This is a genomic window from Martinezella sp. CNPSo 3732, from assembly GCF_057784515.1.
Genome location: NZ_JBXSOO010000019.1, coordinates 55,999 through 111,283 on the forward strand (window position 1 = coordinate 55,999; position 55,285 = coordinate 111,283).

59 protein-coding genes and 3 pseudogenes (2 of these 62 running past the window's edge) are annotated in these 55,285 nt (G+C 59.8%); 35 read left to right on the forward strand and 27 right to left on the reverse strand.

The features are described from left to right. The 8 genes from AC13RM_RS24905 to AC13RM_RS24940 form a co-directional block, all read left to right on the forward strand. Positions 1–568 carry the final stretch of an FGGY-family carbohydrate kinase gene (locus AC13RM_RS24905; RefSeq protein WP_488555781.1) on the forward strand. 812 nt of this gene lie to the left of the window's left edge, so 568 of the gene's 1,380 nt are visible here — the last part of the coding sequence; its start codon lies off the left edge, out of view; it ends in the stop codon at positions 566–568. A gap of 40 nt (positions 569–608) precedes the next feature. Continuing rightward, positions 609–1,265, forward strand: coding sequence for a class II aldolase/adducin family protein (locus tag AC13RM_RS24910; protein WP_092708661.1), 657 nt, complete (start codon positions 609–611; stop codon positions 1,263–1,265). Positions 1,266–1,352: 87 nt separating this feature from the next. Further along, a complete protein-coding gene (locus AC13RM_RS24915; protein ID WP_095437326.1) occupies positions 1,353–1,628 on the forward strand; it encodes a ribbon-helix-helix domain-containing protein in 276 nt (91 codons plus the stop codon). After that, positions 1,615–1,959: a type II toxin-antitoxin system RelE/ParE family toxin gene (locus AC13RM_RS24920; RefSeq protein ID WP_488555782.1), complete on the forward strand. Its 345-nt coding sequence runs from the start codon at positions 1,615–1,617 to the stop codon at positions 1,957–1,959. Before AC13RM_RS24915 ends, AC13RM_RS24920 begins: the two co-directional genes overlap by 14 nt. 175 nt (positions 1,960–2,134) lie before the next feature. Continuing rightward, the gene (locus AC13RM_RS24925; protein WP_488555783.1) at positions 2,135–2,809 is read left to right on the forward strand and encodes a response regulator transcription factor; all 675 of its coding nucleotides are present in this window, start codon (positions 2,135–2,137) and stop codon (positions 2,807–2,809) included. After that, positions 2,806–4,257 (forward strand): sensor histidine kinase, encoded by a 1,452-nt coding sequence (locus AC13RM_RS24930; RefSeq protein WP_488555784.1) that lies wholly within the window; start codon positions 2,806–2,808, stop codon positions 4,255–4,257. The genes AC13RM_RS24925 and AC13RM_RS24930 overlap by 4 nt, the downstream gene beginning before the upstream one ends. A 206-nt stretch (positions 4,258–4,463) precedes the next feature. Further along, the gene (locus AC13RM_RS24935; protein WP_488555785.1) at positions 4,464–5,036 is read left to right on the forward strand and encodes an ankyrin repeat domain-containing protein; all 573 of its coding nucleotides are present in this window, start codon (positions 4,464–4,466) and stop codon (positions 5,034–5,036) included. A gap of 89 nt (positions 5,037–5,125) precedes the next feature. Next, positions 5,126–5,962: a bifunctional allantoicase/(S)-ureidoglycine aminohydrolase gene (locus tag AC13RM_RS24940; protein WP_440479195.1), complete on the forward strand. Its 837-nt coding sequence runs from the start codon at positions 5,126–5,128 to the stop codon at positions 5,960–5,962. A 162-nt stretch (positions 5,963–6,124) separates the two neighbouring features. Here AC13RM_RS24940 and AC13RM_RS24945 read toward each other — a convergent pair whose 3' ends face one another. Next, complete coding sequence (locus AC13RM_RS24945; protein WP_488555819.1) at positions 6,125–7,426, reverse strand: tetratricopeptide repeat protein; 1,302 nt, start codon at positions 7,424–7,426, stop codon at positions 6,125–6,127. 210 nt (positions 7,427–7,636) lie between these two features. Beyond that, positions 7,637–7,858 (reverse strand): annotated as a pseudogene (locus tag AC13RM_RS24950) (winged helix-turn-helix domain-containing protein); the annotation flags it as partial. Between the two features lie 448 nt (positions 7,859–8,306). Here AC13RM_RS24950 and AC13RM_RS24955 point away from each other — a divergent pair. Beyond that, on the forward strand, positions 8,307–9,293 hold the full coding sequence (locus AC13RM_RS24955) for a hypothetical protein (RefSeq protein ID WP_440479196.1): 987 nt from the start codon (positions 8,307–8,309) through the stop codon (positions 9,291–9,293). A 54-nt stretch (positions 9,294–9,347) separates the two neighbouring features. On the opposite strand, the gene AC13RM_RS24960 is transcribed toward AC13RM_RS24955, so the two are convergent. Further along, positions 9,348–10,298 carry a LysR family transcriptional regulator gene (locus AC13RM_RS24960; RefSeq protein ID WP_374818488.1) on the reverse strand — a complete coding sequence of 317 codons (951 nt, stop codon included), beginning with the start codon at positions 10,296–10,298 and terminating at the stop codon, positions 9,348–9,350. A gap of 98 nt (positions 10,299–10,396) precedes the next feature. Between AC13RM_RS24960 and AC13RM_RS24965 the strand changes: the two genes are divergently transcribed. The 11 genes from AC13RM_RS24965 (at position 10,397) to AC13RM_RS25015 (ending at position 21,441) form a co-directional block, all read left to right on the forward strand. Next, the gene (locus AC13RM_RS24965) at positions 10,397–11,272 is read left to right on the forward strand and encodes a dioxygenase family protein (RefSeq protein WP_374818485.1); all 876 of its coding nucleotides are present in this window, start codon (positions 10,397–10,399) and stop codon (positions 11,270–11,272) included. Then, positions 11,269–12,330 (forward strand): maleylacetate reductase, encoded by a 1,062-nt coding sequence (locus AC13RM_RS24970; protein WP_374818482.1) that lies wholly within the window; start codon positions 11,269–11,271, stop codon positions 12,328–12,330. The genes AC13RM_RS24965 and AC13RM_RS24970 overlap by 4 nt, the downstream gene beginning before the upstream one ends. A 56-nt stretch (positions 12,331–12,386) precedes the next feature. Further along, positions 12,387–13,667 carry an ABC transporter substrate-binding protein gene (locus AC13RM_RS24975; RefSeq protein WP_374818480.1) on the forward strand — a complete coding sequence of 427 codons (1,281 nt, stop codon included), beginning with the start codon at positions 12,387–12,389 and terminating at the stop codon, positions 13,665–13,667. A gap of 50 nt (positions 13,668–13,717) precedes the next feature. Next, positions 13,718–14,437 (forward strand): ABC transporter ATP-binding protein, encoded by a 720-nt coding sequence (locus tag AC13RM_RS24980; protein WP_374818478.1) that lies wholly within the window; start codon positions 13,718–13,720, stop codon positions 14,435–14,437. Next, positions 14,437–15,159: an ABC transporter ATP-binding protein gene (locus tag AC13RM_RS24985; RefSeq protein WP_374818475.1), complete on the forward strand. Its 723-nt coding sequence runs from the start codon at positions 14,437–14,439 to the stop codon at positions 15,157–15,159. Before AC13RM_RS24980 ends, AC13RM_RS24985 begins: the two co-directional genes overlap by 1 nt. Further along, entirely contained in the window at positions 15,146–16,009 is an 864-nt protein-coding gene (locus AC13RM_RS24990) for a branched-chain amino acid ABC transporter permease (protein ID WP_374818473.1), read from the forward strand. The genes AC13RM_RS24985 and AC13RM_RS24990 overlap by 14 nt, the downstream gene beginning before the upstream one ends. A gap of 7 nt (positions 16,010–16,016) precedes the next feature. After that, positions 16,017–17,132, forward strand: a complete 1,116-nt coding sequence (locus AC13RM_RS24995) for a branched-chain amino acid ABC transporter permease (protein WP_374818470.1) — start codon at positions 16,017–16,019, stop codon at positions 17,130–17,132. Then, positions 17,125–18,879, forward strand: coding sequence for an FAD-dependent oxidoreductase (locus AC13RM_RS25000; protein WP_488555786.1), 1,755 nt, complete (start codon positions 17,125–17,127; stop codon positions 18,877–18,879). Before AC13RM_RS24995 ends, AC13RM_RS25000 begins: the two co-directional genes overlap by 8 nt. A 7-nt stretch (positions 18,880–18,886) precedes the next feature. Beyond that, on the forward strand, positions 18,887–19,771 hold the full coding sequence (locus AC13RM_RS25005; RefSeq protein WP_440477935.1) for an intradiol ring-cleavage dioxygenase: 885 nt from the start codon (positions 18,887–18,889) through the stop codon (positions 19,769–19,771). 495 nt (positions 19,772–20,266) lie between these two features. Then, a complete protein-coding gene (locus AC13RM_RS25010; RefSeq protein ID WP_488555787.1) occupies positions 20,267–20,758 on the forward strand; it encodes a MarR family winged helix-turn-helix transcriptional regulator in 492 nt (163 codons plus the stop codon). Next, entirely contained in the window at positions 20,758–21,441 is a 684-nt protein-coding gene (locus AC13RM_RS25015) for a GNAT family N-acetyltransferase (RefSeq protein WP_488555820.1), read from the forward strand. The genes AC13RM_RS25010 and AC13RM_RS25015 overlap by 1 nt, the downstream gene beginning before the upstream one ends. A gap of 25 nt (positions 21,442–21,466) precedes the next feature. Here the strand turns inward: AC13RM_RS25015 and AC13RM_RS25020 are convergent, their stop codons facing one another. Next, positions 21,467–22,093: a LysE family translocator gene (locus AC13RM_RS25020; RefSeq protein ID WP_174718638.1), complete on the reverse strand. Its 627-nt coding sequence runs from the start codon at positions 22,091–22,093 to the stop codon at positions 21,467–21,469. 260 nt (positions 22,094–22,353) lie between these two features. Between AC13RM_RS25020 and greA the strand changes: the two genes are divergently transcribed. Next, entirely contained in the window at positions 22,354–22,836 is a 483-nt protein-coding gene (gene greA / locus AC13RM_RS25025) for a transcription elongation factor GreA (protein ID WP_488555788.1), read from the forward strand. Positions 22,837–22,882: 46 nt separating this feature from the next. Here greA and AC13RM_RS25030 read toward each other — a convergent pair whose 3' ends face one another. Beyond that, positions 22,883–23,902 carry a LacI family DNA-binding transcriptional regulator gene (locus AC13RM_RS25030; RefSeq protein WP_488555789.1) on the reverse strand — a complete coding sequence of 340 codons (1,020 nt, stop codon included), beginning with the start codon at positions 23,900–23,902 and terminating at the stop codon, positions 22,883–22,885. A 108-nt stretch (positions 23,903–24,010) separates the two neighbouring features. Between AC13RM_RS25030 and AC13RM_RS25035 the strand changes: the two genes are divergently transcribed. Both AC13RM_RS25035 and AC13RM_RS25040 read left to right on the forward strand, forming a co-directional pair. Then, positions 24,011–25,204 carry a phytanoyl-CoA dioxygenase family protein gene (locus tag AC13RM_RS25035; protein ID WP_488555790.1) on the forward strand — a complete coding sequence of 398 codons (1,194 nt, stop codon included), beginning with the start codon at positions 24,011–24,013 and terminating at the stop codon, positions 25,202–25,204. 6 nt (positions 25,205–25,210) lie between these two features. After that, a complete protein-coding gene (locus AC13RM_RS25040; protein WP_488555791.1) occupies positions 25,211–26,020 on the forward strand; it encodes an SDR family oxidoreductase in 810 nt (269 codons plus the stop codon). 87 nt (positions 26,021–26,107) lie between these two features. On the opposite strand, the gene AC13RM_RS25045 is transcribed toward AC13RM_RS25040, so the two are convergent. From AC13RM_RS25045 to AC13RM_RS25095, 11 genes are all read right to left on the reverse strand, one after another. Further along, entirely contained in the window at positions 26,108–27,262 is a 1,155-nt protein-coding gene (locus AC13RM_RS25045; protein ID WP_488555792.1) for an alpha-D-ribose 1-methylphosphonate 5-triphosphate diphosphatase, read from the reverse strand. Continuing rightward, complete coding sequence (locus AC13RM_RS25050) at positions 27,249–27,995, reverse strand: phosphonate C-P lyase system protein PhnL (RefSeq protein ID WP_488555793.1); 747 nt, start codon at positions 27,993–27,995, stop codon at positions 27,249–27,251. Before AC13RM_RS25050 ends, AC13RM_RS25045 begins: the two co-directional genes overlap by 14 nt. A gap of 14 nt (positions 27,996–28,009) precedes the next feature. Continuing rightward, complete coding sequence (locus AC13RM_RS25055; RefSeq protein ID WP_488555794.1) at positions 28,010–28,837, reverse strand: ATP-binding cassette domain-containing protein; 828 nt, start codon at positions 28,835–28,837, stop codon at positions 28,010–28,012. Further along, the gene (locus AC13RM_RS25060) at positions 28,837–29,748 is read right to left on the reverse strand and encodes an alpha-D-ribose 1-methylphosphonate 5-phosphate C-P-lyase PhnJ (RefSeq protein ID WP_488555795.1); all 912 of its coding nucleotides are present in this window, start codon (positions 29,746–29,748) and stop codon (positions 28,837–28,839) included. The genes AC13RM_RS25055 and AC13RM_RS25060 overlap by 1 nt, the downstream gene beginning before the upstream one ends. Continuing rightward, the gene (locus AC13RM_RS25065) at positions 29,745–30,839 is read right to left on the reverse strand and encodes a carbon-phosphorus lyase complex subunit PhnI (protein WP_488555796.1); all 1,095 of its coding nucleotides are present in this window, start codon (positions 30,837–30,839) and stop codon (positions 29,745–29,747) included. Before AC13RM_RS25065 ends, AC13RM_RS25060 begins: the two co-directional genes overlap by 4 nt. Beyond that, positions 30,839–31,384, reverse strand: coding sequence for a phosphonate C-P lyase system protein PhnH (gene phnH, locus AC13RM_RS25070; protein WP_488555797.1), 546 nt, complete (start codon positions 31,382–31,384; stop codon positions 30,839–30,841). Before phnH ends, AC13RM_RS25065 begins: the two co-directional genes overlap by 1 nt. A 2-nt stretch (positions 31,385–31,386) precedes the next feature. Beyond that, positions 31,387–31,845, reverse strand: coding sequence for a phosphonate C-P lyase system protein PhnG (locus AC13RM_RS25075; RefSeq protein WP_488555798.1), 459 nt, complete (start codon positions 31,843–31,845; stop codon positions 31,387–31,389). 137 nt (positions 31,846–31,982) lie between these two features. Next, positions 31,983–32,702 carry a PfkB family carbohydrate kinase gene (locus AC13RM_RS25080; protein ID WP_488555799.1) on the reverse strand — a complete coding sequence of 240 codons (720 nt, stop codon included), beginning with the start codon at positions 32,700–32,702 and terminating at the stop codon, positions 31,983–31,985. 89 nt (positions 32,703–32,791) lie between these two features. Beyond that, entirely contained in the window at positions 32,792–33,631 is an 840-nt protein-coding gene (locus AC13RM_RS25085) for a carbohydrate ABC transporter permease (protein WP_488555800.1), read from the reverse strand. Further along, positions 33,628–34,512, reverse strand: coding sequence for a carbohydrate ABC transporter permease (locus AC13RM_RS25090; protein ID WP_488555801.1), 885 nt, complete (start codon positions 34,510–34,512; stop codon positions 33,628–33,630). Before AC13RM_RS25090 ends, AC13RM_RS25085 begins: the two co-directional genes overlap by 4 nt. 10 nt (positions 34,513–34,522) lie before the next feature. Then, on the reverse strand, positions 34,523–35,770 hold the full coding sequence (locus AC13RM_RS25095; protein ID WP_488555802.1) for an extracellular solute-binding protein: 1,248 nt from the start codon (positions 35,768–35,770) through the stop codon (positions 34,523–34,525). Positions 35,771–35,991: 221 nt separating this feature from the next. Here AC13RM_RS25095 and phnF point away from each other — a divergent pair, with 221 nt between their 5' ends. From phnF to AC13RM_RS25110, 3 genes are all read left to right on the forward strand, one after another. After that, positions 35,992–36,750 (forward strand): phosphonate metabolism transcriptional regulator PhnF, encoded by a 759-nt coding sequence (gene phnF / locus AC13RM_RS25100; RefSeq protein WP_374818432.1) that lies wholly within the window; start codon positions 35,992–35,994, stop codon positions 36,748–36,750. 101 nt (positions 36,751–36,851) lie between these two features. After that, on the forward strand, positions 36,852–37,688 hold the full coding sequence (locus AC13RM_RS25105; RefSeq protein ID WP_374818430.1) for a class I SAM-dependent methyltransferase: 837 nt from the start codon (positions 36,852–36,854) through the stop codon (positions 37,686–37,688). Positions 37,689–37,869: 181 nt separating this feature from the next. Beyond that, a complete protein-coding gene (locus AC13RM_RS25110) occupies positions 37,870–38,970 on the forward strand; it encodes an acyltransferase family protein (RefSeq protein ID WP_374818428.1) in 1,101 nt (366 codons plus the stop codon). A gap of 124 nt (positions 38,971–39,094) precedes the next feature. Here AC13RM_RS25110 and AC13RM_RS25115 read toward each other — a convergent pair whose 3' ends face one another. The 3 genes from AC13RM_RS25115 to AC13RM_RS25125 form a co-directional block, all read right to left on the reverse strand. Next, on the reverse strand, positions 39,095–40,021 hold the full coding sequence (locus AC13RM_RS25115) for a cation diffusion facilitator family transporter (RefSeq protein ID WP_374818426.1): 927 nt from the start codon (positions 40,019–40,021) through the stop codon (positions 39,095–39,097). Between the two features lie 150 nt (positions 40,022–40,171). Beyond that, complete coding sequence (locus AC13RM_RS25120) at positions 40,172–41,110, reverse strand: phosphatase PAP2 family protein (RefSeq protein ID WP_374818424.1); 939 nt, start codon at positions 41,108–41,110, stop codon at positions 40,172–40,174. 115 nt (positions 41,111–41,225) lie between these two features. Next, the gene (locus AC13RM_RS25125) at positions 41,226–42,098 is read right to left on the reverse strand and encodes a helix-turn-helix domain-containing protein (protein WP_374818422.1); all 873 of its coding nucleotides are present in this window, start codon (positions 42,096–42,098) and stop codon (positions 41,226–41,228) included. Between the two features lie 123 nt (positions 42,099–42,221). Between AC13RM_RS25125 and AC13RM_RS25130 the strand changes: the two genes are divergently transcribed. After that, positions 42,222–43,454 (forward strand): cytochrome P450, encoded by a 1,233-nt coding sequence (locus tag AC13RM_RS25130; protein ID WP_374818420.1) that lies wholly within the window; start codon positions 42,222–42,224, stop codon positions 43,452–43,454. After that, a complete protein-coding gene (locus AC13RM_RS25135; protein WP_374818418.1) occupies positions 43,451–43,804 on the forward strand; it encodes a 2Fe-2S iron-sulfur cluster-binding protein in 354 nt (117 codons plus the stop codon). Before AC13RM_RS25130 ends, AC13RM_RS25135 begins: the two co-directional genes overlap by 4 nt. Before the next feature lie 62 nt (positions 43,805–43,866). Here the strand turns inward: AC13RM_RS25135 and AC13RM_RS25140 are convergent, their stop codons facing one another. The 3 genes from AC13RM_RS25140 to AC13RM_RS25150 all read right to left on the reverse strand — a co-directional run bounded on the left by AC13RM_RS25140 (position 43,867) and on the right by AC13RM_RS25150 (position 46,264). Next, positions 43,867–44,913 (reverse strand): isopenicillin N synthase family dioxygenase, encoded by a 1,047-nt coding sequence (locus AC13RM_RS25140; RefSeq protein WP_374818416.1) that lies wholly within the window; start codon positions 44,911–44,913, stop codon positions 43,867–43,869. A gap of 228 nt (positions 44,914–45,141) precedes the next feature. Then, positions 45,142–45,657: a P-loop NTPase family protein gene (locus tag AC13RM_RS25145; protein WP_374818414.1), complete on the reverse strand. Its 516-nt coding sequence runs from the start codon at positions 45,655–45,657 to the stop codon at positions 45,142–45,144. 106 nt (positions 45,658–45,763) lie between these two features. Beyond that, positions 45,764–46,264, reverse strand: a complete 501-nt coding sequence (locus AC13RM_RS25150) for an NUDIX hydrolase (protein WP_488555803.1) — start codon at positions 46,262–46,264, stop codon at positions 45,764–45,766. A gap of 125 nt (positions 46,265–46,389) precedes the next feature. On the opposite strand from AC13RM_RS25150, the gene AC13RM_RS25155 reads away from it, so the two are divergent. Continuing rightward, positions 46,390–46,776 (forward strand): VOC family protein, encoded by a 387-nt coding sequence (locus tag AC13RM_RS25155; protein WP_285173707.1) that lies wholly within the window; start codon positions 46,390–46,392, stop codon positions 46,774–46,776. 251 nt (positions 46,777–47,027) lie between these two features. On the opposite strand, the gene AC13RM_RS25160 is transcribed toward AC13RM_RS25155, so the two are convergent. Together AC13RM_RS25160 and AC13RM_RS25165 are read right to left on the reverse strand one after the other, a co-directional pair. Continuing rightward, positions 47,028–47,585: a cytochrome b gene (locus AC13RM_RS25160; RefSeq protein WP_285173708.1), complete on the reverse strand. Its 558-nt coding sequence runs from the start codon at positions 47,583–47,585 to the stop codon at positions 47,028–47,030. A gap of 321 nt (positions 47,586–47,906) precedes the next feature. Continuing rightward, positions 47,907–48,191 (reverse strand): annotated as a pseudogene (locus tag AC13RM_RS25165) (helix-turn-helix transcriptional regulator); the annotation flags it as partial. Positions 48,192–48,269: 78 nt separating this feature from the next. On the opposite strand from AC13RM_RS25165, the gene AC13RM_RS25170 reads away from it, so the two are divergent. The 6 genes from AC13RM_RS25170 to mnhG are packed head-to-tail and all read left to right on the forward strand — an operon-like array spanning position 48,270 to position 54,270. Continuing rightward, positions 48,270–51,191, forward strand: coding sequence for a monovalent cation/H+ antiporter subunit A (locus AC13RM_RS25170; protein ID WP_350223775.1), 2,922 nt, complete (start codon positions 48,270–48,272; stop codon positions 51,189–51,191). After that, positions 51,191–51,529 carry a Na+/H+ antiporter subunit C gene (locus AC13RM_RS25175; RefSeq protein WP_015342763.1) on the forward strand — a complete coding sequence of 113 codons (339 nt, stop codon included), beginning with the start codon at positions 51,191–51,193 and terminating at the stop codon, positions 51,527–51,529. The genes AC13RM_RS25170 and AC13RM_RS25175 overlap by 1 nt, the downstream gene beginning before the upstream one ends. Beyond that, a complete protein-coding gene (locus AC13RM_RS25180; protein ID WP_488555804.1) occupies positions 51,526–53,136 on the forward strand; it encodes a monovalent cation/H+ antiporter subunit D in 1,611 nt (536 codons plus the stop codon). Before AC13RM_RS25175 ends, AC13RM_RS25180 begins: the two co-directional genes overlap by 4 nt. Next, positions 53,136–53,612: a Na+/H+ antiporter subunit E gene (locus AC13RM_RS25185; protein WP_285173710.1), complete on the forward strand. Its 477-nt coding sequence runs from the start codon at positions 53,136–53,138 to the stop codon at positions 53,610–53,612. Before AC13RM_RS25180 ends, AC13RM_RS25185 begins: the two co-directional genes overlap by 1 nt. Further along, complete coding sequence (locus AC13RM_RS25190) at positions 53,609–53,890, forward strand: K+/H+ antiporter subunit F (RefSeq protein ID WP_015342766.1); 282 nt, start codon at positions 53,609–53,611, stop codon at positions 53,888–53,890. Before AC13RM_RS25185 ends, AC13RM_RS25190 begins: the two co-directional genes overlap by 4 nt. Further along, positions 53,887–54,270 (forward strand): monovalent cation/H(+) antiporter subunit G, encoded by a 384-nt coding sequence (gene mnhG / locus AC13RM_RS25195; protein ID WP_488555805.1) that lies wholly within the window; start codon positions 53,887–53,889, stop codon positions 54,268–54,270. Before AC13RM_RS25190 ends, mnhG begins: the two co-directional genes overlap by 4 nt. Before the next feature lie 23 nt (positions 54,271–54,293). Here the strand turns inward: mnhG and AC13RM_RS25200 are convergent. The 3 genes and pseudogenes from AC13RM_RS25200 to AC13RM_RS25210 all read right to left on the reverse strand — a co-directional run. Then, positions 54,294–54,389, reverse strand: a pseudogene (locus AC13RM_RS25200) (LuxR C-terminal-related transcriptional regulator); the annotation flags it as partial. A 61-nt stretch (positions 54,390–54,450) separates the two neighbouring features. Further along, positions 54,451–54,996, reverse strand: coding sequence for a GNAT family N-acetyltransferase (locus tag AC13RM_RS25205; RefSeq protein WP_488555806.1), 546 nt, complete (start codon positions 54,994–54,996; stop codon positions 54,451–54,453). Positions 54,997–55,222: 226 nt separating this feature from the next. Continuing rightward, on the reverse strand, positions 55,223–55,285 hold the final stretch of the coding sequence (locus tag AC13RM_RS25210; protein WP_374820010.1) for a FadR/GntR family transcriptional regulator. It continues 639 nt past the right edge of the window; only the last 63 of its 702 coding nucleotides appear in the window; its start codon lies off the right edge, out of view; it ends in the stop codon at positions 55,223–55,225.

The window sequence follows — 55,285 nt, forward strand, 5'->3', positions numbered from 1 at the left end:
ACCCGGCCATTCCTGCAATGCCGATGTCTTCGGCAACCCGACACCGGGGATGCTGACCATGGGCGGCCGGGAATTTTCGACCGTCGTCGCAAAGGCTTCGGGTCCCGCCTCGTTGCAGGCACTTCGGATGATCGTGGCGTCAGCTACCTTTGCACTGCCGACATTCGGCTCGGATGACGGGCTCTTTCCCGGCACGGCCCATCGCGGCCGTCTCGAGGGCCCGCTTGCGGAGGAGGAAGACGTCCGGTTCACGCTCGCAGTGCTCTATTCGGCGCTGCTGACCGCGGCCTGCATTCAGGACCTTCCGCCCACAGAGACGGTGGTGCTCGACGGCAATTTCGTCGTCGATCCCCTTTATGGCGCCATCGTTGCGGCCTTCCTGCGTGATCGACGCGTGCTCGTCAGCCGCAGCACGACCGGAACGGCGACGGGCGCCGCCATGCTGGCGTCGCATGAAAGGCGTGCTTCGCCTGCGACGCTGGCGGCCGAAGCACCTGATATCTCCGGCCTTCCCGAACTTTCATCGTACCGGCAACGCTGGCAAACCCTGATCAAGACAATGGAGTGAGATCGTGACGACTTATGACGACAATGCCCTGCGCGAAGACATGGTGGCGATCTGCCGCCGGATGAACGCATCCGGCATCAACCAGGGAACGGCCGGCAACGTGTCGGTGCGGAATCCCAAGGGATTTCTGGTTACGCCAACCTCTCTGCCTTACGACATGATGCAGCCAAAGGACCTGGTGCAGATGTATTTCGATGGCAGCTACGAGGGCGAGCGCCGACCATCGTCCGAGTGGCGGTTCCATCGCGATATTCTGGCATCCCGTGGGGATATCGACTGCGTGCTCCATTGCCACTCGGTCTATGCGACCACGCTTGCCGTGCATCACAAGACGATTCCGAGCTTTCACTACATGACGGGTGTCGCCGGCGGTACGACGATCCGCTGTGCGCGTTACGCCACCTTCGGCACGCAGGCTCTTTCCGATGCGGCGATCGAAGCGCTGCAGGACAGGCTTGCCTGCCTGCTCGGTCAGCACGGGCAGATCTCGCTCGGCAAGACTCCGGCTGCTGCGCTTGCGCTTGCCATCGAGGTCGAAACCCTCTCGCGCCTTTATGTGCAGGCGCTCACACTCGGCGAGCCGCCCATTCTCGATGACGAAGAGATGGCACGCGTCATCCAGCAGATGAAAAACATGAGCTATGGACAGGCACCGGATCTGGATGGGGTCAACGATGTGGCAAAGCGACGGCAATAATCCCTAGCCGCCTTCAATCGTCTCGCCGCGAAGTCTTGACATGTATGCGACTGAGTAGCACCTTGGACGTCTGAAGGAGATTGTCCCGTGAGCGTGAAGTCGTCGATATCGTTGACCGATCAACAGGACGCATTTGCCCGCTCGCTTGTCGAGACGGGCCGCTATTCCAGCCTGAGTTCGGTTCTCCAGCAGGGCCTGGAACTGCTGCGGCAAAAAACGGAAGCGGAAGCGGCCGAGACGGAAGGGCTGCGCAGGCTCATTCAGCGCCGCGTCGACGGACCGAAGATCCCGGCTCAGGACATGGAAGAGCGGATCGAGAGCATGATAGAGCGCAAACGGCGAGCTCTTCGTGTGGAGCCTTGAATATTCAAGGGATGCCGATCTCGATTTCGAACTGACCTTCGATCATCTGTTTGCGGCCTATCTCGATCTTGGAGACGCATCTGAGGAAGCTCTGGAGCGCGCGGCCAGCCGTATTCGCGAACTCCGTCTGGAAATCGATCGGTTGGTCAAGACCCCATATATTGGAACATTGCGGCCGGATATCTATCCTGGCATCCGCCTCCTGCGGCGCGACAAGGCGGCCGTCTGGTTTCTGCCGATCGAGGAACACAAAACGATCGTCGTTGCGGCGATTTTCTTTGGCGGTCAGGATCATATCAGGCGAATGCTGGTGCGCATGCTGCAGCGATAATGCTCCAATTGTCTGTTCGAATTAAGTTTTCGGCTTCGACCCAAGCCATCTCTTATTGGTTGCGACCCATTGGCACCGCCCTGATGCCACTTGCGCAATCTGTGTGTAATGTAGCCGCAATCTTTGGCTGTCAGTGGGGCGAGGGATGGCAATCGCCGTCCTTGGGGAAAAGTCATTGCGAATTTTGCTACTTGAGGATGAGCCCGAAATGGCCCGCGCACTGCTTGAAGCGTTGCGGCGCCGCGATGTGCTCGCCGACCATGTTCGCACGATTGCAGATGCCGATGCCATGGCCCGCGTTGGAATCTACGACGTCCTCGTGCTGGATCGCCGCCTGCCTGACGGTGAAGGATTGGATCTGGTGGCAGCACTGCGTCAGCGCAAGCATCCCGTCCCGATCCTCGTGCTGACAGCGCTCGGCAGCGTCGATCATCGCGTCGACGGACTCGATAGCGGCGCCGACGACTATCTTGCCAAGCCTTTCGCGATCGAGGAATTGCTGGCGCGCTTGAGAGCTCTCCAGAGACGAGGGCCGGCAGTTTCCGACAGATATCTGACTTTCGGCAATCTCAGCGTCGATCCGAGAACCAATGAGATCTTCGTCGGCAGCGCGCTTATCGACTTTCCGCGGCGCGAATATCTGGTGCTGGAGACGCTGATGCGCCGCCCGAACCGCATTGTCACGCGGCCGAGCCTGGTCGAGGCCGTTTACGCCCTTGAAGACGAGATCGGCTCGAATGCCTTGGATGCGCATATTTCACGCATTCGAAAGAAGCTGCTTCTGGCCGAGGCCACGATCGAGATAAGAGCGGTACGCAACATCGGCTATCTGATCCGGGCGAAGGCATGAACGCGGAACGCAGCCGATCGCTACGCTGGGGACTGATAAAACGCCTGATCGTCCTGCAGGCCTTTCTTCTTGTTCTTTTCTTCGTCCTTCTCGTCGCCTGGCTCTGGATCATCAATCCGGAGCTGGAAGATGCCAATGAAGAGGCTGTCCGAGTAGTCGCCCAGCAGATAACAAGGGATGATGACGGCCAACTGCAGGTGGCGGAGACGCAGGAGGTAGCAGAGCTGAAGCGGCGCTATCCCGAACTCTGGTTCATGATCCGGGACAGCAAGGGAATACTCTTTCAATATGGAGAGATACCGGCGGCCGCGCTCGATGAGAACTTCCCGTGGACGATAGATCGGGCAAGGGTGGAGGCTGGCAATGGAGCACATGCTACCGTGGAGAACCGGGAGACCTCGGTCGGCAAGCTGCAGATTGTCGCGGCCACCGAGCGCGGCTTTGACAATGACGGCTTGAACGTGTGGATCAATATGCGGGTCGACGTTGCCAAAGGTCCCCATGGCGAAATCCATTGGCTCAACGTCTTGCCGGCTCTGGCATTCCTGATCTTCATCGGCGTCTTTCCCATACTGGCGGTGACCGGCATGGCGACGCTTCTCGTCACGCCGCGTGCCGTCGGCCGGTCGCTGAGCGGGCTTGTGGAGACGGCAACGCAGGCGCAGGCGATCGACTTCGACAGCCGTTCGGCCCGCCTCGAGCGCTCGAAGGTGCCGACCGAGATCATCCCTCTGGTCGATGCGTTCAACCATGCCCTCTCAAAGCTGGATGAAGGGTATAACAGGCACAATCGCTTTCTTGCCGATGCCGCCCATGAGCTGCGGACGCCGATCGCGATTGCACGGACGCGAGCGGACCTTCTCCCCGAGGCCGAAGTCAGCCAGCAGGTGCGCGATGATATCGACCGGCTGTCCCGCGTCGCCCATCAACTCCTGGAGATGCAGGCGATCGGCGCGGTCGAATTGCGCGCGGAGAAGAAGGATCTGAATATGCTGGTCGAAAACATCGCCGCAGATCTCGCCCCGATTGCGATGGATGCGGGCTATGATTTCGACTTCGAGCCGAGCTCCGAAGAGGCACTCTTCGTGATCCAGACCTCGACGATCGAAATGGCTGTCGTCAACCTGATCCGGAATGCGATCGATCACGCCGGCGGAAAGGGCTCGATCATCGTCCGCGTCAGCGCCGATGGCGCGATCGATGTCTGCGACGAAGGTCCCGGCATACCGCTGGCGGAGCGCGATCGCGTCTTCGAGCCGTTCCGCCGCATCAACGCCAGCTCGTCCGGTGCCGGTCTGGGATTGAACCTGGTAAAAAAGGCGGCCGAGCTCCACGGCGGGCGAGTTTCGTTCCCAGACACCGGTTGCGGTTTTTGCGTCCGCCTGCAGATCGGTTCCATCCCGCCGACTGTCGCAGTCGCAGACATGGGCTGGCGGCAGAAGCCGTAAGTGCCGAGCTGAAACGGCATGTGCCAGCTATTGCCGCGCAAAATCCTGAAACTGTTTTCATTTTCACAAGTGGTTGGGGCTTGGATATTCGATTTTCCGAAGCCGGGTTCCCTGATAGGGTCCGGGAGAGACACCAACGGGATAGGGCATATTGAAACTTCTGTTATCGGCTTTGTTTTTCCTGGCGGCTGTCTGCACCTCTTTTCTTGCCTTCGGCGATACAATGGACCTTCGACTGCACAAGGCCGCCGCGACGAACGACATCGCGGCCATTCAACAATTGCTCGATAGCGGCGCCGCTGCTGGTCGCGACACACGGCAACAGGGTGGAGGCCGCGCGAGCGCTGATCGAGGCGGGTGCCGACGTCAACGCCAAGGACAATATCGAGGACAGCCCTTATCTCTATGCCGGCGCTCGCGGCCATCTGGATATTCTCAAGCTGACGCTTGCCCATGGGGCGGATCTCAAGAGCATCAACCGCTATGGCGGCACGGCGCTTATTCCCGCCTCCGAACGCGGTCACGTCGAAACCGTCGACACGTTGATCGAGGCGGGTGTCGATGTCGATCACGTCAACCGGTTGGGGTGGACGGCCCTGATCGAGGCCGTCATTCTCGGCGATGGTGGTTCGCGTCATGTTCAAATCGTCAAGCTGTTGATAGACGCCGGCGCAAACGTCGATCTGGCCGACAATGATGGCGTGACACCGCTGCAGCATGCCCGCAGTCGCGGTCATGCCGAGATCGTGAAATTACTGGAGGCGGTGGGGGCGACGTAACGAGGTGTTCCGACTTCCGGCACTATGCAATACCACGGGGAGGCATATGCCTCAGCCTCCCGAAACGATGAGAATGAAGGGCTTGGACAATGGAAAGAAAATACTACTCCTCTCTTGGCGGCCATCCGCCGCAGAGCGACTTGCTGACGGGGCGCGCCGTATTCACGGAGGCCTATGCGGTCATCCCCAAGGGAGTGATGCAGGACATCGTCACGAGCTATCTGCCCTTCTGGAACGACACGCGCTGCTGGGTGATCGCAAGGCCGCTCTCGGGGTTTGCCGAGACCTTTTCACAATATGTCATGGAAGTGGCGCCCGGCGGTGGCAGTGATCGTCCGGAGCAGGATGCCGAGGCCGAAGGCGTGTTGTTCGTTGTCGACGGCGAGATCGAACTCACCTTGCCCTCCGGCAAGCATGTTCTCCAGCCGGGCGGCTATGCTTTCCTGCCGCCGGGCCTGAAATGGTCGCTGCACAACCGCTCCGGAGCTCATGCCCGCTTCCATTGGGTACGCAAGGCATATGAGGCTGTCGAGGGGCTGGCTCATCCGGAGGCGCTCATTTTGAACGAGAAGGATATTGCGCCGTCCGCCATGCCGGGCACGGGAGGCGGCTGGGCAACGACCCGCTTCGTCGATCCGTCCGATCTGCGGCACGACATGCACGTGACGATCGTCACTCTTCAACCCGGTGCTGTCATTCCCTTCGCGGAAACCCATGTCATGGAGCACGGTCTCTATGTGCTGGAAGGCAAGGCGGTCTATCGCTTGAACCAGGATTGGGTCGAAGTCGAGGCCGGCGACTTCATGTGGTTGCGCGCCTTCTGCCCGCAGGCGTGCTATGCCGGCGGTCCAGGTCCGTTCCGCTACCTGCTCTACAAGGACGTCAATCGCCACATGACGCTTCGTCCCTTCGGTTCGCGCCGTTAAGCCAAGCGGCTTTGCGACAAGCTCGGCGCCTATGGCGCCGGCTCCGATATTCGAAAAAGATTTTCCGATACTTTAATGATGCTTGGGGTCTAAGTGACATTGCCTAGGGTAGGCGTTGAATATTTCAGCACTCGGCGACAGGTGTTCGGCCATACATTCCTGTCAGTTCCGGTCGTCCGATTTTTGCGCTTCGTCGCCGGCCGGCAGCCCGAGCTCTATCAGCGTTCGGCTGATGTCCTGGCGCGCGGCGAGGTAGATCGGGCTGGTATTGCGAGCGGGCAGGGCGATATTCGCGGCTGTCGAGCCTGGCCTCAATTCCAGCCCCTTCGCCAGAGCTTGTCTGGCTTCGTCCGTTCGGCCCAATCGTTGATAGGCGGTCGCCAAAAGCATATGCGCCCGGCCCGTCCCGGAGGTGATTGCGATGGAGCGTTGCAGCCATCCGATGGCATCTTCATTGTGATTGAGAAGGATGTCAGCCCATCCCGCGCCCAGCAGCCATGTCCAGCGAGACACCGCCGGCGTATCGAAGCGGTCCGCCAGCTCGAATGTCGCAAGCGCGTCTTCGAAACGTCCGAGCTGGATCTGTGTCAGGCCTAGCTGGAACAGCGCCGCGCCATCCCACGGATTGAGGCTCAACACTCTTGCGCAAGCCACAAGGCTTTCGGAAAACTGGTTCGTTGCGGTCAGAAAACGGCAATAGATGTCGAGCACCGGCAGAGAGTTCGGTCTTGTTCGCAGCGCGTGCTCGATCAGGGATCTTGCCTCGTTCTCTGCTGTCCTGCTCTCGGTCGGATCATACCAGCTGAGCTGAATGCCGCGCAGATGCAGCGTGGCAAGCGCGATCTGCAGATCGACATTCTCAGGCTGACCGCTCAGATATTTTTCAAGAATCGATCGTGCCGTCGCGAAGCGTTCCTTTGTCGTCTGATTGATTGACGCGGTTGCCTGTTGGATGGCGACATTGGCGGCACCGGCTAGGGCTGCAGGGCTACCTGCTTCTTCGAGTTTGTTGAGACGGCTGGCAACGTCGTAGCCCGCTCCCGCAGCGAGCCGCGAGGCAAGGCGCTGCGCGCCGGGTTCGGTGGCGTCCAGCGTCACCTCGGCGACCGATTCGATCTCACGGCTGCTCACTTTGATGAGCCGTGTTTGAAGGATCCAGGATTGCGGGCTTCTTTGCAGCTCACTCTGCAAGAGAAAATCGGCTTCGCCGCCAAGTCCGGAGGTGGGTCTGGCGGCTGCCGTCGGGCTCTGCTCCTTCGGCGCTATCAGGCGGATATTGTCGATCGCGGCGAGGCCGTTGATCATCTCTGCGGCGATGCCCTGCGCCAAAACGGCGCTCTGCGCATCGCCGACAGTATCGACAACAGGCAGAACCTCGATGACCGATCGACCCGATCCCAAGGCATCGCCGAGGCGAGAGGAAGATTCAGTGACGCCAATGATGATGGCAATCGTGCAAAGCACTGACAACGTACCGAAAGCCAAAACCCTGCGTGATCCGCGTCGACCCCGTGTCCCAGCGCCATTTGCCATGACACTTGCATCGGAGACCGGCATATCCCGCCCTGCAGGCTGCGGTGCCAAACTCTCCTGCCTTGCAGTTACTTCAGCGGTGAATAAATAGCCACGACCAGACACAAGCTTGATCATATGCCGCTCAGTATCACCGAGCGCCGTGCGGATTTCGCGAATGCATTGAAACAGGCTGTCTTCCCCGACATAGATCCGGGGCCAGACAGCTTCCATCAGTTCCTGTTTGCCGACAACGCGTCCGTTGTTCGCGACGAGGAACCTCAGCAGTTCAAAAGTCTTTGGGCGCAGCCGGATCGCGGAGCCATCAGGCCCGCGAAGCTCGGCACGATCTGGATCGAGACCGAATCCAGCAAAATAAAGCACCTGCTCCCAATGATCCTCAACTGCACCATCTAAAATATGATGCAATATAAAGAGAGGCTTGCTCAACAGTCAACGTGCCGACGCAGCTATCGATAAAAGGATGACGCCGCTTGCTTGGTCGAGTGGCAAGTTCAAACGGAATTGGCCAAGTGCCAGTTTTTACAACAAAATCATAAATATCAGAAAATATCAGAAAATATCAGAACCTTGGCAGGGCCTTATCAGGACCTCGCCGCCTGCTCCAAATATTGTTTGAATAGATAGAGAAAAATTACGGCGGTTGTTCATGAGCTGAGAGGAAGTGCTCAATATCGGCAGGAACTGTAGGGATATTCTTTGTTGCAACCCACGCTTCTTCGGATTGTGCATTCTTCTCGAGCATGATTGTCCCGGATCGGCATAGCAATGCCTGGACGGCAGCCAGCCGGCAATCTTGAGAGAGCTTTCCATGGGAAAGGTGCTTGATTTTCGGATGCATCGGCCGGCCGGCGGCATATGTGCGAGCCGGGCATTGCCGGGCGGCGAGGCGGACGGTCTGTTCGAGCCGGTGGTATTTTCCCAAGCCGTCTCACTATTGGCCCGTAGTTTCGTTGCGGTTCACGAGGCTTCGCCGCGGACCGCAGCACTTTTCGCAACACAGCAACGCTGGCTCCTTTGCCACGCCGCACTGGGAGATTATTTTCGAACAATTCGCGAGTCCGGAGCCGGACTGACCCGGCGCGGTCTTGGAAATCTCGCTCTGCAATATGCGATTGCCAGCCGCAACACGGCCTATGCTTTCTTTGACGAAGCCCTGCAATATGACGTCGTTCGCCCGATCGTTACTCCCAACGGACTGCCATCGGAGCAGGTAGCGCCGGCGCCATTCACACTGCAGATGCTGGCCCACTGGTATAGCGTACATTTTCAAGCTCTCGATCTCATCGGCGGCGGCGGCAGGACGGCCAGATTCCACGCCGAACCGGAAAACTTGCTGGCATTGGTGCAGCCGATTGCGGCGCACGCACTTCTGACGAGTCCCGCAATCCGCAGCCCTGGTCCGCTCTATACGATCTTCACCTGGGCGGATGCCGGCGGACTGCTGATGGACCGGCTGGTCGCCGGAATAGACCCTGAGATGCTTGCGGGGCAAGGCAAGCTCCTGACGGATGTGAGCTCGATTTCCTATCTGGCTCAATCATTCGGTCTGTCGCGAGCCCACACCAGCCGCAAGCTCGCCGCGGCGGAATCGATCGGAGGCGTGGGCTGGAGCGGCCGGCGTGGCCGCTCCCAGCTGTGGATCTCGCGCGGCTTTTATGAAGAATATGCGCACGCGCATGCCCGCAAGCTGCTCATCCTAGATGATGCTTTCACCAATGCGTTGTCGGTTCTGGAGCCGCTCTCCGAAAAGTCGGTGGTGACCGCCGACGGAGGATTGACGGAAGAGTGGGCCTGAAGACCTATTCGCAATTCCAAGGCAGCTTTGCCTTCGGCCTGCTGGCTGCCGTCGTCACAGTCCCCAGATCACCGATTCCTCGTGGCGTTTGATCAGATGACGCAGATCCTGGAAGCCTGCGCGGACGAATTCTGCAAACTGATCGACGGCAGGGGCGCGCGGGGCGTCGATGCGCTTGAGGATCGCCAGCGCGCGTTCCGGATGGGGAATGGTGATGGGCAGCGCGGTGATGGTCTTTTCCTTGCGCTGTGCGAAAACGACACTGTGCGGCATGACGGTCAGCGCATCCGCCGATTTCAGATAATTGATCACACTCATCAGCGAGCCGCCTGTGTAGCGGATTTTGATCTCGGTGGCACCGAAGGAGAGCAGCAGGGCGCGTAAGTCCGCCAGCAACGGACTTCCCGGCGGCGGCGCAATCCATGGATAGTCGAGCAGATGACTCGGCTGCGGCCGCCGTTTCAAAAGCAGCGGATGGGTTACCCGACAGGCCACGACATTACGGCCCGGGAGAATCTGCTGGAATTCGAGCCCGGAACCTTCGTCGAGTATGTCGATCGGGCAGATGGCAAGGTCGATCTGATCTGCCTTCAGCGCTGCGCGCAGATCCGGGAAATAACCGTAGCTTTGATCGATCCGCACGTCGGGATGGCTTGTCTGAAATTCCGCGCACAGTCGGGCAATCAGTGCATCCATAAAGAAGGGCGTGCCGCCGATTCGTACGACGCCGCTCTTGCCGATGCGAAAGCTTTCGACGAGATCGGAAGCCTTGCGCGAGGCTGCGAGCATGACGAGACCGTGCTCGGCGAGCGAAAGACCAAGCGACGTCGGCTGCAATGGCCGACGACCCTTGATGAAGAGCGGCTCGCCCACGCGCTTCTCCAGCATGGACAAGGTGCGCGAAACGGCGGGCTGCGCCAGGCCAAGCAGCGCTGCCCCTTCCGTGACGCCGCCGGTCTTCACGACCGCTGCAAGCTGGATCAGGTGACGTTCGTCGAATTTCATAACGATCAGTTATATTGTCTTGCAACAAAATCATCAATCCATGCAAATCAGACTGCTAGTATCAATGTCGGATATACGGCGGATCGTGGAGGATGAGCATGGCGGAGCGTGCAAAGGCGCTCACATTCAGTGAGGCGACGTCGGCGGAGGTTTTCTCCGAACGCTTCTCCGCCGGCAGTGACGGCAATCTGTCACGGCTGATCGCTGCCGCCGTCATCCATGTTCATGATCTCATCAAGCAGTTTCGCCCGACCCAGGATGAGTGGCGCAAGGTCATTGCCTTCCTGACAGACGTGGGCCATGCCTCGGACGAGCGGCGACAGGAATGGGTGCTTCTGTCGGATCTCATCGGCGCGTCGGCGCTGGTCGAGGAAATCAATTCGCGGCGGCCGAAAGCGGCGACGCCGAATACCGTTCGCGGACCGTTTTTCCGCAATGATGCGCCAGAAAGGATATCGGGTTCTTCGATCTCGCTCGACGGTATCGGCGAGCCGCTGGCGGTGTCCGTGCGGGTGCAGGATCTCGACGGCCTGCCGATCGCAGGCGCCGAGGTCGTAACCTGGCAGGCTAATGCTGAGGGCTTCTATGAGAACCAGCAGCCGGATTTGCAGCCGGAACATAATCTGCGCGGCTTGTTTCGCACGGATACCGATGGACGCTTCCATTATCGCTCCGTCATGCCGTCGGGCTACGGCGTGCCGGATGACGGCCCGGTTGGGCGGCTGCTCGCCGAGGCCGGCTATCCGCTGCGCCGCCCGGCGAACCTGCATTTCGTCGTTCGTGCCGAGGGCTTCGAGACGATCACGACCCACATCTACGATGCGAACGACCCACATCTTGGCGAGGATGCCCTTTTCGGGGTGCGGCCTGAGCTCATTGTCTGCTTCGAGCCGGCCGAGATCGATGGACAGCGCGCGAAGGCGGTGAGCCTCACCTTCGTCATGGTGCGAACAAAGCCGGGGAGGGCAGGATGACCCAGGATTTTTCCTATGCGGGCAGCCCCGCCCAGATCGTCTTCGGTGCCGGCAGCCGGAGCCGGGTGGCGGAATGGGTGGCAAAAGCCGGCTGCAAGCGGGCCCTGGTGCTCTCGACGCCGCATCAGAAGGCTGATGCGGAGGCGCTGGCCAAAGAGATCGGGCCGCTTGCCTGCGGCGTCTTCTCAGGCGCGACAATGCACACGCCTGTCGAGGTGACCGAGGCGGCGATGCGGCTGGTGGCGGAAACCGGAGCGGACTGCGTCGCCTCGCTCGGCGGCGGATCGACAACCGGGCTCGGCAAGGCGATTGCCTATCGCACCGATCTTCTCCAGATCGTCATTCCTACGACCTATGCCGGGTCGGAGGTGACGCCGATCCTCGGGCAGACCGAAGGTGGCCGCAAGACGACGGTACGCGATGCCAGGATATTGCCGGAGATCGTGATTTACGATCCGGCGTTGACACTCGGACTGCCGGTCGCCACGAGCGTGACGAGTGGGCTCAACGCCATGGCCCATGCCGTCGAGGGGCTTTATGCGCAAGACCGCAATCCGATTTCGAGCCTGATGGCATTGGAAGGCCTGAGGGCCTTTGCCCGAAGCCTGCCTGTTATCGTCAACGATCCCAAGAACGCAGAGGCGCGCAGCGATGCGCTTTACGGCGCCTGGCTCTGCGGCTCGGTGCTCGGCACGGTCGGCATGGCGTTGCATCACAAGATTTGTCACACGCTCGGCGGCTCCTTCGATACGCCGCATGCCGAAACCCATGCGGTGATGCTGCCGCATACGGCCGCCTTCAATGCCGCAGCCGCGGCATCGGAGCTGGTAGAAGCGGCCGCTATTTTCAGCGGCTCCATCGGTGGTGGGCTCTGGGATTTCGCCAAGGCGATCGGATCGCCATTGTCGCTCAAGGAATTCGGGCTGACGGAAGCCGATCTCGATCGCGCGGCTGCGATCGCTGTCGAGAATCCGTACTGGAATCCGCGACCGATCGATCGGGGTGCGATCCGCCAGCTTCTGCAGAACGCCTGGGAGGGCCGGCGGCCTACGGGCTGAGACATAGGCGCCTGTTGGCGCACTCTTTGGGAGGAGAGGCAATGAGGGAAGGAAACATGTTCACGAGACGCGATTTTCTGAAGACGACGGCAGTCGGCGGCGCGCTGATTGCAAGCTCGAGCCTGCCCATGCCGGCGATTGCCAAGAATGCGGCAATCAAGCTCGGCTATGTCAGCCCCCAGACGGGGCCGCTCGCCGCTTTCGGCGAAGCTGACAAGTTCGTCATCAATGCCTTTCTGGCGACGACGAAGGCAAAGGGTCTGAACTACGAGGTCGTGGTCAAGGACAGCCAGTCGAACCCGAACCGCGCTGCCGAGGTCGCAAAGGAGCTGATCGTCGACAGCCAGATCAACCTGATGCTCGTATCCTCGACGCCGGAAACGACCAATCCGGTCTCGACGACCTGCGAGGGCGAGGAAATGCCTTGCATTTCCACGGTCGCGCCGTGGCAGCCCTGGTTCATCGGTCAACAAGGCAATCCGGGCGATCCCGCCTCGTGGAAGCCCTTCAACTATGCCTACCATTTCTTCTGGGGCCTTGAGGATATCATCGCCGTTTACACCGGCATGTGGAGTCAGATCGAGACCAATAAGAAGGTTGGCGGTCTGTTCCCGAACGATGGTGACGGCAATGCCTGGGGCGACAAGGTCGTCGGTTTCCCGCCGGTTCTGGAAAAGCTCGGCTACGGACTGACGGATACCGGCCGCTACCAGAACCTCACGGATGATTTTTCGGCTCAGATCAATGCTTTCAAGCAAGCGGAGACCGATATTTTGACCGGGGTGATGATCCCGCCCGATCTGACCACATTCTGGAACCAGGCCAAGCAGCAAGGCCTAAAGCCGAAGGTCGCCTCGATCGGCAAGGCGCTCCTCTTCCCGCAGACCGTCGAAGCACTGGGAAATGCCGGCCACAATCTCTCGACCGAGGTCTGGTGGACGCCGACGCATCCGTTCAAATCGTCGCTGACGGGCGAGACCGCGGCCGCCGTGGCGGCCGCTTTCACCAAGACAACCGGCCGCCCATGGACCCAGCCCATCGGCTTTGCCCATGCACTGTTCGAGCTTGCCGTCGATGTCATGACGCGGACCGAGGATGCTGATGATGCCGAGGCCGTCGCCAAGGCGATCGGAGAAACCAAGCTCGACACGCTCGTCGGGCCGATCTCCTGGGGCAACGAGAAGCTGCCGCCCTTCGCGCAGAAGAATGTCGCCAAGACGCCACTGGTCGGCGGCCAATGGCGGCTGAAATCCGGCGGCGGCTACGATCTCGTCGTCGTCGAAAACGGGCTGGCGCCCAACGTGCCGCTTGGCGGCAAGCTCGAAGCCCTGGCCTGAAAGGAGGGTTGCCCGGCACTGGATCGGGCAGCCTCCAACGGAGAACGACAATGCCCATACTGGAATTGAAGGGAGTTTCGAAATCGTTCGGCGCGCTCGTCGTCGCCGAAGATATCGGTTTCTCCGTGGAGCCTGGCGAGGCGCTCGGAGTCATCGGGCCGAACGGCGCCGGCAAATCGACGCTGTTCAATCTTATCAACGGCAATCTCTCCGTCGCCGGAGGATCGATCGAATTCGACGGCCGCGATGTCACCCATGTGCCGCCGATGCAACGTTGCCTTGCCGGCATGGGCCGTACCTTCCAGATCCCGCAGCCTTTCGAACTCCTGACCGCCTATGAAAACCTGCTCGTGGCCGGCGCCTTTGGCGCCAAGGCGCGGGAAAGCGATATCGCTGCTCTCTGTGCCGATATCCTTGTCGATACCGGCCTGATCGCCAAGGCCAACGTGCCGGCGGGATCGCTGACCCTGCTCGAACGCAAGCGGCTGGAGCTTGCCCGCGCACTCGCCACACAGCCGAAGCTGCTGCTTCTTGACGAGATCGCCGGCGGGCTGACGGAAGGTGAGTGCCGTCAACTTGTCGCGACGATCAAGCGGGTCCACCAGCGCGGGATCGCCATCATCTGGATCGAGCATGTGCTGCACGCTTTGACGGCAGTGGCGGAGCGTATCCTCGTGCTCAATTTCGGTCGGGTGATCGGCATCGGCAAGCCTGACGTGATCATGAACTCGAGCGAGGTGCGCGAGATCTATCTGGGGATGGACGTCTAATGGCGAGCCTTGTCGAAACCCGCGGCCTCATGGCCTCCTATGGCGATTTCCAGGCCGTGCTCGGCGTCGATCTGCATCTCGAAGCCGGCGAGACCATCGCGGTCATTGGCGCGAACGGCGCCGGCAAATCGACGCTGATGCGCTCGATTGCCGGTGTGATCGCCAACAAGTCCGAGATGGTCCTGCATCGCGGCGAGCCGATCGGTGCCCTGGCCGCCTCCGACGTGGTGCGCCGCGGCATTGCGCTCGTACCCGAGGGCCGGAAGCTGTTTCCGTCGCTGACGGTCGAGGAGAACCTGCAGATCGGCCGTTATGGCCGCCGTGTCGCCGGGCCGTGGACGCTCGACAGCATCTATTCGCTGTTCCCGGTCCTGAAGGAAAGACGGCGCAATCCGGCGACGGCTCTTTCGGGCGGACAGCAGCAGATGGTCGCGATCGGCCGGGCACTGATGTCCAATCCCGAGGTCCTTCTCTGCGACGAGCTGAGCCTCGGCCTCGCGCCCGTGGTCATCAAGGATATCTATGCCGCCTTTTCGCATATCCGCGCGGCGGGTGCGGCCATCGTCATCGTCGAGCAGGATATCGCCCAGGCGCTGAAGGTTGCCGACTGTGTCTATTGCATGATGGAGGGCCGCATCACTTTGACCGGGCGTCCGGCGGAACTCGACCGAGCCGACATCCATGCGGCCTATTTCGGAGCGGACACCCATGAACTGGCTTGATACGCTTCTGCAAGGCGTTTTGCTCGGTGGCCTCTACGCGCTGTTTGCCGCCGGCCTCAGTCTCGTTTTCGGCATCATGCGTCTCGTCAATCTGGCGCATGGCGATCTCATCGTGCTGGCGGCTTTCCTGATCCTGGTGCTTGTCTCATTGCTTGGGCTTAATCCTTTCCTGGCTGCGCTGATCGCAGCTCCCCTGATGTTCGCCGTCGGTTGGCTGCTGCAATATCATCTGCTGAACCGGATCCTCGGCGAGGATATCCTGCCGCCGTTGCTCGTCACCTTCGGCCTGTCGATCGTCATCCAGAACGGTCTTCTGGAAGGTTTTACTGCCGATAGCCGGCGGATCTCCACCGGTGCTTTGGAGACGGCGTCTCTGCAATTCGGCGGCGTCAATGCCGGCCTGATGCCGCTTCTGACCTTTGCCTCGGCCGTCCTCGTCATCGTCGGTCTCAACCAGCTCATCTATCGAACCGAACTCGGTCGCGCCTTTCGCGCCACTTCGGATGATGTGGTGACGGCGAGCCTGATGGGCATTCGGCCGAATTCCATCTTCGCCATCGCGACCGGACTTGCGATGATGATCGTGACCGTCGCAGCCCTCTATCTCGGCATGCGCGCGAATTTCGATCCGACTGCCGGACCGGCACGGCTGATCTACGCTTTCGAAGCCGTCATCATCGGCGGTCTCGGCTCGTTGTGGGGCACGCTTGCCGGCGGTGTCATCCTGGGGGTCGCTCAGACATTCGGCGCGGCGATCAATCCCGAATGGCAGATCCTGGCCGGCCATATCGCCTTCCTGCTCGTGCTGCTCTTCCGGCCGCGCGGCCTTTTTCCTCGGGCGGTGGATTGAGGCGGCGATGACCACAGGTTTCAAAACAATGTCGACCGAAATCGCAGTACCGCCGGACTGGCGGGTGGAAACGCGGACGCGGCTTTCCGGTATCTTCGCCATCCTTTCGCTTGTCGCGATCGTCGTGCTCGCCGCCGCGCCCTTCTTGGTGTCGCGCGGTGTTGTGCAGGATCTCTTCTTCATTCTGACCATGCTGGCGCTGGCGCAGAGCTGGAACCTGCTTGCCGGCTATGCAGGTCTGATCTCTGTGGGACAGCAGCTTTTTGTCGGCTGCGGCGCCTATGCGCTGTTCGGCTTCGTCATTCTTGCCGGTCTCGACCCGATCCTTGCGATTCCGCTGGCTGGGCTCTTCGCCATGCTGATTGCCGCACCAGCCGCCTTTTTCTCCTTCCGGCTTTATGGCCCCTATTTCGCGATCGGCACCTGGGTTATCGCCGAAGTCGGACGGTTGCTCTTTGCCCAGTGGAAGATGCTGGGCGGTGGAACGGGCACCTCGCTGCCGCGCGAAGCCACCAAGGACATGCTCGGCATCTCCCTGCTGCAAAATTGGTTCGGCATGCGTTCCGCTGCCGCGGCCGATGCGCTTGCCTATTGGCTGGCGCTGGTTCTGACTGCGCTGACGATCGGTTTTATCTACCGGCTGCTGCGCAGTAAGCAGGGGCTTGGCCTTGCCGCCGTGCGCGACAATGAGACGGCGGCGCGTGCCCTCGGTGTCGATGCGCACCGCCTGAAGATCGTCGTCTATATGGGGACCGCTTTTGTGACCGGCATGGTTGGCGCCCTCATCTATCTGCAGAAGGCGCGCATTTCGCCTGACGCCGCTTTTTCCCTCACCGACTGGACCGCCTATGTCGTCTTCATCGTCGTGATCGGCGGCATCGGCACCATCGAAGGGCCGCTGGTCGGCGTGCTCGTCTTCTTCCTGCTGCAGAATGCCTTTTCGAGCTACGGCTCCTGGTATCTCCTAGCGCTCGGCGCGCTCGCCATCGTCACGATGCTGTTTGCGCCACGAGGCCTCTGGGGGCTCATATCCAGCCGCACCGGTTGGGAACTCTTTCCGGTCCGCCGCCTGCTGAGAGGCGGATCAACGCTACATGATGAAAAGGGAGGGCCAAATGGCTGACATCACCACCGACGTTCTGATCATCGGTACGGGGCCCGCCGGCTCGGCGACCGCAGCGCTGCTTGCGACCTACGGCCTTGAGCCGATGGTGATCAACCGTTATCGCTGGCTGGCAAGCACGCCGCGCGCGCACATCACCAACCAGCGGACGATGGAGGTTCTTCGCGATCTCGGTCGCGATGTCGAGGAAGAGGCCTATCTCTTCGCAGTCGAACAGGATCTGATGGGTCAGAACGTCTTCTGTACAGCGGTTGCGGGTGAGGAAATCGGCCGCATGCAGAGCTGGGGCAACCATCCGCTATCGCGTGCCGAACATCTGCTGTCTTCGCCCGCCCATATGAACGACCTGCCGCAGACCTATATGGAGCCGCTCCTGTTCAAGACGGCGTGCTCGCGCGGCGCGCAAGCACGCATGTCCACGGAATATTTGAGCCATGTTCAGGACGTGGAAGGCGTCACCACGACCTGTCTTGATCGGTTAACTGGCAAGGAGCTGACTATCCGCTCGAAATTCCTGATTGGCGCGGATGGCGGCAATTCCAAGGTCGCGGAGCATGCCGGCCTGACCTTCGAGGGCAAGATGGGCGTCGCCGGCTCGATGAACATTCTCTTTGAGGCCGATCTCTCACGCTATGTCGCCCATCGTCCGTCGGTGCTTTACTGGGTGCTGCAGCCTGGTGCTGACGTCGGCGGCATCGGCATGGGTCTGGTGCGCATGGTGCGGCCATGGAACGAATGGCTGATTGTCTGGGGCTACGACATCAACCAGCCGGCGCCTCAGGTCGATGATGCCTTCGCTACCAAGGTGGTACGCGAACTGGTCGGCGTTGCCGATCTCAAGCCGAAGATCAAATCCGTCTCGACCTGGACGGTGAACAATATGTACGCCACGACCATGTCGAACGGCCGGGTGTTCTGCATGGGCGATGCCACCCATCGCCATCCGCCCTCGAACGGCCTCGGCTCCAACACGTCTATCCAGGATGGCTTCAATCTTGCCTGGAAGCTCGCGCTGGTGCTTAAGGGCCGGGCCGGCATGCGCCTGCTCGACAGTTATCAAGCGGAGCGCGCGCCGGTCGCCAAGCAGATCGTTACCCGTGCCAACAAGTCGATCGAGGAATTTGGGCCGATCTTCAAGTCGCTCGGCCTGCTCGATTCCGTCGATCCGGTGAAGATGCAGCAGAACATGGATGCGCGCTGCGATGAGACGGCCGATGCCGAGCGTCAGCGCACGGCAATTCGCGAGGCGATTGCCTACAAGGTCTATGAGTTCGACGCGCATGGTGTGGAGATGAACCACCGCTATGCCTCGAACGCTGTCGTCAAGGACGACCAGCCGGAACCCGCTTTCGAGAAGGATGCGGAACTGCATTTCCAGCCGACGACGTGGCCGGGTGCGCGACTGCCGCATGCCTGGCTGTTCAACGACAGCGGCGAGAAGGTGTCGAGCCTCGATCTGACCGGCCACGGTGTCTTCACGGTGTTGACCGGCATCGGCGGCGACAGCTGGGTCGCGGCGGCAAAGACGCTGGCGAAAGAGTTCGGCCTGCCGATTACCGTTCATAAGATCGGCCCGCGGCAGGAGTGGCAGGATCTGACTGGAGACTGGGCGCGGGCCCGCGAAATCCGCGATGCGGGCGTATTACTCGTGCGTCCTGACCATCACGTCGCCTGGCGCTCGCACGCGGCGGTCGCTGACCCGGAACGCGAGCTTCGCCGTGTGCTGACGACAATTCTGGATCTGTGAGGCAATCATGAGCGTAGAAGAGAACGGCTATTTCACCGAGGAAAATTCCGTCGAAGTGGTCACCGGCCGCAATGCTAATACCACGGATGTGCGGCTGAAGCAGGTGATGGAGGTCGTCACCCGCAAGCTGCATGAGGCGGTGAAGGAGCTGGAGCCGACACAGGACGAGTGGATGGAGGCGATCTTCTTTCTCACCCGCACCGGCCATACCTGCACCGACTGGCGGCAGGAATTCATTCTGCTATCGGATGTGCTCGGCGTCTCGATGCTGGTCGACGCGATCAACAACCGCAAGCCGTCGGGCGCCTCGGAAAGCACGGTACTTGGCCCCTTCCATGTCGCCGATGCGCCGGAGCTGCCGATGGGCGCCAATATCTGCCTCGACCAGAAGGGTGAGGACATGGTGATCAGCGGCCGCATTCTCGATACCAAGGGCAGGCCGATCGAAAACGCGGTGCTCGACGTCTGGCAGGCCAATGACGAAGGCTTCTACGATGTCCAGCAGAAGGGTATCCAGCCAGATTTCAACCTGCGCGGCATTTTCCGCACCGGCAAGGACGGGCACTACTGGTTCCGGGCGGTGAAGCCGAAATATTATCCGATCCCGGATGATGGTCCTGTGGGTCAATTGCTCGCCGCACTCGGCCGTCATCCGTACCGACCGGCCCATCTGCACTACATCATCAAGGCGGATGGTTTTGAGACGCTGACGACCCATATCTTCGATCCAGACGATCCCTATATCCATTCCGATGCGGTGTTCGGTGTCAAGGAGAGCCTGCTTGCCGAGTTCAAGCGGACGGATGATGCCGTCCGAGCCAAAGAACTGGGTTTCCGGGGCGCGTTCTGGCAGGTCGAGCACGATTTCGTACTGGCGCCAGAACGGAAGTGAAACTAGAGCGTGATGCCGAAAAGTGTAGGCGGTTTTCGGACGACATCACGCTCTACTTCTTTGATGCTAGAGCGGATTCAGATTTTAGGTCGATTCGACCTAAAATCATCCAGCTCTAGGCGATAAGCGATCGTGGCGCTCTGCCATGGGTGCTGCGATCGCCCGAATTTACTTATGGAAATTCTTCATGACCGGTACTGACCCGGAATTCTTCAATACAACCTTAGAATAACCGGAAAGTAAGCTTTCCCGAATAGATGTAGTCAGCAATTCCTCTCCCTAAAGAGGCTCTGTCGCGCGTTCCAGATTCAAACAGTATACGACCTAAGCGTTAGTCCGCCTTTGTATGGCAGGGATCTGCAAAAGCCGGGATTGGTCGGTGAATGCAATCATTGAGATTGTATGTGCGTATCTTTCAAATCACCATCTGTGCTTGATCATAATTACATAACACTTTATATAACAATTTATGTAAATTGAGGAGTGGAGGTCGATTTGACTGAAGATATTGTGAGGGCGATGGGCTTCCTCTGTCTCGGCAGCCGGTTTCGCCGGATCGGCGAGCGTCTGCAGGCCGACACGCAGCAGATCATGGAGGAGCTGGACGTCTCTCTGCAGTCTGCCCAGTATCCGTTTCTCGCAGCCATCGATCGCGCCGGTCCACTGACGATCGGCGAACTTGCCCAGGCTGTCGGTATCACACAGCCGGGCGCGACGCGCACCGTCTCACAGCTTCTGGAGTTGGGCTATGTCGACATGCAGGCCTCGACCGAAGACCAGCGTCGCCGTCTGATCTCGCTGACTTCCCAGGGACAGGAACTTATCGATTATTCGAAAAAATCTGTCTGGCCGCGCATAGAGCAGGCGGTCCGTGAGCTCTGCGGCGATCTTTCCGGGCCGATATTGCAACAACTGGCCGCAATCGAGGATGGGTTGGCCGAAGCTCCGCTCAAGCGACGCGGCAACCTCGGCAAGGAGCAGCAATGATGAGCCACATTCTCGACCGCCCGATCTGGAGTGCCCTTGAAACCGCCCACGCCTCATTGGCTGAGGGCGGCCCGCTTGCGCGCCGCTATCCGCCTTCCATCGTGCCCTTTGCGGCGTCCGCGGACAATTCGACCGAAAGTCTCCAAGCCCTGGCAAAGCTGCCCTTGGGAGAGGAGGTCATGGCGATCGTCGAGGCGGAGCCCATCATCGTTCCGGAAGGGTTGGTGACCCTTTCCAGTGCCACGCTTGTGCAGATGATCGCGCAGCGCCCTTCCGAGCGGATCTCGGATCACCGGATCGAGCCGCTGACGGAGGCCGATGCCGCCGATATGCTGGCGCTTGCCACGCTCACGAAGCCCGGCCCCTTCACGCTGCGCGCGCAGAGCCTCGGCTCCTTCTGGGGGGTGAAAATCGACGGGCGCCTCGTCGCCATGGCGGGCCAGCGCATGCGCCAGACCGGATTTGCCGAGCTTAGCGGCCTCTGCACCCATCCTGATTTTCAGGGACGAGGCCTCGGCACTTTGCTCTTCCGTTTCGTGGCTGGTGAGATCGCAGCTCGAGGTGAAACCGCTTATCTGCACGCCTACACCACGAACGCCCCGGCAATTGCGCTCTATGAAGCGATGGGCTTTCGCCTCCGCTCTGAGATGAACCTCTGCGTCGTCAAACGGGGGGAGGTTTGATTTTCCTTTGTCGCAGTAAGGGCGATCACTGCTGCTGCAGCGCGAGCCTCAGGCCCAATGCCATATAGATCGTGCCTATGACCTTTCCCTGCCATCGGCCGATGGTGCGGTTGCGGCGCAGCCAGCCACCGATCGAGCCGGCACCGACCGCCAGAAGCGAGGTCACGCCGATGCTGAGGATGACGAAGATCGCTCCCAGCAGCGCGAATTGCCCGATGACGGACCCGCTTTCCGGATGGATGAACTGCGGTAGGAAGGCCAGGAAGAAAAGCGCTGTCTTCGGGTTGAGGATCTCGGTGAAGAAACCCTGCCGAAACGCGCGCATGGGAGTAATAGCCTGAGCAGTCGGCAGGTCGATGCTACCGCTTTTCTCGACAAAAGCCTTGAAACCCAGATAGATCAGATAGATGACACCGGCATATTTGACGATCTCGAAGGCCAGCGCGGATGTGGCCAGCAATGCCGACAATCCGAAGGTCGCCATCATCGTATGGAAGAGATCGCCGGCGGCGATTCCAACGCCGGTAGCCAATCCCACGCGCTTGCCGCCACTGACCGCCCTGGCTAGCGTGAGCAACGTGGCAGGCCCTGGAATGACCATCAGGCCAAATACCACCAATATATAAGTCGTCAAAACACCGAGGCTGATCATCGATCTCTCTGAAGTTGGGTGCCGTTGCAAAGTCCCCGCTACATGGAAACCTTGTATCTGTTGTTAGCTGGCTTGAAGACTAATCGTTTTAGGGATCGTTGCAACAACCATGTCGAGTTGCGGTCGGCAATGTCCGCTGCCGGCGATCCGGCCTCTTTCGCCGATCTGGGCTTTCTATCGGCTGTTCTATTCCTCCAGCATTGCCACCTGGTCTATAGTATGGGGTTTCAAGGTTTAGCGCTTCAGAATGGAGTTTGAAATTGAGCACTGCGTTCATGAAGGAAGAAAGCGCTGAAACGGCCGCGGAAACCGTATTGCCCGATCGGCCGATTTCTCCGCATCCGAACCGCGTCACCGAGGCCGGCCTGAAGGCTCTGGAATCGCAGCTTCAGGACGCGCGCAAAGCCTATGAAGCAGGAAACGCAATCGAGGATATCAACGAACGCCGACGGCAGACGGCTATTCCATTGCGCGATGCACGCTATTTCGCGGAAAGGGTTCGCACCGCCGAAGTCATGCCGGCGCCAGTCTCCTCTGAGGTCGTCGCTTTTGGAAGCACGGTCACCTACAGCCGCGAGGACGGCCGCGTGCAAAAATATCGCATCGTCGGAGAGGACGAGGCCGATCCTAAGGCGGGATCGATTTCCTACGTCTCGCCAGTCGCAAGATTGCTGATGGGAAAGACGGTTGGCGACGTCCTGACCCTTGGCAAGGAGGAGCTGGAGATCACGGCGATCGAATAGCGGTTTTTCCGCGCGCCCTCTTTCTGCGCATGCCTGCGGTGTTCGATCAATGCGCCGGTTCGAACGGCGTTGCGATCGCGACCCTCGATGGTGCCACCTGAAAATCTGCCGGCAGCATCCGGTGATAGGCGAGCATGAGCTGGCAGGCGCTACGCGCGTCATGGCGCAGATCGTGATGGATAACGAAGGTGATCTCGCCGGCGGCGAGCAGCCGGATATTGTCCTGATCGAGATCATGGGCGGCAAAGACCGTGCATTCGCGCCGGGCCTCGGTAAAGGCTTTCAAGATGGCACGATTGCCACCGCCGGCCGAATAGACCGCGCGGATGTCCGGCTCGCGTTCCAGCGCGTCGCGGACGAGCAGTTCCGTCGTGCGGTCGACGCCGAACCCTTCGGAAATTCGGACGACCGAAAGATGGGGGAAGCGCGCCGTAAGCACATCGCGAAATCCGCGCTCACGCTCGTCCTCGCCGGCAAAAAGGCTGCTCGAGAGCGTCACCAACACTTTGCCCGCTCGTTCGCCGGCCATGCGGCCGAGCAGATAGGCGGCGGTCGAACCGGCCACACGATTGTCCATGCCGACATAGCCGATACGGGAGTTTTCCGGCAGGTCGGTCACCAGCGTAACAACCGGGATCTTTGCTGCCATGAGTTGGGCAGCGAAATCGGCAATGGCCGGCGTCGACGCGGCCTTGAGCACGACACCATGGCTGCCGCGCCGGCGTATAGCACGCAGGATGGATAGAAGCTCGGCCTCGCCCATCGTCTCGGCCACATGAAAGCGCGCGGCAAATGATGCGGGCCGCATGCCGGGCAATTCAGCCTCGAAGGCGTCGCGGACGGCCGCTGAGAAGCGCTGCGGCGTATCCATGACGACATCGATGACGAGACGCCGCCCTGCCAAGCCCGATTGTACATATTGCCGCTCCAGCTCGGCAATCGCCGCTGCGACCCGCGTGCGGGTCACGGGGCGGACGCCTTGGCGTTCATGCATGACCCGATCGACCGTCGCGAGGCTGAGACCAGCCTGCAGCGCGATGTCTTTCAATGGGAAAGGCGATTTCAAGGCTGTTCTTTCTGAGGTGTTTTTGAGGGGTTTTATCTCTTTCTCATAAGTCCGACCGAGACTAGGATCAACCTCATAAGTCCAACGTCACTTTGGGAGGAGAACACCATGGACGCTCAGACGCTCGCCAGCCGACGAAGCCAAAAGGTTTGGTTGTCGGCCGATTGCGGCAATTTCGATACTTTCAAAGGTCTGGTCGAAAAGACCGCCAATCTGGCGGACTGGCCATTGGCGGCGGGGATCGAGAAAAACATCCTCATCTATGATGGCGACAAGGTTCGCAGCGCCGTCGGGGATGAAGACGAACGTCGCGCCCTGATGGCCGAGTGGGTAGAAGCCTTTACCTCAGGTCCCGGCATCGTCGTCATCAAGAACGCCATGCCGGATACGGCAGTCGTCGATCGCGCGACTGCCGTGTTCGAAGCCATCGTCCGCGAGGAAAAAGAGAAGGGTAAGGGGGCCGGCGATCATTTCGCCAAGCCCGGCGCCAATGATCGCATATGGAATGCGCTAGAAAAACACTGCCTGGCGGATCCGGAAAATTTTGCCCGCTATTATGCCTCGACGGCGGTCGCCATGGTGTCGGAGGCCTGGCTCGGCGTCGGCTATCAGATGACGGCGCAGATGAACCGGGTCAATCCCGGCGGCACCGCGCAGAAGCCGCATCGCGACTATCATCTCGGCTTCATGTCGCCGCAGCAGATGCAGGCTTATCCCGGCCATATCCATGCGGTTTCGCCGCTCTTGACACTGCAGGGAGCGGTCGCGCATTGCGACATGCCGCTCGAAAGCGGGCCGACGCTGTTCCTGCCCTATTCGCAGACCTTCTTCGAAGGCTACATCGCCTTCGGCAGGCCGGAATTTCAGGCCTATTTCGCCGAACATCACGTGCAACTACCGCTGGAAAAGGGTGATGCCGTCTTCTTCAATCCGGCCGTCATGCATGGTGCCGGCAACAATGTCTCGAAGGACATCTACCGCATGGCGAACCTCCTGCAGGTATCCTCGGCCTTCGGGCGCGCAATGGAGAGCGTCAATCGCAGCCGCATGTCGGTGACGGTCTATCCGGCGCTTGTCGCCGCTCTCGATGCCGGTACGCTGAACCGGGCAGAGGCCGCCAACGTCATTGCATCGACCGCTGAGGGATATGCCTTCCCGACCAATCTCGACAGCGATCCGCCCGTTGGCGGTTTGGCGCCGAAAACGCAAGCGACCATCATGACCGAGGCGATCGATGCCGGAGTGGATGCCGGTCAATTTGCCGAGCTGATCGCCGCCCACGCCACACGCAGGGAGGCTTGAGACCCGATGAGCCGACTGGATGGAAAATTTGCCGTCGTAACCGGTGGCACGCAGGGGCTGGGCGCGGAAGTCGCGCGTCTCTTTGCCGAGCGGGGCGCTGCCGGCCTGACGATCTGCGGCCGTAGCACTGCCAAGGGCGAGGCCAAGGCACGGGAGATCGGTGACCGCTACAAAATACCGGTCGCCTTCGTCACGGCCGATCTCGGTAAGGTCGAGGATTGCCGTAAAGTCATCGCGACCGCGGTCGAAAAATTCGGTCGCATCGACGCTCTCGTCAATGTCGCCGCTATCACCGACCGCGGCACCATTCTCGACACCGATCCGGAGTTGTTCGACCGGATGTTCGCCGTGAATGCGCGCGCGCCCTTCTTCCTGATGCAGGACGCGATCAAGAACATGATCGCCAATGGCATCGAAGGAACGATCGTCAATATTTCTTCGATGTCGGCGCTGGCCGGCCAGCCCTTCATCAGCGCCTATTGCTCTTCCAAAGGCGCGCTGGATACGCTGACCCGCAATACCGCCTTCTCCCTGCTCAGGAACCGCATCAGGGTCAACGCGCTTAATATCGGCTGGATGTCGAGCGATGGCGAGGATCGCATTCAACGCGAATATCATGGCGCTGCGGAGGATTGGCTGGCAAAAGCCGCCGCCGAGCAGCCGTTCGGCCGGCTGGTCGATCCGGCCGAGGTCGCACGTGCCGTCGCCTTCCTGTCATCGGAGGAATCCGGCCTGATGACCGGCGCTACGATCAATTTCGATCAGTCGATCTGGGGCGCCTATGAAGGATCGCCGCATCCGGAGAAACCGATGTAAGCCACGCAGATTGGCGGGAGGAAATACCCTCCCGCTGATGGGCAGACTGCTTGCCGGCGCGAAATGCCAACTGGCTTCCTCAGCGGCTCAGAAACCCTTGATCGTTCCGTCAGACCAGACCATCTTGCCGCCGCGGATCGTGCTGCGCACGCGCGGCACCCGGCCGCGTTCTGCGATCACGAGATCGGCGCGTAGCCCCTCGGCGATGCGGCCGCGATCATTCAGGCCAAGTGCCTTTGCCGGGTTGGCGCTTGCCAATGCCGCCGAGGCGGGAAGGCCGCCCTTGCCGATTTCCGCAAGCGCGATCACAGCAGGCAGAATGGCCGAGGGATGATAGTCGCTCGCAAGGATATCGAGCACGCCGGCTTCATAGGCTTCCCGCGCGGAAAGATTGCCGGAATAGGAAAGGCCGCGCAGCGCATTCGGCGCGCCCATGGCTGTCGCTAATCCCAGCCGCCTTGCTTCGGTGGCCGTCGCGATATTGATCGGAAACTCGCTGATTGCAGCGCCGAGGCTATGCAGCAGTGCTGCCTTCTCGACGGTGTCGTCATCGTGGGAGGCAAGCACGACGCCGTGCTCGCGGGCCAGTTCCGCCAGGCTATTGATGATGTCCATGCTGTCGCCATGCTCGGAGCGGGCCGCCATGCGCTGTTTCACGAGTTCTGCCGCCTGCGCCTCGCTGATTTTCTTGGCCTTTGCCGTATTGGCGATATGCAGCTCGATATCGCGATATTGTCCCTGGCCCGGCGTATGATCCATCAGCGAAATCAGGTGGAGCGCGCCGGCGTCGATCAGGGTCTTTGCCTCTTTCAGTGCAGGCAGGAACGTCACTTCGAAGCGGCCATGGATGCGGTGGTCGATCAAAAGCTCTTCCCGCATCGATGCGAGCTTTTCGATCATCGCATGGGTATGCTCTATGGAGCGGACATGGCCGTAAGTTGCCGGGGTGAAGGCGACAGCCGCGTAGGCTGTCGTCACGCCGTTGGCGGCGAGCATCTTGTCGAGGTCGTAGACGCCGAGTTCGAGCGGCATGCGGACATTGACGCGCGGCTCCACGCATTTTTCGATCATATCGCCATGCATGTCGACAAAGCCGGGCAGCAGAAACCGACCGTGCCCGTCCACTTCTGCTCCTTCGATAGGCCGCTCGCTGATTTCAGCGATCAGTCCATCCTCGATCCTGATAGCGCCGCGCTCGATCATGCGATCCTGCAATATAATTTCGAAATTACTCAGCCACATCGTCTTGCTCGTCCTCGATCTTGATGGCTTCCAGATGAAGTTCCCGGTCGATCAATGCCTTTACATCGTCCGGATGGTGAAAGACACCGATCATCGCGACGCCGGACGCTTTGAGCTGTGTCAGTCTTTCGACCAGTGCGCGGCGGGCGGAATAGTCGAGCGAAGCGGTCGGTTCGTCGAGCAGCAGCAGGCGCTGCGGCAGGATGAACGCGCGGGCCAGATTGACCTTCTGCTGCTCGCCGCCGGAGAAGGTTGAGGGATAGGCTGACCAGAGCTGTTTCTTCACGCCGAAAGCGTCGAGCCAGCGCCGCGCCTCGGTCAGGGCTTCGGTATGCGATGCGCCGGCAAGCCTTAGCGGTTCGGCGACAATCTCCTCGGCGGCGACGCGAGGACGCGCATTTAGGAACTGGGTGACGAAGCCGATTTCGCGGCGGCGCAGCACGGCAATGTCGACATCCGCCGCCGTCGCGAGATCGATGATCCCTTCCTGCGTGTGATAATAGACGTGGCCGGCGCGCGGCAGGTAAGAGCGGTAGAGCGTGCGCAGCAGCGTCGATTTGCCAGCGCCGTTCTCGCCCTTGAGCAGGATGAATTCACCCGCATTCAGGTCGAATTCGATATTCTCGAAGGCAAACAGCGTGCGCTTGAGGTGATGCATTTCAAATTGCTTCGAAAGGCCCTGGACGCGCAGCACCGGAGATGTGGCCTGTCTGGCGGAAACCTGAATATTCATCTCTAGCGTTTCCCTCAAAGCTTGGCGTGAACGAGCTGCTGCGTGTAGGCGTGCTGCGGATCCTGGAAGATCTGGTCGGCCAGGCCCTGTTCCACGACCTTGCCGCGCCGCATGACCATAACCCGGTCTGCCATCGTGCGGATGACACCGAGATCGTGCGAAACCAGAACCATCGTGATGGAACGCTCGCGCTGCAGCCGCTTCAGCGTGTCGAGAACCAGCGCCTGAACACTGACGTCGAGGCCAGTCGTCGGCTCGTCGAGCAACAGCACAGCAGGTTCCAGTGCGATCGCCTTGGCAAGCTGCACCCGCTGCTGCATGCCGCCGGAAAGCTCGTTCGGTCGGGCATCCATGCGCTCGATCGGAAATTCCGAGGCATCGAGCGACTGGCGCGCCCGTTCGCGCAGCTCGGCGAAATTGCGATTGCCGGCAATCAGCAGCCGTTCGGCGACGTTGCCGCTGCTCGTGTGGTTCATCAACAAGCCGAGATGCGGGTTCTGATAGACGATGCCGATATGATGCGCCCGCAGCATCCGCCGCTCGAAGCGGTCGAGCGTGAAGAGGTTGCGGCCTTCGTGTCCGGGCAGGGCGAGATTATAGGTTCCGGTGTCGGGCGTATCCTCGAGGTTCATCATCTTGAGCAACGTCGACTTGCCGGAGCCGGATTCGCCGACAATGCCGAGAACTTCGCCAGGATAGACCGTCGCATCGACGCCGCTAAGGGCGGTGACATTGCCGTAGTTGCGCGCAATGCCGCGCATCGTCAGGATGGGCTCGGCCAACATCAGCCGCGGCGGCTCGCGGGTCAGCTCTGCCGATTGAGCGGTATCAAGCGCGGCCATTAGCCCATCCTTCCATTCTTGTACCAGGTCTCGCCGATCTCGACCGCTTCGGCTTCCGACTTGCGGATGTGCTTCACGCCGAAATGGCTGTCGGACAGTTCGTATTGCGAGGAACCGTCTTCCTGCGGAAGCTCGTTCATGAAGAAACCGGTGACATCGCTGCGGTAGCAGGTCTTGTCCTGGTGATCCTCGACGCGGTAGGGCACATCGTCGAAAACAAGCGGTTCGACGCGGGTATAGGGCGGCACGGCGAAGATGCGCTTCTCGCGGCCGGCGGACAGGATTGTCAGGTGGTCCGCCTGATTGAGCTTGGGCACGTCCCAGCGCGGGATCGGCGATGGCGTCATTACATGCCGGCCGTTGACCATGCTCGGATAGCTGGACCCTTGCATGATCCGTCCCGATTTGACGAGCTGTTCGTAGAGCACCAACCACAGCTGCCCATAATCGGCATCGCCATGCATTTCGCGGGCGACAGACATATCCGGCTGCACCGGGCGCAACGGTTCCGGATTCGGAACCTGCAGCACCAGGACCTGATCTTCGCGCAGCTTTTCCTCCGGAATGCGGTGGCGGGACTGAATGATGGTCGCGGCCATCGTGTCTTCCGTCTCAACGGCGCCGCCAACCCGCGCCACGAACTTGCGTATGCTGCTGGCATTGACGGAATCATCCGATCCCTGGTCGATGACTTTGACGACGGATGTGGGCTTGAGCAACGTCAGCGTCACCTGCAGGCCGCCCGTTCCCCAGCCGCGCGCGATTGGCACTTCGCGGCTGGCATAGGGCACCTGATAGCCAGGTACGGCGATCGCCTTCAGAATGCGGCGGCGCATTTCGCGCTTGGCGGATTCATCGAGAAAGCCGTAGTTGAAGGCCATCCAGGGCTTGGTCAGTTCCTGAAGTTTCATAGCGCGACCTCCTCCTGTTGCGCGGCAAGCTTTTCGGTGACGGCCAGCTTCGCGGCGGCAGCATCCTTATCGGTCTTCACGCGGCGCAGTGCATCGAGGGTCGATTGGAACGTCACATAGTGCGGAAGCTTGAAGTGGATGCAGAAGCCGGAGCTTTCGACCGGCTCGGTGTGATAGAGAACGAATTCTTCGTTCGCGGCCGGATGCGGATTGGGTTGATTGGAGGCAAGATCGAGCGTTGCCGCCGCGATCACCTTCACCTCGTTCCAGCCGAAGGTCGCCGAAAAGCCCAATTGCAATTCTTTCGCCTTGGAAATCACCTCCGTCTGGCTGACACGAACGCGCCCGGCGCTGAAGACGGTGCCGGAGGGGTGGCGCAGGCGAACCGGTGCGTATGCCAAGCGCAGCTCGTTGACGGTCGGATGCACGGCGCTATAGCCGCGCATGGTGGCGTAGCCGAGCGCCAGCGTGCCGCCGGTGTCGGCGCGTGCCAAGCTCTGCAGCTTGTGGGCGCGTGCTGCCGGAAAAAGCAGCGGCTCGCGCGTCAAATCGGGGATTTCCTCAGGCGCGACCGTCTCGACCGGATGATCCGGAATAAGCCCCTGTGCCTTTTGCCAGCTGGTGAGTGAGGGGTGCGTCGCCGACGCTGGTTTCGCAGCGGGGATCACTGGCTCCGGGACATAGTCATTGCCCTGCAATACGTCGACCTGAAGCAGGCGATGGGAGTAATCCAGCGTCGGCCCCAATATCTGGCCACCCGGAATGTCCTTGAAGGCAGCCGAAATGCGTCGGACCGTCAGAAGATCCGGCTGGCTGACGGGTTCGGCAACGGCGATGCGTGGCTGCGTCGTGCGGTAAGCGCGCAGCAGCAGGATCGCCTCGTAGAGATCGCCGCCGGCCTGGGCGAGCGCCAGAGCGGCGAGGTCGGGTTCGTAAAGCGAGGCTTCGCCCATCAACCGGTCGATGAGATAGGGAAGGCCGGTCCGAACGGCCTCAACGCGCTCGCGCGTGATCGGACCGAGATCGGTGCGGAAAAGCCGTTCCGCCTGTTCGATGGCGTATTCGCCGCCGCGGGTTGCCACATAGGCCATCAGAGCACCTCGATTTTCGTGGAGCGGGGAATGCCGAGCAGGCGTCTTCCATCGATGAGATAGAGATCCCAGCCGAGCGGATAGCGGATGGCCTTGGCACGCATCTGCCAGAAGGCAGGATCGATGCCTTCGACTGAGATTGTGACGTTGTCCTTGATGCCGGGGCCTGTAAGGCGCAGTTGCTGCCTGGAACCGAAACGTGCGGGAGCAAACAGCGTTGCGGCGTCATCCGGATACAGCAGGCTGCCGATGCGCAATCTCGACAGCGCTTCGACACTCTCGGCAGAGCCGATGGTCGCAAAGACATAGTCGGCATCGGCAAGCGGCATCCGCCTTGCCCCGGTTGCGGCCATCTTTAGATCCAGGGACGGATCATTTGCCACATGGAAGCTGCATTCGCGGTCGAGCAGGCTTTCGGCGAGCGGCCAGAAGCCTTCAGCGGGTAGTTCACGCGGCTGCCCGGGCCGGCTCAGCGCCCACATGAGTTCCTCAAAGGTGGCGTTGGTGCGGGTGTCGTCGAGGGTCGGCAAGAGATTGTGTGCCATGGTCAGAATGTCTCCATCTGCACGCGGGTCGCTTCAACTTTCTGAAGGAGCCGCCGGTCTTCTTCGTCCTGATGGCGCTGTTCGGTATTCAGGAGCTCGATGATAAGATCGGCCCGGTGACCGGCAGCGATTGCGGCATCTATGACCGCCATGCCCATAGCGTGCTCGAGATCTCGACCGACGACTGCGCCATAGCCTTCAACGGCGCGATCCGGCACGCGGATATGTGCTTCGGACACCAGAACTTCGCCGAGATGGAAGGCCGTGCTGCGAACCGTATCGATCAGCGGCAGCATGGCAAGGCCGGTGCGGTTCGCGACGACATCGACTTCGCCGAGCGTGTCGAGCACCTTTTCGGCCGCGGCCTTTACGTTCGCCGGCCGACCTGCGGCGAGAATTTCCAGCGCCTGCGCATGCGTATAGAATGCGCTGACCGGATTGCCAGTCTTCTCCTCAGTCATCATCTTTTCCTCGGGCATCAGAATTTGTGCGGGGGAGTGGGAGCTCTCAAATATTCGAATGACTACTATAATCATTCGAATGAATTGTCCACGGCGTTTTGCCTTGCTCGAAGAGATTTTTGGAGTGCAGCGAATCCCTAGGCGCTACGCCAGCGCAGCCATTCCGCCGTGATACGGCTTGCTTCCCACGCAGCGATCGCCGGTGCCTGCCCCTGCAGCAAGGCAAACAGGAAAGAGCCGGCAAAGCGGTCACCGGCACCGATGGTATCGGTGGTATCGACCTTTGCAGCGGGCTTGATTTCTACCGCCTGCAAGCCGTCAAACAGGGTGATGGGGCGCGTGCCGTCGGTGAGCACCAGCATCTTCAGGCGTGAACCGGCGATCCTACCGGCCCGCTGCCAAGCGAGATTGAGATCATCCGGAACATCGTCGCGCGAAGAGATGACATAATCGGCCGGACGCGGCGTTGCTGGCCGCAACGGAAATTGCGACAGGACGAGCGGTTGGGCATCGATCTGCGCGACAAGGCTTTCGTCGAGCGCGAGGGCATTGATATAGACGCCTGTGCCCGACAGCTTGCCGGCGACTGTCAGTGGATGAGACCGCCCGGTCGGTGCGAGGATCGTCCGCTCTCCACTCGGCTCGAGGAAAATTTCCAGCGGCGCCGTCTCACCAGGCGCCATCATGATGTATTCGGTATGGAAGCCGGCCGTGGAAAGTGATCGCAGTGCGGTTTCTCCTTCTTTATCCTGCATTAATCGCGAGACGATGGCGACGTCGGCTCCCAATTCCAGCAGCTGCAGGCCGGTATAGAAAGCGCCGCCGCCGAGACGGGTCGTGCGGGACGAAAATTGCATGCGTCCGCCCGGAATCAGCGGTGCATCCAGCTGCCATATGCGATCGTGATTTACCGATCCGATTACGATTATTCGGGGCATGTATCTGCCTATCTGTCGTCGATGCCTGGTGCCAGCGCGTCTACGATGAAACGCTGCGCCAGCAGGAAGATCAAGAGAACGGGGACGATCGACAACAGGCTTGTTGCCATCAGCGGCCCCCAGGCCCGCTCTGCACCCTCCAAATCGGCGAAGGCCGCAATACCCGTCGTCAACGTCTTCTTGAAGGCATCATCCAGCACGAGCTGACCCCAGAGATAGATGTTCCAGGCCCCCATGAAGGAAATCACCGAAAGGGCTGCTATTGCGGGAATGACATTGGGGACGCCGATCTCGATGAATTGCCGCCACAACCCGCTTCCGTCCATGCGTGCCGCCTCGAATATCGAAGCGGGAAGCGATCGGAAAGCCTGGCGCATGTAGAAGACATAGAAGCCGATATAGGGGATCGAAGGGATGATCATCGCGCCGTAGGTATTGAAGGCCTGGAGTTTCACGATTGCGATATAAGTCGGAATGATCGCCAGCACGTTCGGGAAGGACATGGTGGCGATGACGAACCAGAACAGCACCTGTCGTCCGCTGAATTCCAAGCGGCCAAAGGCGAAGCCGGCGGGCACGGAAAGAACGAGCTTTCCGACGGTGATCAGGGTTGCGGTCAGCATGGAATTCCAAAGCCACATCCAGATGGGATGACGGCTTGCGGCGATGGTGAAATTCGATAGCGTCGGATTTTCCGGCCAGAAGCGTACGGCCCTGGCCATGATCATGTCATTGGGCGTGAAGGCCGCGGACACCATCCAGACGAGCGGAAACACGGTGACGATGCAGATTGCCATGAGCACGATGTGTAAGAGCAACCTGTGAAGTCTATGGCCGATATCGCTCATCTGTAATGCACCCGCTTCTCGCTGACGCGGAACTGCAGCCAGGTTATGGCGAGTACGAGCACGATGATGATGACGGCGACGGCGCTGGCCGGGCCGAACTGGAAGAAGAGCAGGCCCTGCTGCCACAGGAAATAGAGAAGGCTCGAGCTTCTGCCGGCAGGGCCGCCATGGGTTAGCACATCGATGACGCCGACGATGTCGTCGAGCACATGGAAGAAAGTCGTGACACTGATGAAAAAGGCTGTCGGCGTCATCAGCGGCAAGCTGATATCGAAGAAATGCCGCGTCGAACCAGCTCCATCGAGCTCAGACGCTTCGCGCAACTGATGCGGCAGGTTTGCGAGCGCCGCCAGCCACAGGAGCATGTTGAGGCCGAAGGTCTTCCAGAAGGTGACGAGGCTGACGCAGAGAAGCGCAAGGTTCGGATCCGTATGCCAGCGCGACGGCGGGAAGCCAAAATGGCCGAGCATCTCGTTGAAGAGGCCGTTGACCGGATTGAAAAGCCAGGACCAGGCAACGCCTGCAACCGAATAGGCGACGATCGTCGGGAGGAACAGGCTGCCGCGATAAAGCCCCTGCAGCGGATTCTTGCGTACCGCGTGCAGCATCACCGCGAAGATCAGAGGGATGACGATCTCGGCAGGGATGAGGACAACGCAGTAAAGCAGCGTATTCCATGCCGCCATGCGGAAATCGGGATTGTCGAAGATGGACGCGTAGTTATCGACGCCGACAAAACGGATATCGGCCGACAGCAGATTCCAGTCGACTACCGATAGCAACATCGACGCTATCAGCGGGCCGTAGAGGAATATCGCGACGGAAAGAACGGCTGGCCCCACGAACAAATAGGGAGCCAGCGATCGAAGACGAAATGGCATGATGCGCAGCCTATGCCGAAATCAGCCCGGCAAGTTCATCGTGAGCGCCCTTGATGCCATCGGCAATCGTCGTTTCCTTGAGCAGCATGCGCGAGACCCACTTACGCCACACGGCTTGGCCTTCGAGGCCGCGCTTGCCGGGCCAGATCGTCTCTGCGGTCAGGCCATCGGAAAGCTGTGCCGCCGCTGGCTTCATGAACTCGTTGATCAGCGGAATATCGTGCTTGGAGGTGTTGAGGTAGCCGGTCTCGGACCAGAGCGCCTGGCCCTCCTTGGAGGCGCAGAATTCAAGGAAGGCAAGAGAGGCTTCCGCCTGTTCCTTGTTGCGGGTGTAGACGGCGAGGAAATTGCCGCCGCTGTTCATCTTGCGCTGATGTCCTGGGAGCCCGGGGAATTTGGTCGTGACAGCCTTTGCTGCGCCGAACGGAAAGGTGACGGCGGCGGTCGAGCTGGTCGTGCAGATTGCAAGCGCGCCGGACTGGAAGGCGGCGGTCTGCTCCTTGTCGCTGACGGGCAGCCAAAGACCTTCATGGGCCGGAGCGCAATATTCGCTCATGCCGGCGATGGCTTCCGGACTGTTGAGGGCCAGCTTGCCGTCGGGATCGATGATGAAGCCGCCGGCGTTCTGGATGAAGGACTGGCTTGTCCATTCGTTGTTGGAGAGCGAGATCGGCGAGCGGTAGGTCGGGTGCTTGCCTTTCAGGGCCGCATCGAGCTTGCGCGCGCTCTCGTAGAGCCACGTCGTATCCGGCGTTTCCGGCAGATTGGGATCGAGGCCGGCAGCCTTCCACATGTCGCTGTTGATATAGGTGACCGGCGTCGACATCGCCCAGGGAAGGCCGATGACTGCGCCGTCGATGGTGACCAGCGGCAGGACCGACGGGCGGAAACTGGCGAGGATTGCTTCTGCCTTTGCAGAATTGATCTCGCGAAGGTCGCGGGCGCCGAGGGTGCGTCTGGCGAAATAGCCGAACTTCCAGCCGGTGATCATCATGGCTGGCGGGCGGCCGGCGGCGACGCTTGCGACCGCCTTGGCGGTCACCGCCTCATAGTCGCCGTCGAAGCGGTTGGTAACGATTATGCCGAGCTGCTTGGCGTTGAAAGCGTCGACAACCTTCTGGAACGGCTTATCAGGTCCCCAGGTGCTCGAAATCTCGATAGCCGCATCGGCGGACCGGGCCTTGCCGATCATAGCGATCGATGTACCGATAACTGCGGTCGCACCTGCGATAAATTGAAGACGATTAAGTCCTACCATCTTATCCTCAATATCCGAATGATTAATAAAACATTCGGATATTTACTAACGATGGCGAGTGACACCTATATGAAGGAAAATATGGCTAAGCGCTAAAGTCCGATGGCGAAATTGACTTTGGCCGCCGTTTGTTGGATTTCCGATATCAGGCACAGATTGAAAATCGATGCTGTAGCCGATATATGACATTCGAATGACATGGTTGAATTCGGAAGGCAGGCATGGAGAAGAAATTGCTGCACGGGCAATGGCAACAGGTCGAAAGCGATATTGCGGAGGATATCCTGACCGGTCGCCTGTCACCGAAGGCGCAGCTTCCGACGGAATCCGACCTTATGGAACGTTTCGGCGTCGGACGACACACCATACGGCGCGCCATTTCCCGTCTTGAAAGCCGGGGACTCGTGCTGGTCGAGCAGGGGCGCGGAACCTTTGTCAGGGATAGCCGCCTTGATTACCGCCTGTCCGAACGTACGCGCTTCTCCCAGAACCTGCTCGATCAGGGCAGGGAGCCGCTCGGCCAGGCCATCCATGAAGAAGTTGTTCCGGCCTCAGAACTGATCGCCGAAGCCTTGCGGCTTCCCCTTGGCGAGCCGGTCTACCATATCGTGAGGCGAGGCTTCGCTGACGAGGAGCCGATCAACTATTCGCATGCCTATTATCCCGTGCGCCGCTTTCCGGGTTTCGATGAGGCGCGGCGCAGTGGGCGCAGCGTCACCGTTATTCTGGCTGAGTACGGCATCCCGGACTATATCCGCCTGCGCACGGATATTGTCGTTCGTCTCCCGACAAGCGAGGAGGCGAAGCAGCTCTGCCAGTCCATGTCTCAGCCGGTGGCTGTGTCGAGAAAGGTGGACGTCGATCTCAAAGGCACGCCGATTTCCTATTCGGAATCGGTCTGGCCGGGTGAGCGCGTGCAGTTCTCTATCGACAACACTAGCCAGCTTCTGGACGTGCTTGCCCGCGGTGTCACGGGCTGAACGGACTGGTTCCGCGCGATTAGGTCTCATCAGAGCCTGAATGACGCGTCTGCCGCGATATGCTAATATTGGGCCTTATCAGGCGCGCAGCGGGTGATGCGATGTTGGAGGCAGACAAGGTATTCGCTGGCTCGATTCCGGAAAACTACGACCGCCATATGGTGCCGTTGATTTTCGAGCCTTACGCGGCAGATATTGCCCAACGAGCAGCGTCATTGCGGCCTGGCACAGTGTTGGAAATCGCTGCAGGCACCGGCGTTGTCACCCGCGCATTGACGCCGAAACTATCCTCCGGCGCAAGCTATGTCGTCACCGACCTCAACCAGCCGATGCTCGATTACGCCGCTTCGCGGCAGTCTCCCGACCACCGCATCACATGGCGGCAGGCGGATGCGCAGTCGTTGCCCTTTGAGAATGCGTCCTTCGATCTCGTCTTTTGCCAGTTCGGCGCCATGTTTTTTCCGGACCGCATCGCAGCCTATCGCGAGGCAAAGCGCGTTCTGAAGCCCGGTGGATATTTCCTGTTCAACGTCTGGGATCGCATCGAAGAGAACATATTCGCGGATGACGTCACGAACGCGCTTGCCCGGATTTTTCCGGAGGATCCGCCGCGCTTTCTGGCGCGCACTCCGCATGGCTATCACGATGTGGATCGGATTCGCAGCGATCTCGAGAGCGCGGGTTTCTCCGAAATTGCGATTGAAACGAGAGCCGAGCAAAGCCGGGCATCCTCACCGCGTCTTCCGGCCGTCGCTTATTGTCAGGGAACTCTGCTTCGCAACGAAATCGAGGCCAGAGAAGCGGGGAAGCTGCAGGCTGCAACCGACTATGCCGCCGCCGCGATCGAAGCCAGACACGGTAGCGGCGAAGTTGCTGCCAAAATTCAGGCGCATATCATCCTGGCGACGGCTCATCCCGCTGAACCTCTGAAAGATTAACTGAAGAATAACTATAATTTAAAGCGCGATTGCCGAATTATGCATGCGGCGACGAGTTGTTATATTGTCTTGGATACCAAATGGAGATCTAGGGCAATATTCGCTGAGCTTTCCGGTGGGGTTTTATAGGGAAATACCTGAGGGACGAGATGCGGGCAGCAATGCCGGCAAATCCGCTCACATGCTCGTGAACCTTCAGGTGCTGCGCGCTCTCGCAGCCTCCTCCGTGGTCATCGCCCATGCCTTGCACGAGACAGAGATCCTGGCAGCAGCGACAGGACGCGCAGCTGTCGATGGCTCCGCCTGGAATCTCGGTTTCGGCGTCGACATCTTCTTCGTCCTTTCCGGCTTCATCATGACCCATACCGCGGCATCGGAGTTCGGCAAGAGCGGCGCTCCGCTGCATTTCTTTCTGCGGCGTTGCGCCCGGGTCGTCCCCCTCTATTGGCTATTGACGAGCATCATGCTGCTTGGCGCGCTCGCCGCACCCTCGCTGCTCGTCGTTCCCGTCGGCTCCATATCCCATGTTCTCGCCTCCTATTTCTTCATCCCGTCCGGGCGTGGCGTGGGAGAGATCAGGCCGGTGCTCGCGCTTGGCTGGACCCTGAATTACGAGATGCTGTTCTATGTGTTCTTCGCACTGGCGCTCCTTTTGCCGATAAGGCTGGGGATCGTCTGGCTGTCGGTGCTCATGGTCGGGATGGCGCTCGTCGGAAATCTCGTCGACCCCAGCCATGTCCAGATAGCATTCTGGACAAGCCCGATCATTCTGGAGTTCCTCTTTGGCGTCTATGTTGCTCTGATTTTCCGCAGCGGCGTAAGGATCGGCAAGGGTATTGCGTTCGGGCTCGTAGCCATAGGGCTTCTTGGCTTCGTTCATGTCTCCACACTTTGGAACGATGCGGCCTTGCCGCAATTCCTGCGAAGCGGTTTGCCTGCAGCTCTGCTTGTTCTTGCGGCGGCAATCGGTCCCGCTTTGCCTCACAGGAGGCCTGTCCTCTGGAGCGCAGCTTTGGGAGACGCCTCCTATAGCCTTTACCTCGCCCATCCTTTTATCCTGCGGCCCATGCGAGCCATTTGGGCGCAAATGATCGGCGGAGCTCTTCCGCCTGCGCTGTTCGCTGGCTTCTCGACGCTCGCTGCTGTCCTGCTTGCCCTGGCACTTTTCAGAGGTCTCGAGAAGCCGCTTACGCGCGGTGTGCAGGACGTCATACTCGGCTCGGCACGGCGCAAGCGGATATCGGCTGGGGCACTCCCCACGGCGGATACCGAGAGTGCCTGACGCTTTCAGGCGGTTTGCTTTTGGCTGAGATAATCGACGTGGTTCAATGCGGCTGAGGCGATTGTGTCGAGCTGGGTCGCAGCGCGGGTCAGCGTGTTCAAGGATTGGCGGGGCTAGTGGCCGCTCAATCGGCCCATTCCGGATCGGTCGTAAACGCGATCGTCAGCCAACGATCCGGCCCTTCGTCGCCGACCGCTTCGCCGATTTCGTCGCGGATACGGTCCCACTCCTCCAGCTTCTTCGCGGGACCATCCGGCGGAACGATGAAGTACAGTTCGATCTGCTTGCCGCGGCCGACCCGCGCGACATAGGAGCGGTAGGATAAGAAATCGTAGCGTCGAACGATGTCGGTCGCGACGCGATCGACATGTTCCCGAAGGTCCGCGGGTGTCACGAGCAGGATGTCGGCGAATGCCTGCTTGATCGTTCCGATCGGCATGGGAATGACGATGAGGCAGACGAGAGCCAGAGCGACCGGATCGACATAGGGCGATATCCATTGCAGGTTCGTTCCCTGAATGAAGAAGCCGAAGATGAAGGCAAGTAGCAGCGCGCCGCTCAGGCAGCCTGTCATGATCCAGGCCTTGGCATCCAGTGCGATAAAATTGGATCGGAGCGTCTTGTTTGCGCGGTTGCCATAGGCTGCCATCAGGAAGGCGATGATCATCGTCAGCACCGCGTAGATGATGGCTTGATCGAAAGAGAGATGGCGGCCGCCGGCCATGATGCTGCCGATGGCGTTGATCAGGGCATAGATCGCGGCTCCCGTCAGAAGCACACCATTGAGGCCAAGCACCATCGGCTCGAGGTGCCAGAAGCCCATGGTGAAATGCTTGGCGAATTTGCCGGCGGGCGTCGTGTTCGTCGCGGAGGATATGATCAGATTGGAAACGATCAATGCCACGATCGTCATGCTCGCATCGGTAAGCGCGTAGACGCCGTCAAAGACGATCGCATATGAGCCGGAGAGGATACCGAAGACGATACCGGCGACGGCCAGAACGAACGTCACGATGATGGAAACGCGCAGAACGCTTTGTTCGGTCGTCACTTCTTAGTCCCCGGCTAAAGGCACGGCGTGCGCTTCGGATCGCTGACCATAACTCTTAACGCGCCATGTGCGCTGAGCCAATCGGGCGACAGCCATGCAATCTCCATTCGGATTGACTCCCAGGCTCTCATCGCCTTGCTCGCTATTCTTTCAATGGGAAAGTTGAGCATTCTCACAGAGCGATGCCGATTTCCTAGCAGGTAAGCGGGTGACATAAAGGACCAGTGCAATCGCAAAACCCGTTATGGCTATTCCGGAAATAAGATCGACCACATAGTGACCACCTACAACGAACGCGGAGAAAAACATAAATATATTCAGAATGATAAGTGGAAAACGAACCAGTTTCAACGGCCATGTGGCCCAGGCGCAAAGAATAGCAGCGGCGGCATGGACGGATGGAAAGGTTATGATGCCGCTTGCTTGATCCAAGCGAAGGACGAAGCCTGGATCGGTTCTGACCGCCATCATCTGGTCTACAGAGGCAAGACCCCAGGAAGCGTCAATATTCTTGAACTGCGAGATATCGATCGAAAGCGCGGCATAAGTTCCAAGAGCCGGATACCAAATGGAGATGAAACTCGCGAAAACGCAGATGAACCCATGTGCTGCCACCATCTGATAGGCACGTGCAGCTTGCCGCGATATGCTTAGCAGGGCGGGCAGGAGCAGAAGCTGAAATGCGAATGAGTTATATGCCAGGGTAAGCGCCAGAGGGAATATAGGATGAGCGTCGGCAGTGGCAATCAAGGCCATCCAATCTATCCCGAGGTTTTGGTCCATCTGCATGAGGCGGTGATCCTGCAGGGGATGATTTGTCAGCGCTGCCAAGTAGGTCAGCATTATTAACGGGCCGGTCAATGCTATTCCCAATCCCACAGTCTCAACTAGGGATCGAAGATATTGTAGTTTGGGTTTCCGAAGGAGGTAATTGAAAGTGGCAACACAAATTAAAGAGGAAGCAGCCGATGCCAGAAATTTCGTCGAATCCATCTTAAGGCCGCCAAGATAGGTAAGAATCCAGGCAGCTAGGTAGATGGCTGCTGTAAAGCCGAATAAAAAATATCGCGCTTTGGATATTTCGCTCACGGGGCGCTCCTTTGCAGATTGCAAATCATAGCGCCTTCTCGTTAAGGTTTTATGCGCGGGGTAGTTGAAGATAATATTGTTACCCCACCCGTTCGACAGGTGAAACTTTAGGCGTCTATCGGCTTACGCTTTCGCCCTGGCGTCTAAACTCGCTCGGCGTGACGCCCACGAGCTTCTTGAAGTCACGGGCAAAGTGGAATGGATCGGGGTAGCCGCATCTGGCGGCGATCTTGCCGATCTGCTCATCCGTTACCACCAGCAGCCGCTTGGCGGCGTTTACGCGCTCGTGCCGCAGCCAATCGATAGGCGTCGTTCCCGTTCTCTGACGGAAGCGGCGGAACAGTTGTGCTTGGCTGAGATTAGCGGCCGGTGCGAGTTCTGCCACCGTCCAGGTGCGTGCCAGATCGGCTCGAACCGCTTCCATGACCCGCTGTAGGCGCTGAACGGCGCCGCCAGCGTCGCCATTGTGGGCCCGCTCCGATACCAATGAAGAAATCAACTGGGCGAGCAAGGCGAAGCACTGGCTGTCGGCAAAGAAGCCTCTTCCTTCCACTTCATCGAGGATTCCCTCGAACACGCCTTGTAGATTGTGCACAGCCTTCATGTCGAAAACCGGATTGGCGACCACGCCAAGGCTGTCAAACAGGGCGTCGAGCCCGTATCCGACGAAGCCCACCCATAGATAGGACCAGTGCGCATGGCGTGGCTCGCAGCGATGCGAATACAGCATCGAGGAATCCAGCCAGGCGATTGTCCCCTCATGCAGCAGGCTGGAGACTCCGTTGACCTGCAACAGGCCTTTTCCGCCGAGAGTAAGGATCAGGGTATGATGGTTGAAGCGGTGGGCGATCGGCATTTCCGCTGGCGTGCAGATCCGCCGTCCGGCGGCGAGAAGCGTGTAGGGAAAGGCGCGGGACAACTTTCCCGGAGTCTGAAAGAAGACGTCGTCAAGGGGGAGGGTTGCTGGTGAAGTCGCTTTATCGGTCATGGCGACCTAACCCTATTGGGGAATGAGAGTTTTATCCATATGGCTGCGGTTGGCATCCATGTCTTTTCATTCCGCGCCGCTGTATTCTACGGTGATAAGCTAGAATGGACAAAGGTCCTGATCATGCCGACGGCAACCCCAGCATTCGATCCGCTCTCGCAAGCGTTCACTGACGATCCCTATGCCGCTTACCGTGAGCTGCGCGCCACTCCCGGTCCGGTCTATTACGAGCATTTCGACATATGGCTGTTGTCGCGCTATCAGGATGTGGCCATTGCCGCCGCTGACAAGACGCTCGTGCGCTCGCTCGAATTCTTTCTTTCCCCGGAGGAGATACAGGAACAGAAGGTTCGGCAGAATTGGCACGACATGCCGAACCATTCGCGTTTCGTGCAATTCAGCCTCCTGGATTCCGATGGCGAAACCCATGACCGGCTGCGCCGCAAAGTGTTCCGTGAATTTACCCCGGCACTCGTTGCGCGTCAGCGCGGCATGATACAGGATTTCGTCGACCGCCTGCTCGACCGTCTCCTGCAAGCGGGCACGATCGATTTTGTCGAAGATCTCGCCTCGCAGGTTCCGGGCCACATCATCGGCTCCGTGCTGGGCGTGCCGGAAGAATATGCCGGGCAGCTGCGCAAATGGTCGGAAGAGGTCGTGCAATATTTCGATGTCGATCGCAGCGCCGAGCGCAAGGCGATAGCCGAACGCGCGACGACGGAATTCTACGAACTCCTCAAGGAACTCATCGCCGAGCGCGTGCGCAACCCGCGCGACGATCTTCTCTGTCGGTTAACCGAGGCGCATGTTGCAGGCGAGCTGACCGAAGACGAGCTCGTCTCCACCTGCATGCTGATCCTGATGGCCGGACATGGCTCGACCATCGATGTGCTGGGTAGCGGCATGCATGCTTTGATGCAATATCCCGATGCTCTGCAAAAGCTGCGGGAAACCCAGGCCGTGATGCCGACTGCCATCCAGGAAATGTTCCGCTTCGAGTCCCCGTTGCCATTCTTCCATCGCTATCTGACGGAAGAAAAGACGATTGCGGGCACGCCACTGCCGAAGGGCACGAAGATCGGCCTGCTCTACGGCGCGGCCAATCGTGATCCGGAGCAATTTGACTCGCCCGATGTGTTCAATGTCGAGCGCACACCCAACCGCCATCTGGCGTTCGGCGGCGGCGCGCATTTCTGTCTCGGCAATCATCTCGCGCGGCTGGACATGGAGATCATTTTCTCGACGCTCCTGCGACGCACCCGCGCGATCGAGCTGCTGGACGACAGTCCCGCCTATAAGCGCGGCCTATCGGTGCGCGGTCCGAAACGTCTGGACATCCGTCTCATTGCCGCGTGAGCGGGCTTACCGAAAATATGGAGAATGCAATGTGTGAAATCGTGTTCATCGATTCCGTTGGCCGCGAGACGTGCGTTAAGGCGCAGGAGGGCGAGACCTTGATGGCGGTGGCCGTCAGAAGCGGCATCGACGGCATCGTGGCGCAATGCGGCGGCGCCTTGGCCTGCGGCACCTGTCATTGCTACATTGAGCAGCCCCATTTCGATCGTTTACCGCCGCCTTCCGAAGAGGAAGCGATGATGATCGAATTCGTGATGGAGCCGGCGCCGAACAGCCGATTGAGCTGCCAGATTCTTGCGAGCAGCGTCATCGACGGCATGCGAGTGATCGTGCCCGATAGCCAGCAATAGGGACTAGCCCCAAGACGAGGCGACCGATGTAGACCTCGCCTAAATTTTTGACGGTATCCGGTCTAAACCGACTGCTCTGATGCCAGGAGATCGGCATAGTGGGCGCGAGCGACATCCGGGTGGGAGCGCAGCCGGCTCTTCAGCTGGTTCTGGCCGACTTCACGGAAGATCGGGTTTAGGGGATCGACAGAGATGCCGCGCTCCGATCGCTTCAGCTCCTCCGGCAGTTCGATGACGGGGATCGTCGCATCCGGCCGGGATCCCAGGAAAAAGGCGACGGAGAAACGCTCGACGCCGGCAGGCGGTGCGATGACGTCATGCACGTCGGCACGCACGAAGCCGTTCGTCGCAAGCTCGAGCAATTCGCCGGTATTGATGACGAAGGTGCCCGGCACCGGCGGCGCATCGATCCAGACGCCGTCTTCCGTGCGCACCCGCAGGCCGGGCGTGGTGTCCTGCAGCAGCACGGTGACGAAGCCGCCGTCCTTGTGGGCGCCGACGCCCTGGTCCGTCTCGGCGACGTCGCGGCCGGGATAGCGGATGATCTTCAGAAGCTGCGAGGCCTGTGGTTCGTAAATATCGGCAAAGACATTCTCCGGCTGGCCGAGAGCTGCGGCGATCGCCTTCAGCACGTCGATGCCGATGCGCGTCACCTCGGCCTGATAGGCAAGCAGCAGAGGCTTGAGTTCCGGCAATGCCTCCGGCCACTGGTTCGGTCCCTGCAGGCGCCGCCAAGCGGGCGTATCCGGGCCGATCTCGAAGGGTGTGCTTTCGGTGTTGATGTCGAGCTGCTCGCGCCAATCCTGTTCGCCGCGGGTACGCTCCTGGCCGGCGCGATTGTAGCCGCGGAAATGCGGCGACTTGACCATCTCGATCTTGAGCTTTTCTTCCATGGGCAGCGCGAAGAAACGCTTGGCCGTGGCCACCACGTCGGCAATCAGCTTGGGATCGACGCCGTGCCCCGTCAGATAGAAGAAGCCATGATCGTAAAGCACCATGCGCAGCTCTGCGATAAAGGCTTGATGCTCTGCCGGCGAAGCATAGAGGCGCGACAGGTCAAGCGTTGGAAGCGATATGTCGGAGCCGGTCGGCGCGGTATGGGAGGTCAATGAGGTTTCCTCTTTCAAGCTCGTCTTTGTTCTCGGGCCGTGATGCCATCGCCTGCCTGTTCTGTGCCGTGGTGACGCAAATCGCCCTTGTGGATTGAGGCAAGGCTAGAAGCCCTTCGACACTAAGGCAAAGAAGATAATCTCAAAGATCGCCGAGCTTTTGGAATGGTTTTTACGGTCGTCATTCTTGAGACTGCCGCTTACCCGAATAGTTCTTGAATTCGCAGTTCACATCAATTTCTGGGTAAACGCATCCAGCTCATCGACACTGCCTATCCGTGTCAGCGTCTTGCCTGCATCATGGGCTTCGGCACACAGGCGGCGAATGTCGGGCATCCAGTCTTGCTCGATCTCCCATATGGTGCGGAACAGATCTCGCGTCGGCGGCATGGCCGAAAGTCCGCCGGGCGCGTTTTCGAGCTTGTCTGACTGCCAGGCGATCTGCCGCTCGGCCGCGAGCCAGAAATGCATCCAGAGTGGCATGTCGATGAGGATGATCTCGGTCGCACGATTTATCCGTGCCGGGATCGAATTCTTGTGCCCCAGGCCATCGATGACCCAATTCTCACCCGATAGGATCCGTTCATGCTGCTCGACATAAGTCCCGATCGGTGTGGGAATCCAGCCTTCCCGCCAAAGCAGCCTATCGATCTCGAAATGGGGAATCGCGTGGCGCTCGCCCAATTTGCGGGCGAGGGTGGATTTCCCACCGCCTGCATTTCCCAAAATGGCGATGCGCGACATTGGATGATGACCTGACGATTCGAGCCTATCGGAAACCTGGCAAAGATGCCGGAGCTTTTATGAAGCTATTCCCTTGCTGTTGCAATTGATGCAGACACTCGGAGAGTCAGGCTGCGTCGCGCCGCACGAGATGCTGAATGCCATCGGGATTGGTGACGATGAGGTTGCGTATGGGAGTTGGCACCAGGTCGAACCGGTCTAGCCCGATCAGTGTGGTAGGTGCCCAGCGAAATTCGAGGTCGGCACTGCCGTCCTTCACCCGATGCACGATTTCCGTTTCGTGAAATGGAAATGGCTGCAGCAGCTCCGCCTCATAGTAGAAGCCGAGTTCGTGAACACGTCGTCCGGCATATTCGAAGAAATTCTCGATAATGAAGCGCAAGGGGCCGATGGTCGCCTTGCAGCCGATTTCCTCTTCGATCTCGCGGGCAAGTGTCTCGGCGCCTGCCTCATGAAACTCCACCCGGCCGCCGGGCAAAGACCAGAAGTTATCTGTGAGCGCACGGTGAACGAGGATATGTCCACCATGGCGGATCAATGCGCCGGCGCGCAATTGAAAACGGGATTCTCCCGAGTCCATGACAACCATGATTCGTGCGTCTGCCATGGACGACCCTCCGATTGCGAGACGAGATGGAAATCATTTGCCAGATACCAGCATCCGGTTCTCAGATATAGTGAAGCAGTTTGAAGGTTGTTTTTCGTTTCCTCCTCACCGAGCAGGTCCTGGCGATGCGTTTCGTAAATCCAATTCCTTTCGTCAGCGATATCGAGCGTTCGAAGGCATTCTACGGTGAGCTGCTGGGCCTCAAGATATTGAAAGACTTCGGCAGCTTCGTGCTGTTTGAAACCGGCTTTGCGATTCATGATGGAAAATCGCTGGAGCAAACGGTCTGGAGGAAAAGCAGCGGAGCATCCGAACCCTATGGGCGGCGAAACATCCTTCTCTATTTCGAACATGAGGACGTGGATGCCGCCTTCGAGGCGATAGCGCCGCATGTCAATCTCATTCATCCCGTCGAAAAGCAGGAGTGGGGGCAGCGGGTATTCCGCTTCTATGATCCCGACGGTCATGCGGTGGAGATCGGTGAACCGCAACTGGACATGGCGGCCCATTGATTCTTGCTGCCGTTAACTTGAAGCGGCGGAGAATGGGAGTGCGATCGCGGTCTTATTTGGAGAGGCTATCGGCAGTCTCAAGATAATGTATGATCTGCGTCGCACGGATTGCTGTTTGACACATCACATCATCGTGAAACGGATTTCATGCTTATCGCCCAGATCAACGTCATCGCGCGCGCTGCCGGACAGCGCATATCTGAGCCATCCGCTGCAACGGTGGAGCATTCTTTGCGTTATAAAGAATCGGATCAGAACAACATTCTCTTCAGGACATCATCCTTGCGGACGAAATGGTGCCAGAGCGCTGCCAGGATATGCAGGCTGACGACGGCATACAGGCAATAGGCGCCATACTCGTGAATCTCGGCGGCTGTTCTTTCCAGGCCCTTATCGAGCGGCAGCAGATTGGGCCATTGGAAGAGGCCGAACCATGGCAGGTCATGGCCGCCGGCAGCGGATGTGGTGTAGCCTGCAAGCGGCATCAGGATCATCAAGATGTAGAGCAGCATATGCGCGCCGCGGGCGGCATGGTGATTGAAGGCGCCAAGCGGCCGTTGGTAAGCAGGTTCACCCAGCGAAAGCCTGAGCGGCAGGCGGATGGCGATGAGGAAAAGCGCCGTCATGCCGAGGGACTTGTGTACGTCGAGGAGTGCGCGACGCAGCGGTATGCCCGGTGTGAGGTAGGAACAATAAAGGCCGATGACGAGCGCTGCAATGATGACGATGGCCATGAGCCAATGCAGGAGCCGTTGCGACGATCGGTAGCGGGTAATGGGCGTGTCTGTGATTGTTGTCGTGTCGGACATGGGTTTCTCCGGTCGTCTTGGGGGTACGGCGCGGATGCGGTAATCGGTTGGAATATGGCTGAATTGAGGGCCTTTCCGTTCACCTTCTCGCGAGCGGATATTTATCGACCACCGGCGATCTGACGTCGGGTGCCAGCCGGAGGCTTCATTCCGGTTTGTAAAAGCGACTTTATGGCCGGAAGTTGTGTCGGCCGCGCCCCGCTCTATCCGGCCCTATTGTTCCGGTTTAGGAGGTGTCCGGTTTCTTTCGCCGGCGCTGGAAAGAATCTCGCAGCTTTCCGTATGCGTCTGCGCTGGCGTTTCGGCGACAAGGGCCTTCGTACAAATGCCGATCTCATGTCCTTCGATCCGGAAGAAGGCGATTCCTCCGGCCTCGAGCGCCAGACGCAACTGCGCCTCCGTTGCCCGATGCAGGCTATGGCGGTTACCTTCATAGTCGCGGATCGTGCTGCGCGACACGCCGGAGCGGTCGGCAAGATCCATCTGCGTCCAGTCGAGGAAGCCGCGGGCTGCCCGGCAGAGCGCTGGTGTCAAAATCATCGCCATCTTACCTTGACGCAGGGTTCGAAGCTGCCCATATTGGGCGATATCTATCATATAGGACATAATATACCGGATTTCTAGGGGTTTTGCTGTCGTGGCAGTCTGGCGTGATCCGGCCAAGCGAAGGAATGACGTTTTGGGATAACTGGCGAGCCTCTTTTTATTCTAGCACTTTTGGCTCTGCCGTTTATCGGAAGTCTTCTTTCCGTATGCCTCTTGCGCACGCAGTCGCGGCGTGGCCCGGCCCAGATCGCCGGGGCTGTCACATTTCTGGCGCTGTTGATTTCCGCAAGCTTTTATCCTGCCGTCAAGGACGGCGGCGTCGTCCGTTATAGTATAGAATGGCTGCCGCAGCTCGGGCTTGATTTCAGCCTCAGACTGGATGGTTTTGCCTGGCTGTTTTCGCTCGTCATCACCGCCATCGGCTTTCTCGTCATCGTCTATGCCCGCTACTACATGTCGGAAGAGGACCCGGTTCCCCGCTTCTTCTCCTTCCTGCTCGCCTTCATGGGGGCGATGCTCGGCATCGTGCTGTCGGGCAATGTCATTCTGCTCTCGATATTCTGGGAGCTGACCAGCATCTTCTCCTTCCTGCTGATCAGCTATTGGCACAACACCGCCGCGGCCCGTGACGGCGCCCGCATGGCGCTGACGATCACCGGGATTGGCGGGTTCTGCCTGCTGATCGGGCTGATCCTGCTCGGCCATATCGTCGGCAGCTACGATCTGGACAAGATCCTCGCGTCCGGCGATATCATCCGCAATCATCCCCTCTATCTGCCTGCGCTGATACTCATCCTGCTCGGTGCGTTGACGAAGAGCGCGCAGTTTCCCTTCCATTTCTGGCTTCCGAACGCAATGGCCGCGCCGACGCCCGTCTCCGCCTATCTGCATTCCGCCACGCTGGTGAAGGCCGGTGTCTTCCTGCTGGCGCGCTTCTGGCCGGTTCTCGCCGGCACCAACGAGTGGTTCTACATCGTCGGGGCCGCCGGCATCATCACGCTGCTGCTCGGCGCCTATTTCGCAATGTTCCAGCAGGATCTCAAAGGGCTGCTTGCCTATTCGACGATCAGCCATCTCGGTCTCATCACCACCCTGCTCAGCCTCGGCAGTCCGCTTGCGACGGTTGCCGCCATCTTCCACATGCTGAACCATGCGACGTTCAAGGCGTCGCTGTTCATGGCGGCCGGCATCATCGATCACGAGACCGGCACGCGTGACATGCGCCGTCTGAGCGGTCTGTTCCGCTATATGCCGTTCACGGGGGCGCTTGCGATCGTCGCGAGTGCCGCCATGGCCGGTGTTCCGCTGCTCAATGGCTTTCTATCGAAGGAAATGTTCTTCGCCGAAGCGGTCGAAACTCATGCCGATTCCATCCTCGATCGCATGCTTCCCTATGTGGCGACGCTCGCAAGCGCCTTCAGCGTCGCCTATTCGCTGCGTTTCATTCAAACGGTATTTTTCGGTCCGGCGCCGACCGATCTGCCGATCGCCAAGCCGCATGAACCACCGCGCTGGATGCGCTTCCCGATCGAGTTTCTGGTCGTGGTATGCCTGGTCGTCGGTATCGTTCCGGCGCTTTCGGTGGCGCCTTTCCTGCATGCGGCTGTCGTCAGCGTTCTCAACGCCGATACGCCGCAATACAGTCTCTCGCTCTGGCACGGCTTCAATCTGCCTGTTATCATGAGCATCGTCGCATTGGTTGGCGGCACGGTGTTCTATTTCGCCTGTAAGGATTATCTGTCGCGATGTGACGACGGTCCGCCCCTCTTCCGCCGCCTGAAGGGGCAGCGCATCTTCGAGCGGGTCCTGGTCGAGGTTTCCTGGCACTGGGCGCGAATAGCCGAAAAGCGGATCGGCACGCGCAAGCTGCAGCCGCAGCTTCGCTGGGTCGTCGTGACAGGGTTTGCAGCCGGCCTGCTGCCGCTCTATCTGTCGGGCTTCGAGGCGAAGCATTTTGCCTTTTCAGGCGCCGATCCGGTCTTTGCCTCCATTTGGGCGATCGGGATTTGCCTGGCGATCGGCACTGCCCTCTTTGCCAAATATCATCGGCTTGTTGCCTTGGTGATGCTGGGCGGGGTCGGATTGATCGTCTGCATGACGTTCATCTGGCTGTCGGCACCAGATCTTGCGATTACCCAGCTTCTCGTCGAGATCGTCACGACGGTGCTCATCCTGCTGGGCTTGCGTTGGCTGCCGAAGCGAACGGAAGGGATTGACGATACGGTGAATTTGCGCGCCCGCTTCCGACGCTTCCGCGATCTGGCGCTCGCCGTCATCTGCGGCGTCGGCATGATGTTCATTTCCTATGCCGTCATGACCATGCCGGTGCCTGACGCCATCGCGAATTACTTCCTGGAAAATGCCTATTCGAAGGGCGGCGGGCGTAATGTCGTCAACGTCATCCTGGTCGATTTCCGTGGCTTCGATACGCTTGGCGAAATCGCCGTCCTTGGCGTCGTCGCCTTGACCGTCTATGCGCTGCTGCGTCGTTTCCGCCCTGCGCCCGACAGCATGGAGATGCCGGAACAGCAGCGGATACAGAACCGTTTCGACGAGGAACGGCCGGAGCGTTCGGCCGGCGATACCGTGCGCGATTATCTGCTGGTGCCCTCCGTCATCATGCAGTGGATGTTCCCCTTCGTGATCGCCCTGTCGGTCTATATCTTCATGCGGGGGCATGATGCGCCAGGGGGCGGCTTCTCGGCCGGCTTGACGCTCTCGATCGCCTTCCTGCTGCAATATCTGGCCGGCGGTACGCGTTGGGCGGAGGATCGCATCCGCATCCTGCCGCTGCGGTGGATGGGCGCCGGGATTCTGATCGCGACAGCAACGGGCATCGGCGCCTGGTTCTTCGGCTATCCATTCCTCACCTCGCATTTCCAGTATCTGGACCTGCCGTTGCTCGGCAAGGTTCCGGCGGCAAGCGCGCTGCTCTTCGATCTCGGCGTTTTCCTGTTGGTCGTCGGCTCCACTGTTTTGATCCTCGTCGCGCTTGCGCACCAGTCGATCCGTATAAACCGCCTGCGTGCGCTCGATGCCGACAAGGCAAAGGGGGACTGATGGAACTCATCTTGTCCATTGCAATCGGTGTAATGACGGCTTGCGGGGTCTGGCTGATTCTGCGTCCGCGCACCTATCAGGTCATCATCGGCCTGTCCTTGCTTTCCTATGCGGTCAATCTCTTCATTTTCGGCGTCGGCGGTGTGAAGACGAATGTGCCGCCGCTGCTTGGCGATGGCACGGCAACGCACGCCTTGGCAGATCCGGTGCCGCAGGCTCTAGTGCTGACTGCGATCGTTATCGGCTTTGCCACCACGGCTCTGTTCCTGGTCGTACTGCTCGCCTCGCGCGGCCTGACCGGTACGGACCATGTGGATGGACGGAGTGACCGGAAATGACGGGCTGGTGGCACCATCTCATCATCGCGCCGATCCTCGTTCCGCTTATCGCGGGTGCGCTGCTCGTATTCATCGATGAGCGCTCGCGCACGCTGAAGGCACTCATCAGTCTGGCGGCAGCGCTCCTGTTGATGGGCATTGCATTTGCGCTCTTCCGTGCGGAAGGCGGATCGCCGGGGCTAGAGCGCGTCTATCTCCTCGGAAACTGGAGCGCGCCTTTCGGCATCGTGCTCGTGCTTGACGGATTATCGGCGCTCATGCTGCTGCTGACATCCATCGTTGCCGTGGCCGCGCTGATATTCTCGCTGGCGCGCTGGTACGCGGTCGGCGCGCATTTTCACACTATGTTCCAGCTGCTGCTGATGGGGGTCAATGGTGCGTTCCTGACGGGCGATCTCTTCAATTTGTTCGTGTTCTTCGAGGTCATGCTGGCTGCGTCCTACGGACTGCTGCTGCACGGTTCGGGGCCGCTCCGCGTCAAGGCGGGCATGCACTATATCGCCGTCAATCTGGCCGCGGCGCTGCTCTTCCTGATCGGCGTCAGCCTGATCTACGGCACGGCGGGGACACTGAACATGGCGGATCTTGCCATGCGCATCCCGGAAATGTCGGCAGATCGCCGCATGCTGATGCAGGCGGGCGCCGGCGTGCTCGGCATCGCATTCCTCATCAAGGCTGGCATGTGGCCGCTCTGCTTCTGGCTGCCGACGGCCTATAGTGCGGCTTCCGCGCCGGTTGCGGGCATATTCGCGATCCTCAGCAAGCTTGGCATTTACGTCATCCTGCGGCTGACCATGCTGCTGTTCAGCGCCGGCCCCTCCGCGGGCTTCGGTGCGACCGTGCTTCTCTATGGCGGCATGGCAACGCTGATCTTCGGAACGGTCGGTGTGTTGGCGTCGCAGGCGCTTGGCCGGCTTGCCGGCTTCTCGGTGCTGGTCTCATCCGGCACGTTGCTGATGGTAATCGGTATCAATGACGGCTCCATCTCGTCCGGCGCGCTGATGTATCTCGTCAGCTCGACACTGACGATCAGCGCCTTCTTCATGCTGATCGAGCTCGTGGAGCGCGGCCAGGATGCCGGCGCCAGCGTTCTCGCTGTCACGATGGAGGCCTATGGCGATGCCGAGGAGAAGGAACCGGCAGAAGGCGACGGCGTGACCATGCCCGGCACCATGGCAATGCTCGGCATCTGCTTTGCCGCCTGCGGCATCCTGCTGGCAGGCCTGCCGCCTCTTTCCGGCTTCGTCTCCAAGTTTGCCATGCTTTCCGCCATGATGGGAACCGGCGCGATCGGCATTCCGCCGAGCGCCGCCGTCTGGACACTGATCCTGCTGGTCATTCTCTCCGGAATTGCCGCCCTGATTGCGATGACGCGGGCCGGCATACGCACATTCTGGAGCTCGCTGGAGGGCACGGTTCCCCGCGTACTCGTCATCGAGATATTCCCCGTCATGGGCCTGCTCGCATTGACGCTGGCACTGACCATCTGGGCCGGCCCCGTCATGCAATATATGGATGCGACCATCCGCACGCTCAGCGATCCCAATCTCTATGTCGATGCAGTCCGCAATGCCGTGGTCGCGCCCGCAAAGACGGGAGGCCTGTGATGCTGCCTTATCCGTTCCTCGCGCTGAGCCTGATCCTGATGTGGCTGCTGCTGAACGGCTTCACGCTTGGCCAGCTTATCCTCGGCATCATCGTCGCCGTTTTCGCCTCCTGGGGCATGGCATCGCTACGGCCTGAAAAGCCGCGGCTGCGGAAATGGTATTTGCTGCCCAAACTCTTCTTCCGGGTCGTTTTCGATGTGGTGAAATCGAATGTACAGGTGGCTTGGATCATCCTGAGAGGGCGCTCGCGCAAGACGACGCCGGGCTTCGTTGTCCTCGAGCTCAGGGTGCGGGATCAGATCCCGCTGGCGCTGCTTGCGGTTATCCTGACCAGCACGCCGGGATCTGCGTGGCTGGAATATGATTCCAACGACAATACCGTGCTGCTGCATGTGCTCGATCTCGAAAACGAGGCGCAATGGCGACAAACGGTCGCCAACCGCTATGAAAACCTGCTGATGGAGATTTTCGCATGAGCGCCACGATCATCCAGATATCCGTTACGATTGCGCAGATGATGATCGTGGCCGCGATGGCGATCGCCTCCATTCGCATGTTTCGCGGCCCGCGCGCCCAGGATCGCATCATTGCACTCGACACGCTTTATGTGAATGCGATGCTGTTGTTGTTGACCTTCGGCATAGGCACAGGTCGTGTCGTTTATTTCGAGGCGGCGCTCGTCATCGGCATGCTGGGCTTCGTTGCAACCGTTGCATTGGCGAAATTCCTGATGCGCGGAGAGGTGATCGAATGAGCACGCCGTTCGAAAACATACCTCTGTGGGCCGCTATCCCCGTCGGTGGGCTTCTCGTAATCGGCGCTTTCCTGACGCTCATCGGCGCCATCGGTTTTCTGAGGCTTGGAACATTCTACGAGCGCATCCATGCGCCGACATTGGGAACGAGCGGCGGCATCGGGGCAATCATGATCGCGTCGATGATCTTCTTTTCGACTGCGACGCGGTCCCTCGTCATTCATGAACTGCTGATCGGTATTTTCATCACGGTGACGACGCCGATCACCTTCATGCTGCTCGCCCGCGCGGCGCTGCACCGCGATCGCGCCGAGCAGAACGGCAATGTTCCGCCTAAGCAATCGCCTCAGGAGACATCGGCCGAGGGGCGCCTCTCGTAACGTTCAATCCGCCCGTTCGAGGCTTACAGCCAGCCGAGTGCGGTTGCCGCTCGGATTGCTTCGGCGCGGCGATGACAACCCAGCTTGCGGAACAGATTTCCGAGGTGAAACTTCACCGTCCGAAATCGAGCTCTAACGGGCGACAGCCACGCAGCTAGGGCTCGGCACCATGCCGTGGATTCACGGCATTTGGCGCTCAAGCACATAGCAGCACTGAACAATGGTTTCGCAGCGCGCCCGCGAGAAAAGCTCCCTGCTGCCGACTTGGCGGAAGCCCAGTTTGGTCAGCACCCGTCCAGAGGCCGTATTGTCGGATGCGTGACCGGATTCGAGGCTGGACAAGCCGGCGTCGTTGAAGACGAAGCCGATCAGCGCCTGTGCTGCCTCGAAAGCATAGCCTTTTCCCCAGGCCTCTCTCTCCAGCCAATATCCAAGACTGCCCGCGCTGCCGACAATGCCATCGACATCGACGACACCGATCATTCTTTCCCCTTGTTCGATGGCGAAGCGATAGGCGGAGCCTTCGGCCCATTCGCGCTGATGGCTGGAAAACCAATCTTTGATATTGTTTTCGTTCGGCGGATATGAGGCGTTGCTCAGCATGCGCGTCACAGCCCAATCGCTCTGAATTTCGGATGCGCGTTTCGTATCGGCGGCCGATGTCGGACGCAGGCGAAGGCGTGCTGTCTCGATGGAGGAGCGATGGATCGATCTTGTGGTCATCATACGAGGTGTCTTGCCAATTTGCCTAATCTCCATTTTTTAGCGTTAGACAATATATTGCCGCAATGGGCGCGCAAAAGCGCCGCCTCTTGCGGGCTTGGCCTGCAGGAAATTGGGACCGGCCGTGAGAGCGTTCCGTTTACGAGGGGCGTACCCCCTTTCGCGGTCCGGTCCTTCCCCGCCGATCCATGTCCTCATAGCCCTCGCTTTGGCGAGCAAGTCTTGATGGCTATGATGTCGTCCCTTCCCGCGCATGTCCAAGGAAGCCTGACGTCCGGTCGAGAACAACCTC

Bases quoted from the DNA above. Each gene is read 5' to 3' on its own strand.
- AC13RM_RS25155 (WP_285173707.1), top strand. From the start codon at position 46,390: ATGCGTTTCGTAAATCCAATTCCTTTCGTCAGCGATATCGAGCGTTCG.
- AC13RM_RS25110 (WP_374818428.1), top strand. From the start codon at position 37,870: ATGCTCGTGAACCTTCAGGTGCTGCGCGCTCTCGCAGCCTCCTCCGTG.
- AC13RM_RS24970 (WP_374818482.1), top strand. From the start codon at position 11,269: ATGACCCAGGATTTTTCCTATGCGGGCAGCCCCGCCCAGATCGTCTTC.
- AC13RM_RS24965 (WP_374818485.1), top strand. From the start codon at position 10,397: ATGGCGGAGCGTGCAAAGGCGCTCACATTCAGTGAGGCGACGTCGGCG.
- AC13RM_RS25205 (WP_488555806.1), bottom strand. From the start codon at position 54,996: ATGATGACCACAAGATCGATCCATCGCTCCTCCATCGAGACAGCACGC.
- AC13RM_RS24955 (WP_440479196.1), top strand. From the start codon at position 8,307: ATGGGAAAGGTGCTTGATTTTCGGATGCATCGGCCGGCCGGCGGCATA.
- AC13RM_RS25035 (WP_488555790.1), top strand. From the start codon at position 24,011: ATGGACGCTCAGACGCTCGCCAGCCGACGAAGCCAAAAGGTTTGGTTG.
- AC13RM_RS25015 (WP_488555820.1), top strand. From the start codon at position 20,758: ATGAGCCACATTCTCGACCGCCCGATCTGGAGTGCCCTTGAAACCGCC.
- AC13RM_RS25095 (WP_488555802.1), bottom strand. From the start codon at position 35,770: ATGGTAGGACTTAATCGTCTTCAATTTATCGCAGGTGCGACCGCAGTT.
- AC13RM_RS25175 (WP_015342763.1), top strand. From the start codon at position 51,191: ATGGAACTCATCTTGTCCATTGCAATCGGTGTAATGACGGCTTGCGGG.
- phnF (WP_374818432.1), top strand. From the start codon at position 35,992: ATGGAGAAGAAATTGCTGCACGGGCAATGGCAACAGGTCGAAAGCGAT.
- AC13RM_RS24980 (WP_374818478.1), top strand. From the start codon at position 13,718: ATGCCCATACTGGAATTGAAGGGAGTTTCGAAATCGTTCGGCGCGCTC.
- AC13RM_RS24975 (WP_374818480.1), top strand. From the start codon at position 12,387: ATGTTCACGAGACGCGATTTTCTGAAGACGACGGCAGTCGGCGGCGCG.
- AC13RM_RS25075 (WP_488555798.1), bottom strand. From the start codon at position 31,845: ATGACTGAGGAGAAGACTGGCAATCCGGTCAGCGCATTCTATACGCAT.
- AC13RM_RS25005 (WP_440477935.1), top strand. From the start codon at position 18,887: ATGAGCGTAGAAGAGAACGGCTATTTCACCGAGGAAAATTCCGTCGAA.
- AC13RM_RS25050 (WP_488555793.1), bottom strand. From the start codon at position 27,995: ATGAATATTCAGGTTTCCGCCAGACAGGCCACATCTCCGGTGCTGCGC.
- AC13RM_RS25185 (WP_285173710.1), top strand. From the start codon at position 53,136: ATGCTGCCTTATCCGTTCCTCGCGCTGAGCCTGATCCTGATGTGGCTG.
- AC13RM_RS25090 (WP_488555801.1), bottom strand. From the start codon at position 34,512: ATGCCATTTCGTCTTCGATCGCTGGCTCCCTATTTGTTCGTGGGGCCA.
- AC13RM_RS24960 (WP_374818488.1), bottom strand. From the start codon at position 10,298: ATGAAATTCGACGAACGTCACCTGATCCAGCTTGCAGCGGTCGTGAAG.
- AC13RM_RS24990 (WP_374818473.1), top strand. From the start codon at position 15,146: ATGAACTGGCTTGATACGCTTCTGCAAGGCGTTTTGCTCGGTGGCCTC.
- AC13RM_RS24910 (WP_092708661.1), top strand. From the start codon at position 609: ATGGTGGCGATCTGCCGCCGGATGAACGCATCCGGCATCAACCAGGGA.
- AC13RM_RS25105 (WP_374818430.1), top strand. From the start codon at position 36,852: ATGTTGGAGGCAGACAAGGTATTCGCTGGCTCGATTCCGGAAAACTAC.
- AC13RM_RS24985 (WP_374818475.1), top strand. From the start codon at position 14,437: ATGGCGAGCCTTGTCGAAACCCGCGGCCTCATGGCCTCCTATGGCGAT.
- AC13RM_RS25040 (WP_488555791.1), top strand. From the start codon at position 25,211: ATGAGCCGACTGGATGGAAAATTTGCCGTCGTAACCGGTGGCACGCAG.
- AC13RM_RS25130 (WP_374818420.1), top strand. From the start codon at position 42,222: ATGCCGACGGCAACCCCAGCATTCGATCCGCTCTCGCAAGCGTTCACT.
- AC13RM_RS25085 (WP_488555800.1), bottom strand. From the start codon at position 33,631: ATGAGCGATATCGGCCATAGACTTCACAGGTTGCTCTTACACATCGTG.
- AC13RM_RS25160 (WP_285173708.1), bottom strand. From the start codon at position 47,585: ATGTCCGACACGACAACAATCACAGACACGCCCATTACCCGCTACCGA.
- AC13RM_RS25020 (WP_174718638.1), bottom strand. From the start codon at position 22,093: ATGATCAGCCTCGGTGTTTTGACGACTTATATATTGGTGGTATTTGGC.
- phnH (WP_488555797.1), bottom strand. From the start codon at position 31,384: ATGGCACACAATCTCTTGCCGACCCTCGACGACACCCGCACCAACGCC.
- AC13RM_RS25060 (WP_488555795.1), bottom strand. From the start codon at position 29,748: ATGAAACTTCAGGAACTGACCAAGCCCTGGATGGCCTTCAACTACGGC.
- AC13RM_RS25180 (WP_488555804.1), top strand. From the start codon at position 51,526: ATGACGGGCTGGTGGCACCATCTCATCATCGCGCCGATCCTCGTTCCG.
- AC13RM_RS25150 (WP_488555803.1), bottom strand. From the start codon at position 46,264: ATGGCAGACGCACGAATCATGGTTGTCATGGACTCGGGAGAATCCCGT.
- AC13RM_RS25125 (WP_374818422.1), bottom strand. From the start codon at position 42,098: ATGACCGATAAAGCGACTTCACCAGCAACCCTCCCCCTTGACGACGTC.
- AC13RM_RS24940 (WP_440479195.1), top strand. From the start codon at position 5,126: ATGGAAAGAAAATACTACTCCTCTCTTGGCGGCCATCCGCCGCAGAGC.
- mnhG (WP_488555805.1), top strand. From the start codon at position 53,887: ATGAGCACGCCGTTCGAAAACATACCTCTGTGGGCCGCTATCCCCGTC.
- AC13RM_RS25045 (WP_488555792.1), bottom strand. From the start codon at position 27,262: ATGTGGCTGAGTAATTTCGAAATTATATTGCAGGATCGCATGATCGAG.
- AC13RM_RS25065 (WP_488555796.1), bottom strand. From the start codon at position 30,839: ATGGCCTATGTGGCAACCCGCGGCGGCGAATACGCCATCGAACAGGCG.
- AC13RM_RS25190 (WP_015342766.1), top strand. From the start codon at position 53,609: ATGAGCGCCACGATCATCCAGATATCCGTTACGATTGCGCAGATGATG.
- AC13RM_RS24930 (WP_488555784.1), top strand. From the start codon at position 2,806: ATGAACGCGGAACGCAGCCGATCGCTACGCTGGGGACTGATAAAACGC.
- AC13RM_RS24995 (WP_374818470.1), top strand. From the start codon at position 16,017: ATGACCACAGGTTTCAAAACAATGTCGACCGAAATCGCAGTACCGCCG.
- AC13RM_RS25080 (WP_488555799.1), bottom strand. From the start codon at position 32,702: ATGCAATTTTCGTCCCGCACGACCCGTCTCGGCGGCGGCGCTTTCTAT.
- AC13RM_RS25000 (WP_488555786.1), top strand. From the start codon at position 17,125: ATGGCTGACATCACCACCGACGTTCTGATCATCGGTACGGGGCCCGCC.
- AC13RM_RS25055 (WP_488555794.1), bottom strand. From the start codon at position 28,837: ATGGCCGCGCTTGATACCGCTCAATCGGCAGAGCTGACCCGCGAGCCG.
- AC13RM_RS25145 (WP_374818414.1), bottom strand. From the start codon at position 45,657: ATGTCGCGCATCGCCATTTTGGGAAATGCAGGCGGTGGGAAATCCACC.